Genomic DNA, 52,273 nt, shown 5'->3' with positions numbered 1-52,273 from the left:
GAGCAGCTGGCCGTCAGGCCGCTCGACCGCGACGGCCGTTACGGTGTCTTCTTTGCCAGCTGGCAGGTCGGCTCAATCGACTTGACCCGCGGTCAAACTGTCAGTGATGTGTCCGAACAACCGTCAGCTATGTCCCCGGTCTGAACACTTGACCGGGCGATCCAGTACGCCGCGCAGCCAGAGTGATACGGAAAGGCCGCGGAGTACTGGATGCCCCGTCTTCGCGGGGCATGACAGCGGTGGTTATGCGCGACGACCGCTCTCTACTTCTCCTTCACAGGCACCGTGTAATTCAGGATCAACCGGCCACCATCCGGATAGATCGTCTGTCCGGTGATGTAGGACGCATCGTCACTGGCGAGGAATGCAACAACGGAGGCCACCTCACTCGGCTCACCGCCACGGCCGGCTGGCGTGCGCGACATCACGGTCTTGCGGGCATCCTCGGATGTGTAGATCGACGACGCCACCATGTCGGTCAGGATCGTGCCCGGCCCGACCGCGACGACGCGGATGTTGTGCGGGGCGAGCGCAACCGCAGCCACCGACGTCAGCTGCTTCATGCCCCCCTTGGACATCGCGTAGGTCGCAAGCGCCGGAATCGCCAGCAATGCGTTCACCGAGGACATGTTGATGATGACCCCACCACCGCCTTGCGCAATCATCTGCTTCGCCGCGGCCTGCACGCCGAAGAACGCGCCCTTCAGATTGATGCCGATGATCTCGTCGAATTCCTCTTCGGAAATCTCCAGGATGTCGCGGTTGCGGGCAACGCCGGCATTGTTGACCATGATGTCGAGCCGGCCAAACTCCTTCACGGCAGTTGTGACGAGTTGATCCACGTCGGCACGCCTGGCGACATTGCCGACGACGGTGCGTAAGGCATCCGGCCGCCCCAGCTCGGCTGCCGTCGCAGCAAGGCCCTCGGCATCGACATCCGAGATGACGACCTTGACGCCGTCGTCCAAAAATCTCTTTGCGCAGGCCTTGCCGATGCCGCGTGCTGCGCCGGTGATGGCGGCGACCTTGCCGGATAATTTCATAGTCTCACTCCAGGATAGCTGCTCAGGCCGCGAGCTATCCGGGAGAGGACCCCGGTTCAAGCCGCCGCAAAACCGAGATGAGCACGGAACCGGTTCTTGATAAAGACGGCATCGCGCGAGGGCAGCGAGCGCGGCGGATTTTCCGCTAGAACCTTGATGACAAAGAGCCGCGGGCCTTCCGCCGGCTCGGCGATTTGTGCCGCGAGGCGTTGCACCTCCTCAAGCGTCCACACGGTTCCGGTCGCGGCAAAGCCGCAGGCCGCGGCGATCGCCGTGAGATCGACGCCGCGCCCGGTGTGGCTCGCCTGCATGCCGGTCTCACCAAAATGCTGGTTGTCGATCACGACGATGTCGAGATTGCGCGGGCGCGCGACGCCGATGGTGGCGATGCCGCCGAGCCCCATCAACTGCTCGCCGTCGCCGGTCAAGCCGAGGACGCGCTTGCCTGGCTGTGCCTGTGCGAGGCCAAGGCCGATCAGCGCGGCGCCGCCCATGGCGCCCCAGAGATAGAAATTGCCGTCGTGGTCGCCGACCGAATGCAGATCGTAGGTGGGCGAGCCGAGGCCGGAGACAACCAGCGTGTCCTTGCGATCCTTCAGGAGGGCGGCGACAACAGCGCGACGGTCGAGTTGAGCTTGCATGGGCATCACCACTTCTTCTTGCCGATCAGGCGCTGCCCGATCAGAACCGCAATCTGCTGGTCGGACTCGTAGGCGAGCGACGCCGCGGATTCGACGGTCTCGACCAGATCCTCCGCCGTCTCCGCCCGCATCACCTTCAGGCCGATCGCTTCCAGCGACGGTTGCGTCGCCCGGCTCATCGGCACCTGCCACGGATTGAACTCGGCCCACTCGCCACGCATCGTCACCAGCATCAAGAGCGGGAAGCGGCCGATCGCCGACAGCGACAGCATGTTGATGCAATTGCCGACCCCGCTCGACTGCATCAGCAGCACGCTGCGCTGCCCGCCGAGCCAGGCGCCCGCGGCAATAGCAATGCCCTCCTCTTCCGTCGTCAGCACATTGGTGGTGACGTCGCGGTCGGCCGAGAACATGCGGATGAGCTGGCTATGGCCGGCGTCCGGCACATAGGACATCTGCCTGACGTCAGCGGCTTTCAGGATGCGATGGAGCTCGGACGGCCAGTCGTCGCTTGCACGCGTTTCGGAATTGGGTTGAGGGCTGTGCACCGTGTGTCTCCGTGAATTTCGAAGACACGCTAGCGTTGATCCCGCGCGAAAGCTCTGACCGTCTGGCGTGAGCAGATATCGAGGGATTGTATAGCAGCTGTTGGCGGCAGCGGCGGTGCCTCTACTCCCTCGCCCCGCTTGCGGGGAGAGGGTCGGGGTGAGGGGGAGTCTCCCCGAGGACGCCGGCAGTTGGACCCGTGGAGAGTCCCCCTCACCCGGATCGCATCTTCGATGCGATCCGACCGCTCCCCGCAAGCGGGCGAGGTAAGAGAACCTCAATTCGCCGCGGACCTCGCCGCGGCCGGCATATAGATCTGCGCGTAGCCTTCCTTGATCGCCGAAGTGATGCGATCGAGGCGACGGTCGATGTGCTTTTCCAGTACGGAGACGCAGGTCTCCTCGTCGCGCGCCTTCAATCCCTCGATGACGGCACGATGCTCGGCCTGGGTATTGGAACGGTTGATGCTGTCCATGTCGATCCAGCGCACGAAGCGGATGCGGGCGTTGACATTGCGCAGCACGCGCAGCATCTCGGCATTGTTCGACATCGCCATCAGCCGCTCGTGGAACGTCTCATCGAGCTCCACCAGCTCGACCGATGAACGCCCGCCGGGATCGGGGCCGGTGGCTTCGAGGAATTTCAACAGCGCGTCGATGCCCTCGTCCTTGGCGCGCTTGATGGCGAGGCGGACCGAGGCGACCTCGATCGACTTGCGCAGCTCGTAGAGATCGAAGATCTCTTGCGCGTCGAGCTCGCGACAGAAGAAGCCCTTGCCCGGCGTGAAGCGCAGGAAGCCCTCGGTGTTGAGACGGTTCAGCGCCTCGCGCAGCGGCGTGCGGCTGACGCCGAGGCGTTTTGCCAGCTCACCCTCGTTGAGCCGCTCGCCCGGCTTGAACTCATAGCTCACGGCCATCGCCTTGAGCTGTTCATAGACGCGATCGACGATACTATCGGAGGCCAGTTCCACGTTGCTCATCATCAACTGCATTCATGCCCGAACACAGCCCAATATATCGGGGCTGTGTAGCCCATGGCAATGCAAACGACGCTTTAGCGGCTGTTGTTCAGAGCTTTGCGACAGCCGGACTTCAGGCGAAAGCGCGCGGGCGCAGTCCAGCATGAAACCAGGTGATCATGGAATAGATGTCGTAAACCGGCAATCCCACTTCGGCCTGCAACGCTGCCGCATAAGGAGGCATGTTGGTGCATTCGAGCACGATGGCGCCGACGTCAGGGTTTTTGGCGACAAGCTGCTTGCCCGCCTCGACCACATCCCGCTCGGCTTGCGCCACGTCCATATCGTCCTTTTCGGCCTTGATCAGGACGCGGAAAAATTCCTTGCCGTGCTCGGTGCCGACCAGCGGCGTATCGAGCGGCACGCCGGCGCCTTCGAGATGGGCCGGCGTCAAGGTCGAGCCCGACACCGTGACGAGGCCAACGCGCTTGCCGGGCGGCAAGGTCGCCTGCACCCACGGCACCTGCATCAGCGACGAGGTCGCGACGGGAACGCCGACGGCCGCCGCGATCTCCTTCTGGAACAGCGAGAGGAAGCCGCAATTGGTGGTGATGGCTTCGGCGCCGAGCCGCACCAGATCCTTGGCCGCGTCGATGAAGTCAGGCAGCAGGCCGGCGGCGCCCTTCAGCACCACCTTCTCCGGCGAAGCGCCGCTGACCACGCGATAGAGCACCGGGAATGGCCAGGTCGTGCCGTTGCCCATGTCGCCGGGAATGCGGGGGAAGCGCGCTTCCAGCATCAAAATCCCGAGGGGCGCGCCATAGATGGCCTTGCCGCCGCGGGCAATTCGAGAAGGCGAGTTGGCAGGATAAGTCATGGTGCGATCTCAGAGGAAGCGATTGGGCGAAAACGGCGCGAGCGGAATTTCGGGCTGCTTGCCGCTCAGGAGCTGCGCGACGAGACGGCCGGTGCGGGCCGAGCCGACCAGGCCGACATGGCCGTGGCCGAAGGCGTAGACGATGTCGCGCGAGGCGCGCGCATGGCCGATGCAGGGAAGGCCATCAGGCATGCTCGGCCGATGGCCGAACCATGTCTTGACCCGCGAGGCCGGAATGTCCTTCGGCAGTTTTGGAAACATGCTGAGGAGATTGTTGCGCAAAATCTCGGCGCGCTTCCAGTTCGGCGCGGCCTCGAGGCCGGCCATCTCGACGGTGCCGGCGGCACGCAGGCCCTTGTTGGTCCAGTTCACAACCATCTTGGCGTCCGACGCCATCATCGAACTGCGCGGACCCGATTCCGGGTTCTCGATCATGACGTGATAGCCGCGCTCGGTCTCGAGCGGCAGGGGATCGCCGACCGATGCGGTCAGCCGCTTCGAATGCGCACCGGCGGCAACGACTGCAGCGTCGCAAGGAATCTCGCCGGTCTCGGTGACGACGGCCACGAGCTTGTTACCGTCGAGCTTGAGGCCTGTAGCCTTCGCGCGCACGAGCTTCGCGCCGCTGGCAACTGCGTGATTGGCAAGCGCCGCAACGTAAGCGCCGGGATCACGGCAGCGGCCGGCCTCCTCCACCACCACACCAAAGGTGTAGCGCGGATGCAGCTCCGGTTCGCGCTGACGCATTTCGTCGGCGTTCAACTCCATCCATTGGACGCCGACCTTCTTGCGCAGGCGCCAGCCGAGATCGTTGTCAAAATTGCCGCGCGACGGGAAGACGTGCATCACGCCGTTGCGCTCGACCAGTTCGGGTACGCCGGCTTCTTCCGCGAGCTTCCTGTGCAGCAGCGGCGCGTCCTTCAGGAGGTCGCGTAGCGCAAACGCCGTCTTCTCGACCCGCGCCTCGGTCCAGCCCGAGAGCAGGTATTTGATCAGCCAGGGCAACGCCTTCGGCAGATAAGACCAGCGGATCGCGAGCGGCCCGAGCGGGTCCATCAGATAGCCAGGCACCTTCTTCCAGATGCCCGGCTCGGCCGGCGGGATCACCGAATGCGAGGAGAGCCAGCCGGCATTGCCATAGCTCGCCGCCTGTTCGCCACCGGGCTCGCCCGCATCGATCAGCGTGACGCGATGTCCCTCGCGCAGCGCCTCGATGGCGCTGATCACGCCGACCGCGCCGGCTCCGATGATGGCGACGTGGCGGCCCTCCGGCATCGGCTATGCCTTTACTGCGGGCGCAAAATCCTTGCCGACCGAGATCGCGCGCGGATCAATGATGCAGTGGAGGATCGACGGCTTGCCCGAAGCGAGCGCGCGCTCGAACGCCGGCGCAAACTCTTCGGTGCGCTCGACGCGCTCGCCATGACCGCCGAACGCCTTGGCGTACATCGCGAAGTCGGGGTTCTTCAGCTGAGTACCGACCACGCGGCCGGGATAGTCGCGCTCCTGATGCATGCGGATCGTGCCGTACTGCGAATTGTCGACGACGATGACGACCAGCGGCGCGTCATACTGCACGGCGGTCGCGAATTCCTGGCCGTTCATCAGGAAGCAGCCGTCGCCGGCAAAGGCAACGACGACGCGATCCGGAAACTGCCGCTTGGCGAGCACCGCCGCCGGCACGCCGTAGCCCATCGAGCCCGAGGTCGGCGCGAGCTGGGTGGCAAAGCTGTGGAAGCGGTGATGACGATGGATCCAGCCGGCATAGTTGCCGGCGCCGTTGCAGACGATCGCGTCCTTCGGCAGGCGGTCGCGCAACCAGGTCATGACCTGGCCATACTGGAAATGGCCCGGCAGCTCGCGCGCCTTGTCGGTCCAGGCGAGATAATCGGCGTGCGCCTTGGCGGCCTCGCCCTTCCACGCAACGGTGCCCGCGGGCTTCAGCGTGTCGACGGCAGCGGCGAAAGCGGCGGGGGTCGCCTGGATCGCGAGCTCGGGCTGATAGACGCGGCCGAGCTCTTCCGAGCCGGGATGCACGTGGATCAGCTTCTGCTTCGGCGTCGGAATATCGAACAGCGTGTAGGACGAGGATGGCATCTCCGACATGCGGCCCCCGATCAGGAGAATGACGTCGGCATTATCGATGCGCGCCTTCAGGCCCGGGCTCGGCCCGATGCCGAGATCGCCAGCATAGTGCGAATGATCGGCGTCGATCAGCGACGCGCGACGGAACGAGGTCGCGACCGGCAGGTCGAATCGTTCGGCGAAGCGCGCGATGCTCTTGGTGGCTTCATCGGTCCAGCGCGAGCCACCGAGGATAACGAGCGGCGCCTTGGCGCTCGCGAGCATCGCGCCGACGCGCTCGATATCCGCAGGCGCGGGCCAGCTCACCGCCGGCTCGATGCGCATCGCATCGGCAACAGCCGCGGTCTCGGTCAGCATGTTCTCCGGCAGCGAGATCACCACAGGACCCGGGCGGCCCTGCATCGCGACGCGGAAAGCGCGCGCGATCAGCTCCGGAATGCGGTCGGGACGATCGATCTCGACGGCCCATTTCGCCATGGTGCCAAATACCGCCTTGTAGTCGAGCTCCTGGAACGCCTCGCGCTCAAGCATGCCGGTGTCGACCTGGCCGACGAACAGGATCATCGGCGTCGAATCCTGCATTGCGATGTGGACACCGTGGCTGGCATTGGTGGCGCCGGGGCCGCGGGTGACGAAGCAGACGCCCGGGCGTCCCGTGAGCTTGCCATAGGCTTCCGCCATCATCGCGGCGCCGCCTTCGGCGCGGCAGATCACGACGTCGATCGGGCTGTCGTGCAGCGCGTCGAGTGCCGCCAGATAGCTCTCGCCCGGCACGCAGGTGACGCGGTCGACACCTTGGGCGACAAGCTGATCGATCAGGATCTGGCCCCCGGTGCGAGTGTTGCGAATGCTCATGACAGCTCCCTGCAGGCTTTGGCGATGCGCATCACGGCTTCGCGCAGATTTTGTTCCGAGGTGGCGTAGGACAGGCGGACCGAGCGCGCAAGATCGAAAGGCTTCTCGGACCCTGCGCAGGCATCATGCCCGCCCCTGCTGTTTGCACTACCGTCCATTTGCGATGATACGGCGGCAATGATCGAGCGCCGCGCCGACGAGATTGTCGCTCGCCTCCGGGGTGCGGAACGCCGAATGCGCCGACAGCGTCACGTTCGGCAGTTTCGTGAGCGGATGGCCTGCCGGCAGCGGCTCGACGGTGAAGACGTCAAGGCCGGCGTGGGCGATGTGACCGGAGCGCAGCGCATCGAGCATCGCGTCCTCGTCGACGACGGCGCCGCGCGCCGTGTTGATCAAAATGTTGCCGGGGCGCATCTGCGCGATACGCTCGCGCGACAGAAAGCCCTTGGTCTCGTCGTTGAGCAGCAGATGCAGCGAGATGACGTGGCTCTCGGCCAGCAGCTTCTGCAGTGACACGAACTCGACGCCCGGATGCGTCTTCGGCGTCCGGTTCCAGGCGATCACCTTCATGCCGCAGCCCGCCGCCATGCGCGCGGCTTCCGCGGCAATGCCACCAAAGCCGATCAGCCCCAGCGTCTTGCCAGTGAGCTGGAGCGCATCGCGACGCAGCCAGTTGCCCTCGCGCATGCCGCGGTCCATCTCTCCAAAACTCTTGGCGGAGGCCCACATCAGAGCGATCGCGCATTCGGCCACCGCCGTGTCGCCATAGCCCTTGATGGTGTGAACGGCGATGCCGCGTTCGGCCAACTGATCCGGATTCATGTAGCTGCGCGCGCCGGTACCGAGAAAGACGATATGCTTCAGGGCGCCACACTGCGCGGCAACCGCCGTCGGCACTGCGGTGTGATCGACAATCATGATCTCGACGCCGTCCATGAGGCGTGGCAAGTCGTCGGACGTGATGGCCGGGTTGCGGTTGATGCCCACCGGCAGCTTGTCGCCCTGCAGCAGCTTTTCAGTCACGGCTGCAAGTGTGTCGTTGGCATCGACGAAAAGCGCGCGCACGGACTTCTCTTTCATGTTCGGGAGATGAAATACTATCTTGCATTTTATCCTGAATACAAGAATAGTCCAGAAGCCGGGCTGAATCTCTTCGGGAGCAACTGCCCATGAATCGCAGGGACGCACTCACCACCGTCGCCCTCGCCGGCGCGGCGATGGCCGCCGCGGGTTCGGCCAAGGCCGACACCGCGCCGACCTCCACGATCGACCGCATCAAGAAAAGCGGCCTGCTGCGGATCGCCGTCATCGCCGGCCAGGACCCTTATTTCCACAAGGACCTCACGACAAATCAATGGTCGGGCGCCTGCATCGACATGGCGAACGACATTGCCGGCAAGCTCGGCGCCAAGGTTGAGACGCTGGAATCGACCTGGGGCAACCAGATCCTCGACCTTCAGGCCGAGAAAATCGATCTTGCCTTTGCGGTAAATCCGACGCCCGAGCGCTCGCTGGTCATCGACTTCTCCTCACCCATTCTGGTGCACTCCTTCACCGTCATCACCAAGAAGGGTTTTGCCAAGCCTCAGACCTGGGCGGAGATCAACAAGCCCGAGGTCAAGATCGCCGTCGACATCGGCTCCACGCATGAGACCATCGCGCGGCGTTATTGCCCGAAGGCGACGATCCTCGGCTTCAAGGAGCGAAACGAGGCGATCCTTGCCGTATCCACCGGACGCGCGGACTGCAACATATCGCTCGCCGTGCTTTCAGTCGCGACCTTGAAGAAGAACCCGACGCTCGGCGAGTTGGCGGTGCCCCGGCCGCTGCTCACGCTGCCGACCAATCTCGGCATCCGTGCCGAAGGCGATCGCCGCTACAAGGATTTCCTCAGCGCCTGGGCGGACTACAACCGCGCGCTCGGCCAGACCCGCGAATGGATCCTCAAGGGTTTTGAGGCCGTCGGTCTCGGCCCGGACGACATTCCGCCGGAGATCCAGTTCTGACGGTCATTCGACGACGTAGGTCTGGGACTTCGCGGCGCTGAAGCCATATTGGGGCCTGATCTACCCCGTGCCTCGCGCTGAGTGCAGCAGGCGCGAGGCGGCAACAAGGTCCTGCGTTTCAAAACCTTCAGTGAACTTCTGGTGGATCGGGGCGAGCAAACGGATGGCCTTGTCCCTGCGGCCGGCAGCGATCCATTGCCTGGCGAGATCGGTGGCGACACGCAACTCGAACGTTGTTGCTCCTATTGCGCGCGCTTCGGCAAGCGCCTGCTGTAGGCGCCTTTCGGCACGTAGCGGCTCACCTGCATGGAAGAGGACCATGGCATCGACGCGCTGAAGTTCAGAGCGGCACCAGCGCTCTCCCTGGCGTTCCTGATGATCGATGGCCCCCGTGATGGCCTCGCGCGCCTCCTTGATCCGTCCCTGTCGCAGAAGAGCGCGGGCAAGGACCGCGAGATAGCTGCCGATGCGCATCAAAAAGCGGCACTCGATCAGTTCATCGATCGCCGCTCGAATATCCTCCACCGCCTGCTTATCGCCACGCAAGTCGCGAAGGCACGCCGAGAAATAGCGTTCAACCGGAACCCAACGCGATATCCGCTCCCGTTCCAGATTGCGACGCAGGCGCTCGGTGAAGCTCTCGAGCGCGTCCAAATTCCCGGTTTCGAGCGAGACAGGAAGTGCGGCAAGCCCAAGCGCGTTCGACTGCGACACCCACTGACCACTGCGATCCGCGGCGTCGACGGCGTCGCGGGCCAGCCTGGCCGCATAATCGGCTTGCCCTTGCATCCACGCAACGAAGGGCAGGTTGAAGCGGACCGTGATGAATCGATAAACTTCGTTCGCATCCTTGCGCGAGCGTCCCGCGGTCAGCGAATAGGTTGCTGCGAGGCGATCGAGAACAGGGCGACTTTTGCCCAATTCGCCGGCAAAAGCCCGGGCCCAGGCCAGCGCGCGATCGGCTTCCGACGTTGCCGTCAAGTCGCGCTCGCGGTCGGCCAGCGCGGTGGCCTCCTCAAGATAGGTTATGGCGCGCGGGACTTGGCCAATCTGCAACAAGTAGAAGGCAAAACCCACCAACGCGCGCTGCTGATACTCGAGATCCCCGGCTTGTCTCGCAAAGCCAATGGCGTCGAGCCACGCAATTTCGTTTTCATTCGACATTTTACGTGCGTAGAACAGGCTCCATCCCAGCGCGCAGGCGAGCTTTGCCTTCAGCAAATCGTCACATTCGATGGTCTTGGCCAGGGCGAGCGCGAACTCCAGCCGCGCTTGAGCTTCAGACAGGATTGCGGTTTCGGACCACAACGTGATGGCCGCAACCGTGAGCCTCACCCCAAGGACCGGGTCCCCCTCCTCGCCAAACGCCCATGAAAGAGCAGCCCTCAGATCGGCGATGTACCCAAGGTAACGCTGGGTCCAATCGGTCGGCTCGCGCCAGTTCCACTCTTCTTCAGATCGTTCGAACAGCGCGACGACGCGGTGCGCGTGACGGCGCAGCGCCTGACGGCAGGCAGGATCGACCTGGCGCCGCTCGGTTGCATACCGCCGCGTGCTGTCGAGGAGCCGATAGCGAAGACTCGCCCCTCGCGCCTCTGCACTCAAAAGCGACTTGGCGACGAGACTACCGAGGCCGGTCACGACGTCGACCGGATTCAGTCCGGCGGCTTCCGCGACGAACGCGGCGTCTTCGGCCTCGAACGCATCGCTGAACACCGACAGCAAGGCGAACAGCTTGGCTTCCTTGTGCGGCAGCAGCCTGAAACTCCAGTCGATCGTCGCCATCAACGTTTCATGACGGGGCAACATGCCTTCGATGCCAGGTGCGCGAAATCCCAAATTCCGGTCGATTGTCGCCAACAATTCGCGGGGACTGAATGCGCCGATTTGGGCCGCGGCCAGCTCGATAGCCAACGGGAGGCCGTCAAGTGAACGGCATATCGAGGCAATGGTCTCGCAATCGGCATCGCGAAACTGGTAGTCCGCCCATTCGGCCGCGCGGCGAGCGAACAATTGCACCGCTGGGAATCTGAAGGCCTGCTCGGCTGTCGCGGCCTCGCCCGCTCTGGGCGAAGCGAGCGAGCCAAGCCGCACGACGTGCTCGGCCGCCGTGCCAAGCGGCTCGCGGCTTGTCGCGAGCAATATGGACTGCGACGCGTCCTCCAGGAACCTGCCGGCGAAGATGACGGCAGCAGCCAGCACATGCTCACAATTGTCCAGAATGAGCAGCATCTGACGCGGCCTCAGATAGTCCAGGACGGCCGTCAGGCTATTGTCCGGATTGCCCCTGATCCCAAGCGCAGTCACCAGCGCCGCGCCGAAAAAAGTCGGATCGGAGATTGTGGTGAGGTCGACAAAGCACGTGCCATCGCGGCATTTGGGGGCAAAGGACTGCGCCGTCGCGACAGCGAGCGTCGTCTTGCCGACGCCGCCCGGGCCAGCAAGGGTGACCTGCCGCTTCTGGACCAGCAAATCGGCGATGTCTGCCATGTCCGATTCGCGACCAACGATGCCGCGCAACAATGGCGGCTTGGACACGGCAACCGGGTCGGCAGGTGCAAGATCGTCATCGACCTCGGCGAGGCTAGCCTGCACGCGGGCGATGAACTTGTAGCCCCGTCGTGGGACAGTCGTGATGTAGACGGGCTCGATCTGTGTGTCGCCCAGCGAACGACGCAAGCTCCACATATTGACCTTGAGATTGCTGTCGTGAAGGAATGTGCCCGGCCAGGCGGCCTCCATCAACTCATCCTTGCTGACGAGCTCGCCGCAGCGCTGCACCAAAAGGTGCAACAGCTCGAACGCGCGTCCCCCCAGCTTGACCGGGCGCCCGTCAAGAAGCAGCAACCGGCGGCGGGGAACTAGCTGAAATCGGCCGAAGGAGAATGAGAGTTCCTGTCGGTGCGCGCCTCGTCGCAGTGTCTCCGTGGCAGCCCGCATTGATCATTGCCAATCGATCCAAGAGATCGTCCGGAATTATCATGCGCTGCAAAACTATTGAATAGATGCCTTCTGAATTCGCACGATCGCGGCAAGCATTTTGCCGCAGGCGCGTCGCGGAACTTCGATCAATTTTTGGGCTTGCCAAGGATCGCCATCCGCATGACCTCGACGCCGCCGTCGGCAAGCTCCGGAAGCTTGGCGAACCATGCCTGAACATAGGGCATCGCGTTATGTGCATCGAAATCGGCCTGGCTGGCGAAAACCTCGTAGAAGATGAAATGACCGGGCTTGGCGCGGTCCTCCTGACAAAAATAGACCAGATTCTTGGGGTCGCCGCGAACCAGCTCGATCAACGGCAAGGTGGCGGCACGCAGTGCATCTTCCTTGCCGGGCTTGGCCCGCACCTGAGCCACGACCGAATAGGCGCCTTCGCGAATTTCCTGATAGCGGACATGCGGCCCTTCCTGGGCCGGCGCCGCCGGCGCGGTCAGCGACGGCAACACGAGGAGCAGCATCGCGGCGAGCGATTTGCGGATAGCAATTTGCATGATGGTTGTCTTTCGCAATGCACGGGTCAGCGTGTAATTGTCTGCTGCCGCTTGGCGAGGGCGTCGCTGAAACGCTTCTTGACCGGGCCGAGCGCTTTGACGAACTCGAGCTGCTCGCCCTCGGGACCTTTGCAATAGATCAGCTCCCAACCATCCGAGGGCGCCTCGGTCACCCGGTTCGTGTTGGCGCTGCGGGGAGCGGCCTTGCGTTCCGCCTCGGTCGTGACCCGGACCGTACGATTAGCCCTCACCTGTGTCATGCCGCGGCGTGAGGACTCGGCTTCAAGGTCGGCGATGAACTTGTTGAAGTCGACGTCATCGCGAACATAGAAACAGATGTGCATCATGCGCGGAAAGGCGGGGCTCATACGCTCGACCGGTTCAGCAAAGCTCCTTGCGCTACCCATGGGCTGATCGGCCTCGCGATATTGCAGCAGCTCGAGCACCATATTGTCGAATTGGATGAAGCGGACATCGAGCCTCTGCGCTCCACTCCGAAGATCGGGAACGCCGATCGTCCGCGGATTGACCTCGCGTGCGTTCGCCTCGATCTCCTGGTCGGCCAACAGCGTGTTCTGCACCCCGTCGCCCTTGAAGTCGCCGTGACGGAAAACTTCGGTACCGCCCAGCACCTCCGTATAGAATTGATAGGCCCGCTCCATGTTCTGGACCGTCAGCCCGAAGTGCTGGACTCCCTGGAGCCGCGTACCAAGCGGCGCGTCGTTGCGCTCGGCTGATGACATGGCGTCCGTGCCCTGCGCGGCCGCCAGCGTATCGGTCGGCGTGCCGCCCACCAGGCCCGTGACCATCACGGCGCCGGCCGTCCGCAGCACCGTGCGGCGGCCCATCTCGGTGGCGTGAGAAGCTGCATCTGTCATTCCCGTCTCCTTGGTTTTCGGTTGAATTTGCCTCAATGATCCCCGGGAAGAGGGGCTGCGGCGTTGACGAGACCTGCCCCACGGAGCTCGCGCCAGAAATCGCCGGGTATGGACTCGGCGAGAGCCGCGCGATCCTCGGCGATGCGGCTTGGACGGCTCGCGCCCGGAATGACGGCCGCAACCACTGGATTCGCGAGCGCGAACTGCAGGCCCGCACCCTTCATGCCGATGCCGTAGCGGTCGGCGATCGCCTTGATCCGCGCCACCTTATCGAGGATCTCGGGAGGGGCCGGCGCATACTCGAAATTCGGACCGCCTACGAGTGCGCCCGAACTGTAGGGACCGCCGGCAACGATGGCGAGTTCATGCTCCGCAACCATCGGCATCACCCGCTGAAGTGCGCGGGCATGGTCGAGAAGCGTGTAGCGGCCCGCGAGCAGAAAACCGTCCGGGCGTGGCCCCTCCAGCGCAAGCAGCAGTTCGATCGGCTCGACCCGGTTGACGCCGAGTCCCCACGCCTTGACCACGCCCTCGTCGCGCAACCGGTCAAGCGCCCTGAACGCGCCCTTGCGCGCGTTTTCGAAAACCGCCAGCCACTCGTCGCCGTAGAAGTCCTGCGCGACGTCGTGCACGAAGGCGATATCGACATGGTCGGTGCCCAGCCGCTTCAGGCTGTCCTCGATCGAGCGCAACGTCGCGTCGGCCGAATAGTCGTTCACGATCCTGTTCGGGCGCCCGTATTGGAAGACGCCGCCCTTCTCGCCGAGATCGCGGGCGTCGACATCCTCGATCTCGTCCAGGATCAGGCGTCCGACCTTGGTGCTGACTACATAGTCGCTGCGCGGCCGGCCGGCCAGCGCAGCGCCCATGCGGAGCTCGGCGAGGCCCGCGCCGTAGAACGGCGCGGTGTCGAAATAGCGGATGCCGTCCTCCCAGGCCGCATTCACCGTCGCGAGCGCTTCATGCTCCGGGATGTCGCGGAACATGTTGCCGAGCGGCGCGGCGCCGAAGCCAAGTCTTCCCGGCAGAATATCCTTGAGGGCCATGTTGCGAGTCCTTGTCTGCGACAGGCAAGTCCGTCCGTGCGCGGCGCCGCCGGTCTCACTCGGTCGCGGACGTATCCGCGCTTCTGATGAAGGCCGCGACCTCACGCGGATGCGACAGCATCACCGCGTGGCTGCTTTTGATCTCCGTCACCTTCGCGCCCGATCGCTTGGCCATGGTGCGCAGTAAGCTCGGAGGGATAATGTGATCCTCCATCGTCACCATGTAATAGGTCGGCTTCGTCTTCCAGGCCACGCGGTCGACCTTGGTCTGCACCGCCTGCAATCCAAACGGCAATTGCGCCGCAGCCATGAAGCGGGTCGTGGCCGGGTCGACACCGGCGGCGAAGGAGGTCGGAAATTTATCGCGCTCGACGAAGAGATAATTGCCCTCAGTGACCAGCGGACCCTTGTGCTCGCCGGGCGGCACGGGTGCTTCCGACAGCGTGCTGACCGATTCCCCGACATCGGGCGCATATGCCGCGAGATAGACCAGGCTGCGAACCTTCGGATTGTCGCCCGCTTCGGTGATGACCATTCCACCATAGGAATGCCCGACGAGAATGACCGGATGCCGCGCCTTGGCGATCACGCGTTCGGTCTCCGCGACGTCGTCTCGCAGCGAGATCGTCGGCTGCTGGACGACCAGCACCTCATAGCCCGCCTTCGAGAGGATGTCGTAGGTGTCCTTCCAGCCCGAGCCATCGACGAAGGCGCCATGGACAAGGACGATGGAAACGGCCCTCTCGGCCGCGACCGCGGGGGAGGCCGTTGCGATCGACATTGCGGCAAGCGCAGAGATAAGCAGCTTCATACCAGACTCCATTTTCGATACGGCGGCATTGCCGTTCGGTGAGCCATCACTAGGTCACGCGCGTGCTGCGGTATTTCCGATTCCTGCGCGATGGCGGACGCATCTTGCTGATCCGGCGCGAGACCGGATTTCGGAGCCGATCGAGCGCATGCCCAAGCCTTTGCTTTGCTTGCCTTTTACCTCTTTTAACCGCGCCGCCTCTGGACTCCGGTGCCGGGACTTGTGAGAAATTTCGCGTCGGCGTGGCAGCGATCGAACTGCACTGTCCACCGGATGGAATGCTCGCTCGCGATACGGGGCCGGGATTCGCCGCAGCTCAAGCGGAGGTCATGATGGCGCTCGTGACGCATGGAGACCAAAAATATCGAAACAGCGAGAAGCTCGCCGAGGCCAGCGACTGGCCGGCACTGAGCATCGAACATCGGAAGTTCGAGGCGGGCCGGCAGGAAACGCCCGTCCCCATTTGCACCGAGCTCGTCATGCTGCTGTCAGGCGGCGGGATGGTCTGCCGGGCCGGCAATGGCGAAGTCCAGAAGAGCCTCGCCCGGCCCGGCATGAGCTACCTCGTACCGGTGGGAACGCAGGAGAGCCATCTCGAACTTTCGGACCGGATGGAATGCCTTCATCTCTATCTGCCACCGGCGTTGCTGGATCATAGCGCGCTGGCGGACTTCGATATCGATCCGGCAAAGGTCGAGATCGCCTATGCCCACGGTCTGGCGGACCAGGTCCTCTTCCACATCTGCTCGCCGCTCCGGGACCTGCTCTACCGTCCCCGCCAGCCGACCGATGCGCTGTTCGTGGAAGGAATTCAGGTCGCGCTCGCGGCGCATCTTCTGGGGCACTATATGATCGACCGCTGGCGCGCGCCGGAAAAGTCACCGTCGCTCGATCCGCGACGGCTCCAGCGCGTGCTGGACTACATCGAGGCCTCTCTTGGTGCCGACATCAGACTCGAGGACCTGGCAGCCCAGGCTTGCCTCAGCCCTTACCATTTTTCACGGCTCTTTCGCGAGGCGACCGGCCTGTCACCGCACCGCCATGTGACGGATCGCCGCGTCCAGGCTGCGCGGCAAGAACTCGCACGCAACTCTTTGTCCCTCGTCGAAATCGCTCTGGAATTCGGTTTCGGCTCCCAAGCCAATTTCACGCGCGTGTTTCGCAAGACGACCAGCCTCACGCCGGGGCAATACCGCGAGCTGTGCTGCGGCCAGCTCGATACCAGGGCTAATCGTTCAGACCCGGAATTCCGCATGGATTGCACATGAACCCGCAGGATTCGGAAATACGGGTCAGCGCAGATGAGGCTGTTGTTCAACGAGCCTCGATATCTCAACCATCGGCACTCGCGTCAGGGCTGGCGTGAGCAACGCCTGAGTTCTGGTGATCGGGAGGTCGACAACCGCCAAGGGACAACATCGACATGATCGAACTCATGGTCAACGGGATCAAGCGCCAGGTCGACGTCGTTCCGGAGATGCCCCTGCTCTGGGTGCTCCGCGACGAGCTCGGTATCACGAGTCCGAAATACGGCTGCGGCGTCGCGCAATGCGGCGCCTGCACCGTCCGGATCGAAGGCAAGGCCGTCCGGTCCTGTCAGGCGCATATCGGCGAGGTCGCGGGCAAGTCGGTCGTCACGCTCGAAGGCCTGGAGAAAAGGGAGCAGAACCCGGTCATTCAGGCCTGGATCGAACATCAGGTGCCGCAATGCGGCTATTGCCAGACCGGCCAGATCATGCAGGCCATCTCGCTGCTCGATCTGATTTCCAATCCGACGGACGACGAGATCAACCAGGTGATGTCCGGCAATCTCTGCCGTTGCGGCACCTATCCGCGCATTCGCGCCGCGATCCATGCGGCCGCCGCAAAGAAGATGGCGGAGAAGTGAGATGGGGCACATGCAGAATCTCTCCCGCCGCGCTTTCGTCCTCGGCACCGCAGCCATCGCCGGCGGCATCGCTTTCGGCGCCTTTGGCACGGCTGAAGCGGCCACCACCACCGCCGGTGACAATCCCCTCTCCGCCGGTCTCGGGCCGAACTCCGTGACCTTTAACCCCTGGGTCGAGATCAGCCCGGAAAAAATCACGCTGATCGCGCAGCACGCCGATATCGGCCAGGGCGTCGGCTCAGTGCAGCCGATCATGATCGCCGAGGAGATGGACCTCGATCCCGGCCAGTTCGACGTTCGCTTCGCCGCGCCCAGTCCCGCCTACTTCAACACCGGTTTTGCAGACGAACTCGCGCCGTTCGTGGCTGCGGACCAAAGTCCCGCCGCCGAGGAAGCGCGCGCCAAGACGCTCGAATGGCTCAGACAGGCTGGCCTTCAGATGACCGGCGGGTCGAGCTCGATGCCGGACACCTATGAAAAGCTGCGTGTTGCCGGCGCGGTCGCACGCGAAACACTGAAGGCCGCCGCAGCCAAGCGGTCGGGCATCGCTGTGGCTGACCTGCGCACCCAATCAGGCCATGTGATCCTGCCCAACGGCACCAGGATCGCCTATGTCGATCTCTCTGCCGACGCCGCAAAAATTCCGCCGGTGCTCGATGCCAAGCCGCGCGATCCCTCGCAGTGGCGCTTGCTGGGCAGGCCGATGACGCGCCTCGACATCCGCGACAAGGTCATGGGGGAGCTGAAGTTCGGCATCGATATGAAGATGGACGGCATGCTGTATGCCGCCGTCAAGCTGAACCCCGGCAAGGGCCAGCCGCTGAAGTCATACGACGCCAGCAAGGCGCGCACGATGCCGGGGGTCAAGACGGTCCTCGAACTCAAGACTGGCGTCGCGGTGATCGCCACGAACAGCTGGTACGCCATGAAGGCGGTCGACGCCGTCATTTGCGAGTGGGCGCCCTCAGCCTATCCCGCCGAGCAGGCCGATCACTGGAAAGTGCTGGAATCCTCGTTCAAGCCTGAATTCCTCGGCAAGGAGTGGCGGAAGACCGGCGATATCGAAGCCGCGCTGAAGACGGGCAAGCTCGTCGAGGCCGAATATCGCGCGCCCTATGTGGGGCATCAGCCGCTCGAGCCGCTGAACGGGATCGGCCTCGTCACCGACTCCGGGATGGAGATCTGGGTCGGCCATCAGAGCCCCCGCTTCGTGCAAGATGTCGCGGCGAAGGCGATCGGCCTCAAGCCGGAACAGATCACCTTCCACAATCAATGGACCGGTGGAAGTTTTGGCCACCGTCTCGAGTACGAGAACGTCCGCGTTCTCGCCGAGATCGCCAATCAGATGAAGGGAACACCGATCAAGCTGGTGTTCTCGCGCGAGGAGGATTTCCTCCAGGACATTCCGCGGCAGATCGCGATCGCCCGGCACCGCGGCAGCGTCGACAAGGGCAAGATCGTCGCAGCCGACCTGCAACTGGCCTCGACGGCTCCGTTCAAGGGGCTGCTCGAGCGTTCGGGCACACCAACAAAGGATCCCGACGGGCAATTGGCCACAGGTCTGTGGAACGTCTATTACGACATCCCCAATTTCCGGGGCACGAGCTACGAGGCGCAAGGACTGTCGCCGTGCACCACATGGCGGTCGGTCGGCGCCTCGACATCGGGCTTCTTCACCGAAAGCTTCATCGACGAGCTGATCCATGCCGCGGGTCTCGATCCCATGAAGGCGCGCATCGCGATGTGCACCGTGCCGCACTATCGCAAGGTGCTTGAGACGGTCGCGGAGATGTCGGACTGGAAGGGACCGCTCGGCAACGGCCGGGGCCGCGGCGTCGCGTTCGTCGAATCGTTCGGGACGCCGACGGCCGAAGTCGTCGAAGTTTCGATGACGGACAGGGGCATCAAGATCGACAAGGTCTGGATCGCGGTCGATGTCGGCAAGGTGATCGATCCCGTCAATTTCGAGAACCAGGTCCAGGGCGGCGTGATCTGGGGGCTCGGCCATGCGATCAATTGCGAGCTCACCTACGCCAAGGGCGCGGTGCAGCAGACCAACTACAATCACCACGAGGCGATGCGGATCTACCAATGCCCCGTCATCGAGGTTCGCGGCCTGGAGAATGATCCCAAGGTGAGAGGTGTCGGAGAGCCGCCGGTTCCGCCCGCCGCGCCTGCACTCGCGAATGCGATCTTCGCTGCGACCGGAAAGCGCATCCGCGAAATGCCGTTCAACAAGTTCATCGATTTCGTCTGAGGTGCGCCATGAAGAGATCTCTGATCGCGGTCGTCTTCGCGGCCTCGTCCGTCGCAGCCCTCACGGGCATCGTCGTCGCCAAGGACGAAGCGGCCAAGAGTGTGCTGCCGCCGGGCAGCGTCGGCCGCGCCGAAGGGCTGGAAGCCTGGAAGCGCATCGAAGCCGTGGTGACCCATCCGCGCTGTGCCAACTGCCACGTCGACGCCAAGGCGATCCCGATCTGGACGCTGGCCAGCGAAACAGGGCCACGCGCGCACGGCATGAACATTCATGGCGGAGAGAGCCGGATCGGGGCTGAAGCGATCCGCTGCTCGACCTGTCACATGACTTCCACCCAGGCGAATGAGCCGGCCCCGTCGCCGCCGCGCGCCGGCATCGACTGGCAGCTTGCGCCGGTCGCCTTCATCTGGTTCGGCAAGAGCGGCGCCGAGATCTGCGCGCAGTTGAAGGACCCCAAGCGCAACGGCGGTCGCGACGCCGCCGGCCTTCTCGAGCATCTGCGACACGATGCTTCGCTGAACGGATTCATTCCCCGCGGCTGGGCGCCCGGCGCAGGCCGCTCGACGCCGCCGGGCAGTTTTGAGGAGCACGTCAAGGACATGGCGCTGTGGGGCGCGGCCGGACAGCCCTGTCCGAATTGACGCCCTCTGGATCAGTCCCGCGACACCCGCGGCGTTGAGGGCGTGACGTTCGCGGGCGTGTGGAAGTCGAGGCGGGTGCGGTTCTCTTCGCGCACGCCGCTCTCGTCGCCGAACTCGACGAACTTTTGAGTATCCGACGCCCATTGCGGCCACGGCGTCGCCGGTGTGCCCGGATCTCCCGTACGTGCAAAGGCGACGAGCGTGTCCATCATGCGCTCGGACAGCGCGCGGTCGAACTCGGTCCAGACCCGCGTGGTGCGGAACTTGTTGAATGTGTCCTGGGTGCCGAACCAATAGGGCACGTCCGAGGTGTGATAAGCACCGATCTTCTGCGGGCTGTCGAAGAATTCCACGCCGGACGCGAAGGGATGCACACGCGAGAACATGTACATGTAGAACGGCGCCTTGCCGGTCTTGCCTTGCGCGAGCGCCCAGTTGCGCGTGCCGATCTCGACCAGCCCCTCGCGCGCGGCTGTTAGCCCCATCGCCTTCGCCTCGTCGTCAGTCTTTGCGGGATAGAGCGCAAGGAAGCGATCGGCCTGGTCGCCATAGAGTTTTTTCGCGGCGGCGACATAGGCCTCTAACGTGCCGGCGGTGCGCAGATCATTCGAGCTTTCGTCGCGCGTAAAACCTGCGACGGTCGCGACATCGTTCTGCTTGCCGGCGGCAAAGATGTTCGGGACGGTGTCGGGCAGGACATAGCCGTCGATATCGGGGGTCACCGTGATCGTTCCCGCGCAGCCGAGCTGGCAATCCTTCTGGATCGCCAGAATCCTGTCGGCCTGGATCAGCCGCATCTCGGCCAGCGACGCTGCGCCGAGCGCCGTCTGCACCTCGAGGCCGATCTTCTCGGCCGCCGGCAGCGTCGGGAATTTGAAGCGATTGTCGAACATGCTGAGACTCATCGCGAAGCCGCGATGGAACAGGCCCTTCGCCAACGGGCTCGCCTCCAGCGCGGACACCGACATCGCGCCGGCCGACTGCCCCGTGATGGTGACATTGTCGGGATCGCCGCCGAACGCTGCGATGTTGCGCTTGACCCATTGCAGCGCCGCGACCTGATCCATCAGGCCGTAATTGCCGGAGGCGTGGTTCGGTGATTCCGCGGTCAGCTCGGGATGGGCGAGATTGCCCAAAATGCCGACGCGGTAGTTGAAGCTGACGAAGATCGTGCCCTTCTTCGCAACGTTCTCGCCGTCATACATTGCCATCCCACTGGAGCCGAGCGTAAAACCGCCGCCATAGATCCAGACCACGACCGGCAGCTTCGCACCCGCTTTCGCACCGGAGCTGGCCCAGATGTTCAGATAGAGGCAGTTCTCGCTGGTCGCCTCTTCACCAAAATAGTGATTGAGATTGTGCCGGCGCAGCACCTGGATGCACTCCGGTGCGAGCCGGTCGGCGTGATAAGTGCCCTGCCACGCCTCGGCCTTCTCGGGCGCACGCCAGCGGAGATCACCGAGCGGCGGCGCGGCAAAGGGAATGCCGAAATAGGCTTTCACACCCGAGGTCAGAACCTTGCCGGAGACGGCGCCGCTGTCGATGCTGACGGGATCGCCGGGAACGGGCGTCGCGACGATCTGCGCCGTCGCGGGTGAGGCTGCCAACAAGGAGAGAACTGAGGCTATCGCAAGAACCGCGCGCGAGAGCACGCGCCCATTGTCTGAAACGCTCATCCGATCTCCCCTTTGCTTTTCTTGTCAGGCGACGATTTTGGAACGGGACTGTTCGGTCAGCTCCGCCCACATGCGAGCGCGCGCGCCTTCATTGAGAGGCACAATATGGAACGGTTGGCCGAAGATTGCGAGCGGCTCCTTAGCCAGCTCGAACCGCGGCCAGGCTTCCGCAACACCGGGAGCACCTGTCGTCACGAACCGCAGCACATTGTCTTGAAACCGCGCGGCGACATCAATGTCGGCAGGCGTCATCGGCCCGCCCTTGCGTTTCAGGATCGGGCGATCGATGAATTTTGGCAGATGCGCCCAGAGGCAGGCATTGTCGGCACCGTGGGTCGGCCCTTGCGACAGGAACGGTTCCAGCGCGGGGCGATGGTCGAACCGGCTCAGCCACACCGCGCCGCCGGCCGCAGCGTGAAGCCGCGCGAGATCGGCCATCGGGCGGTGCCAGAACGCATCCGACAGCAGCGCCTCGTAGGCGTCTTCGTCGGTGCGCGCCGTGGCGCGGTAGGACGCCAGCAGGCGCTCCCAGCCGGCATCACCGAATGCAGCGCGCACCTGCCGCTCGGTGGTGCGGATCATCGCGGCCGGTGGCGTGCTCTTCAAAAACATCACCATCTCGTCGCGGCAGGAGCCGAGCCAAAGCGGAATGTCGCGCAAGGTCCCGTCGGCAAAGACATCGCGCGGCTGGCGCGGGATCACGGTACCGTCGAGCACCGGGCCGAACACGGAGCCTGACTCGGTCTCGTCCGCGAGCCTGCGGCCGACCCTCTCCACCGCCGCGAAGAGTTTTGGCAGCGGCACCGCCGCGATCGCACCCGGCTCGCGTGCCAACTCGAGCTCGTCGAGCACGCGGCGCGCGACATGGTCGGCATGATCGGCACTCATGATGTTGCGACCCGGCGCGCTCAGCGCCAGCGCGCGGTCGAACTTGCCCTTCGCTTGCGGCAGGGTTGCGAGCGCGATCACCATCGACGCGCCGGCCGACTGGCCCGATAGTGTCACCTGGTCCGGATCGCCACCGAAATTGGCGATGTTGGCGTGCACCCAGTCGAGCGCGGCGAGCGCATCCTGGAGCGCGAGATTGTTGGCCTCGCCCAACCCGTGGCGATGCAGCTGCAGGAATCCGAGCGGGCCGAGCCGATAGTTGATGGTGACGATCACCGCCGGGCCGTGTGCGGCAAGGAACGAGCCGTCATAATCGGCGCCGCCGCCGGTGACGAAGGCGCCGCCATGGATGAAGAACAGCACCGGCAATGGATGATCGACGCCGGTCGGAGTCCAGATATTCAGGCTGAGGCAGGACTCCTCCGCCTGATCGAGATGCCCGGGCTGCGGCGCGTAAGCGCCGTAATCCGTGCAGCGGCGCGGTTCGGCCCACGCAAGCGGCGGCGTCGCTTTGGCAAAGCGCCGCGCGATCGCAAATGGCACGCCCTTGAAGGCGCGGACGTACCCTTGCTCGGCCCCAATGATTGGGCCGTGCGCGGTCGGAACGGCGTTGGTCAGCATACGATCTCTATCCTGTCTTTCGTTCACGCACGCCGCTTGCCGAGATCGGTAATGTCGACCTTGTGGGTTTCTCGCGCGGTCGATGCGGCCAAGGCCGAGGCGACACAGCAACCGCCGACGAAGATCGCAACCGGAACCCAGCCGTTCGGTCCCTCTCCGACGAGGCTCGCGCTGATCAGCGGCGTGAAACCGGCGGCGAGGAAGCCGAGCTGGGTGCCGATCGCAGTGCCGGAATAGCGCACGCGCGCTTCGAACATCTCGGCATAGAATGACGGCCAGATCGCATTTGGCGCGGAGTAGACGATGTACAGGACCATCGCGGCGGCGAAGATCGCGGTGGTGCTGCCCGACGTTACCAGCATGAAATAGGGGAACAGCAGCACGGCACAGCCGAGCACGCCGCCGATGAACACCGGCTTGCGGCCGATCTTGTCGGCGAGCAAGGCCCAGAGCGGCTGCGCGATCAGCGCGGTGACGTTACCGAGCACGCCGGCCCACAGCATGGTCGGGCGCGCGACGCCGAATTTGCTGGTGGCATAGCCGAGCGCAAACACCGCGGTCAGCGTGCTCACCGTCGCAATCAGGGCACAGGCGATAACGCGCAGCACGTCCCGCCAGTAGTCGCGCAACAGCGCAACGACGGGGAAGCGCGCCACCTGATCCTTGCCCTTGATGTCTTCGAACACAGGCGTTTCCGGCATGGTCCGCCGCACCAGGTAGGCAACCAGCAGGACCAGCGCCGAGAGCAGGAACGGAATGCGCCAGCCCCAGCTCAGCAGCTGGTCCTCCGGCAGGCTCGACACCGGGATGAACACCAATGTCGCCAGGATCGCGCCGGCCTGGGTGCCGCTCAAGGTCCAGCTCGTGAAGAAGGCACGGTTGGAATTGGCGGAATGCTCCAGCGTCAGCGAGTTGGCGCCGCTCTGCTCGCCGGCTGCCGACAGACCCTGCAACAGCCGCAAGAGCGTCAGGATGACAGGCGCGGCATTGCCGATCGCCTTGGCATCCGGCAACAGGCCGATCGCGAGCGTCGAGCAGCCCATCAGCACCAGTGTGAACAGCAGCACCGTCTTGCGCCCGATGCGGTCGCCGAAATGACCGAGGATGACGGCGCCGACGGGCCGCGCGATGTAGCCGATGCCGAAGCTCAGCAGCGCAAGCAGCGTTCCGGTCGTGGGATCGACGTTGGCGAAGAACACTTTTGGAAAGATCAGCGCTGCCGCGGTGCCGTAGATGAAGAAGTCGTAGTATTCGAGCATGCTGCCGACGAAGCTGACCAGCGCGGCGCGCTTGGGCAGCTTGTTTTGCGTGGCTTCCGCACTGGACGACGCGTGCAGTGGTGCAGTTGACGTCAACGTCATCGAATTCTCCCCCCCCTGGGTCTGTTGCGGCTCGCATCGGCGATCGCGCCTTGCGAGCGTTTTCTGGTTTTTGTTGCCGCAACCTTGGTTTGGATCCATAATGTACGAACTAGTACGTTTATGCAATACGCATTGGATCAGCGCCTGAACGTGCGAAATTTGCCTTCACCTTCAAGGCCATCCGTGGAAACTGGCGGGAGAAACAGCAATGCTCGAGCGCATGCCGCCCCCATCGAAGCGCACCAACGACCCCGAGCGCACCAAGCGCGACATCCTCGAAGTGGCGATGGCCGAATTCGCCTCGGAAGGCTATTCCGGCGCGCGCGTCGATGCGATCGCGGCGCGGACGCGCACGTCGAAGCGCATGATCTATTATTATTTCGGCGGCAAGGAGCAGCTCTATCTCGCGGTGCTTGAGGAGGCCTATCGCAGCATCCGCGCGCTGGAGGATCAACTCGACATCGCCAGCTGCGACGCACGCGAGGGCCTGCGCCGGCTGATCGAGGCGACCTTCGACCATGACGAGCGCAATCCGAACTTCATCCGCCTCGTCTCAATCGAGAACATCCACCACGGCAAGCACCTGAAGCAGAATCTGCAACTGCGCCAGCTCAACGCCAGCGTGATCGCAACGCTGGACGGCATTTTGAAGCGTGGCCGGGCGGAAGGCGTCTTCCGCGACGACGTCGACGCCATCGATTTGCACCTCGCCATCTCCTCCTACTGCTTCTTCCGCGTCGCCAACCGCCACACGTTCGGCGCGCTGTTTGATCGGGATCTCAGCGAGGCGAAAGTGTTGGCGAAGAGCAGGACGCAGATCGTTGAGATGATCTTGGCGTGGCTGGGAAAAGTGTGACGGGCGAGAGAGCGGAGATCTTGGCCGCGTCACACTCTGTCGTGTCCCGGACGCGCTGCAACGCTCTTCGTTGCTGCGCAGAGCCGGGACCCAGATAGCGGCACGGGAACGCTCGGAGGGATGGGCCCCGGCTCTGCAGCGCATCGCTGAAGGAGCGCTGCGCTGCGTCCGGGGCACATGCACCCGAGAGCGAAGCAACACCACCCTCACCCGCCTTTCTTCTGCCGCGTGCTCGCCAACAGCACCAGCATGAACGACGCCGCCGTCATCAGCGTCGAGATCGCGGCGATCGTCGGGTCGATCTCGTCGCGGAGCGCGGTGAACATCCGCTTGGTCAGCGGCTGGTACTGGCCGCCTGAGATGAACAGTGCAACGATGGTCTCGTCCATCGCCGAAATGAAGGCGAAGATGCCGCCCGCGACCACGCTCGACTTGATCTGCGGCAGCGTCACCGCGAAGAAACTGCGCAGCCGGTTCATGCCGAGGCTGCGCGCCACCATCTCCTGCGCGGGGTCGAAGCTCTGCAGGCCCGCAAGAACAGAGATGACGACATAGGGCAGGCCCAGCATCACGTTCGCCAGCACCAGGCCGGGCATCGTCGCGACCAGGCCGACCTTGGCGTAGACGAAGAAGATGCCGACCGCGGTGATGATGATCGGCACCACCAGCGGCAACAGCAGTGCCATATGGATGACGCGCATGATGCGCAGCTTCGACTGGCTGATGGCATAGGCGGCGGCGACACCGAGCGGCGTTGCGATCACGACGGTGAGGAACGCGACCGTCAACGTCACGCGCGTCGCCTGCATCCAGGCGGAGTTGGAAAAATACTGCTGATACCAGCGCGTGGAGAACGACGGCGGCGGGAACGTCAAAAAACGCGCGCTGGAGAAGGAGATCGGCGCGATGATGAGCACCGGCAGGATCAAATAGACCAGCACCAGCGTGCTGATCACATAGAGGGCAATCCGTGCGAGTGAGATGCGCGTCATTTCTGCCCCAGCACACGATCGAGCGAGATGAAGCGGCTGACGACGAAGAAGATCGCGAGCACGCTCAGGAGCAGCACCACCGCCACCGCACTCGCCGCCCCGAACTGGTTGTAGAGCTCGACATTGCGGCTCACCAGCATCGACACCATCACGGTGCGGCCGCCGCCGAGGAGCTCCGGCGTGATGTAGAAGCCGAGGCAGAGCACGAACACCATGGTGCAGCCCGCGAGCACGCCCGGCAGCGACAGCGGCAGGAACACGCGGCAGAACGTGAGCGACGGGCTCGCGCCCAGGCTGGCGCCGGCCTGCATGAGATCGCCGGGGATTTTTTGCATGGTGGCGTAAAGCGGCAGCACCATGAACGGCAGCAGGATATGCACGGTCGCGACCACCGTGCCGAAGGTGTTGTGAGCCAGCGCGAGCGGCTCGCTGATCACGTCGAGATAACGCAAAAATTGGTTGATCACGCCGGTGCGCTGCAGCAGCGCCAGCCAAGCATAGGCGCGCACCAGCACGCTGGTCCAGAACGGCAGCACGACCAGCGACAGGATGAGGATGCTCCACCCCTTCGGCAACGAATTGGCGAGATAGGCCACGGGATAGCCGAGCAGCAGCGCGATCAATGTGACCGCCAGGCTGATCTCGAAGGTCAGCGCAAAGCTCCGCCAATAAATGTCTTCGGTGAAGACCCGGCGATAATTCTCCAGCGTAAAGCCGTCATGATAGATCGACTGCCAGGCCAGCCAGCCGACCGGCAGCACGATCAGCAGGAGAATCACGAGCAGCGCCGGCGACACCAATGCCAGCATCAGGCCATGCTCGCGGCGCTGATGCTTTTGCGATGGATCGGGCACGGATGTCGCCAAGGCAGCCTCGCTTACTTCTGCATGAACGACGCCCAGCGCTTCTCGGCGGCCTCGCCCGCGGGCGAAGACCACCAGGCGTAGGACATCAGCGCCTGCTTGGCCGCGTTGGCCGGCTCGCTCGGCAGTTGCGCGGCGCGCTCGGGCTTGATCACGTTGGTTTCGAACGCCTTGGGGTTGCCCGGGCCGTAGTCGATTTGAAGCGGCAGATTGGCCTGGTGCACAGGATCGACGGCTTCGTTGAGGAATTTTATCGCGGTGCCGAGGTTCGGCGCGCCCTTGAGGATGCAGAGCGAGGTGCTCTGAAGAATGCCCTGATTATAGGTAAACGACACCTTCGCGCCTTCCTTGGCAACCGCGCTGACGCGGCCGTTCCAGGCCATCTCCATGTCGACCTCGCCGTCGTTGAGCAGCTGCGCCGACTGCGCGCCCGAGGTCCACCACACCGTGATGTGCGGCTTGATCTCTTCGAGCTTCCTGAAGGCGCGGTCGACGTCGAGCGGATAGAGCTTGTCGGGCGCGACGCCGTCGGCCATCAACGCGGCCTCAAGGGTTGCGAACGGGTGGTTGCGCAGCGCGCGGCGGCCGGGAAATTTCTTCACGTCCCAGAAATCCACCCAGCTGTTCGGCGCGTCCTTCGGAAATGTCTTCTGGCTGTAGGCCAGCACGCTGGAATAGAACTCGTAGGAGACTGAATAAGGACTACGATAAGCCTCCGGCATCGCCGCGCCGTTCGGAATCTTCGAGAAGTCGAGCTTCTCGATCAGTCCCTGTTCGCCGCCTCGCAGGCAGTTACCAGTGGGCGTGTCGACGACGTCCCAAATCGGCTTGCCGCTGCCGACCTGGGTCTTGATCGCTGGCCAGGCGTCGGGGATGGAATCCTGGTTGATGGTGATGCCGAGCTTCTTGGCGGCAGGATCGAGGATCGCCACCGTCTGCGCCGCCTGATAGGCGCCGCCTTGCGAGACGAAGGTGATCTGCTCGGCGGCGCAGGCAGCGGTGCCAAAACCGATTGCTCCCAGCAATGCGCAGCCCAATCCAAAGTGCTGTCTCATCGTCATCCTCGCCTCCTCCAAATAAATCACTGACCGATCGCATCGAGAAACTGGTACCAGCCGGCGACCATGCGCACCGCGGGCTCGCGCAGCGGATAGAACGGGATCGCCTTCATGCGCCTGACATCGAGCAGGCCGACATCGGGGCTCTCACCGCGCGCGAAGGCGGCAAGATACCGGCCCATCAGGCTCGACATCGCCACGCCGGCACCGTTGTAACCCATCGAGACCAGCGTGCGGTCGTCGAGCCGGCCGATGTGCGGCACCGAGTCCAGCGTCATGCCGACAAGGCCCGACCATCTGTAGGCGAGCGGGACGTCGACGAGATCAGGGAAGATGCCGACCATGGCCTTGCGCAGCGCATCGAAGGCGGCTTGCGAGTCCTGCTTGCCGAAGGCGCCGCGGCCGCCGAAGATCACTCGGTTGTCGACCATGCGGAACCAGCGCATCATGCGCTTGGTCTCGGTGTAGGTGCGCCCGGTCGGCATCAGCTTTCCCGCGAGATTGCGCGGCAGCTGTTCGGTGGCGATGATGGCGCTGCGGAACGGGATCAGCGTGCGCTGCATCTGCGCGGTCGCATCGGTCAGATCGGAATAGCTGTTGGTGGCGATGATCGCTTGCTTCGCACGCACCGCACCTTGCGGCGTCTCGGCGACGATGCCGTCCTTCTCGCGCCGGAGTTTTACGACCGGTGACTCCTGGAAGATGGAGACGCCGCGGCGCGCGACGCCGTCGGCAAGGCCGCGCAGATAGTTCAGAGGATGGATGCCACCGGAGCCGGGATTGAGCACGCCACCGACAAAAATGTCGGAGCCGGTCTCATCCCGCACCCCGCGCTTGTCGAGGATACGGACCTCCGCATCGCCCATTTCGCGCGTCATCCAGTTGGCTTCGTCGATCGCGGCCTTCAGTGTCGTCTCGTTATGCGCGGCCTTGACCTGGCCGGTGCGCGTCAACGCAGCACTGGCGATGCCGAATTCCGACACCAGCTCCTCGACCATGTCGGTCGATTCATGCGCGATCTCGTACATGCGCCGCGCCATGGCGCGGCCATGCGCGGCGTCGATCTCGCGGAACGACAGGCGAAACTTCGCGGTGATCACGCCGCCATTGCGCCCGCTCGCGCCCCAGCCGGGGCGGTTGGCTTCGAGCACGATTGGCGACAGGCCACTCTTGGCAATGTGGTGCGCGGCGGACAGGCCGGTGTAGCCCGCGCCGATGATCACCACATCTGCCTGTTGCTCGCCCGACAGCACGGGAAAGTCGCACGCCGGCTGCGCCGTGGCTTCCCACAGCGAATTGGCCGATGGCAGCGCGCTCCAGTCCCGTGTCATGCCCGCGCTCACGGATTTACGCCGCAGGCCCGATCGCCGCGTCGGCGAGCGCTTTCAGCGTCGGGAAATGGAAGTCCGGTTTTGTCAGCGTCTCCACGGCTGGCGTGCCGCCAAAACCGGCGATACCCTGGCGGCGCTCGATCCAGCACACTTTATAGCCTAGCTTCCGCGCGATCCCGACGTCGTGGTACTGGCTTTGCGCGACGTGCAGGATGTCCGACTGCTTGTAGCCGAAGGCGGACTGGCGGCCCTTGTTGTAGGCGAAGAACTCCGGGTTCGGTTTGGCCACGCCGGTATCGTCGGCGCAGACGGTGTCGTCGAAGGGATCGCCGAGCGCGTGCGCGTAGCAAGAGAGCGCAACGCGATCCGCATTGGTCATCGCCACCAGGCGGAACTTGGTGCGCAGCCGCTTGAGCGCTTCGACCGAGTCAGAGAACGGCCCCCAGCGCAGCACCGCGAGCTGGAACACGTCGCAGGACGCGTCGTCAGCCGGCAGCCCAAGCTCCTTGGCGAGATAGCGATAGACGTGGAACATCACCTCGCTCGAGCGCTCATAGTGCTTGTCGCGGCCGCGCTTGTAGGATTCGAAGATTTTGTCGTCGCTGAGCTCGGCCGGCGACTTGCCCGAGATCCTGCGCACCGCTGAGAGCACGCCGGTCTCGAAATCGATCAAGGTGCCGACGACGTCGAAGGTGAGAACCTTGAAATTGCTGAACGAGGCTGCTGACGACATTTTTTCTTCTCTCGGTTTGGACAAGGCTGAAGGCTAGTCGCTGCCCCTGGGCACGACGATGGTGTCCTCGGGGTGAAGGGTGACGGTAAGGCTGCCGCCGAGCGGCGGGATACGCTGGTAGGCCTGGTGATAGGCCGGCTGGCGCAGGCTGAGTGCGATGCCATCCGCAAGCGCCAGGAAGATGCGCAGGCTCTCGCCCTGATAGACGATGTCGGTGACCGTCCCGGTCAGCCGGTTGCAGGCGGCATCCTGTGCGCCGTCGTCGATCAAAAGTTTTTCGCTGTGCACGGCGAGCATCAGCGCATCGCCATCCGGAATGGCGCGAGCGCTGCGCAGCAGCGCATTGCCAAGCGCGACGCTGGACGCATCGACGCGGCGAACGGGGAGCATCGTCGCCTCGCCAATAAAACTCGCGACGAAGGAATCGGCGGGATGATCGTGCAGCCGCTCGGGCGCGTCGATCTGGATCAGGCGGCCGTCCCTCATCACGGCGACGCGGTCGCTCATGGTCAGCGCCTCGCGCTGGTCGTGGGTGACATAGATGATGGTGGCGCCGATGCGCCGATGCAGCGCGCGCAGCTCGATCTGCATGGATTCGCGCAGCTGCTTGTCGAGCGCGGAGAGCGGCTCGTCCATCAGGATCAGGCGCGGCTCGAAGATCATGGCACGCGCCAGCGCGACGCGCTGGCGCTGGCCGCCGGAGAGTTGTGCGATGCCGCGTTCTTCGTAGCCGGCAAGGCCGACCATCGCGAGCGCGGCGCGCACCTTGTCCGGCCAGCTCGCCTTCGGCAAATGGCGCGCGCGCAAGGGAAAGGCGACGTTCTCGCCGACGCTCATATGCGGGAACAGCGCGTAGTTCTGGAACACGACGCCGATGTCGCGCTTGTGCGGCGGCATCCAGGTGACGTCGCGGCCGCCGAAGAGAATTGTGCCTGAGGTCGGCAGGATGAAACCGCCCAAAATGCCGAGCAGCGTGGTCTTGCCGGAGCCGGACGGGCCGAGCAGCGAGACGAATTCGCCGGCGCCGACATTGAGGGAGACGTCGTCGAGGGCGCGAACGGCGCCGTAGGCCTTGCTGGCCGACCTGATCTCGACGCTTTCCGCTCGTTTGTCCAACGATCGACCTCGCCATGTCCCTTGGCTGGCGTGCCTCACTGCGCGCCATAAGCCTGCTTTATAGACAGGGATTTTGACCCTTCACGATTGAAGCGTGCGTCGCACCATCTCTTCGCTCGTAAGCCCTATCTTTAGGCTGTCATGCCGATGACACCAGACTTGGCAAAACTCGGCAATTGCCAAATTCTCACCGCGCTCATAACATGGCGTTATGCCCGAGCTGCGCCGGATGCTGCCCTCCAGTAACGCCCTGTTCGTCTTCGACGCAGCAGCGCGCAATGGCAGTTTCACCGCGGCGGCCGCCGAGTTGAACGTCACGCAGCCGGCAGTGAGCCGGATGCTCGGACAGTTCGAAGAGCATCTCGGCGTCCGCCTGTTCGATCGCACAGCGGGCCGCGCGGTGCTCACCGAGGAAGGCGAATTGCTTTATCGCCGCGTGCTCGAAGGCTTTCGCAGCATCGAGACCGGTCTCGTCGAGATCGAGCGGCGGCGCAAGGGCACCGAGACGGTGACGCTGTCAGTCTCCTCTGCCTTCACCACGCACTGGCTGATGCCGCGCATCGACAAGCTCCAGAAGCAGTTTCCGCAGGTCGATCTGCGCTTCCAGCTGATCTCCGGCGCGTTGCGCGGGCCTGTGGAGAATGTCGATCTCGGCATGCGCTTCCGCGACCGCGACGAGCCGTCGTCCGGCGGCACACTGGTGATGAAGGAAGTCATGCTGCCGATGTGCAGCCCTACCTATCTCGGCGAGACCGACCCCGCTGAAGGCAACACCATCATCCGCCTCGCCGAGACGCCGGGCGACTGGGCCGCGGACTACGCCTCGTTGCTCACCGGACGTCGCGGCGCCGCCAAAGCGCTGAGCTTCACAGACTATGCCGTCGTGATGCAGGCGGCCCTGCTCGGCCAGGGCATCGCGCTCGGCTGGCTCACGGTCGCCTCGCACTGGCTCCTGACCGGCGCGCTGGTGCCGGCCTCCGACCGGCTCACCACCACAAGCCGCATCTGCGAATTCCTGCCGCCGCGCAACCGGCCGATGCGCCCCATCGCCGCCGAGATCCGCGACTGGATCATCGCGCAGATGCGAAGCGAGATCGCGGCGATCGACAAGCTGTATCCTAAACTCGGCGCGATGGCTGCGTGTTACTAAGCGGGTGTCAGCGTAGCGCAGTACCGATCGGGCAGATGATCGCCGATCCCCGGCGGCAGCGCCACGGTGAGCTGGCCAAGCGCATCGTTCCGCGCATTCTGCGAGAAGCCCACGAAGAGACCGCGGAGCTGCTCTCCCAATCCGGCCTCCGCCATCGGCTCATCTGAACCGGGAGCCGGCGGTGTCGCACCGAATGTCGCACCGGAAGCACAACCGAGATAGCCGCCAACATGGTGAAATCCGAGCAGCGGCGGAGGCACCGTGGGGACGATGTCGGCGCCGTGGACCAGACGATAGGTCGTCGCCCCGAACGTGATGTTGTAGGGCGCGACGAAGTCGGCCCGGCCGACGCGCGGACAGCCGAACAGATAGATTTGCGCGTTGCCAAGTTGAAGTTGCTGGCGCGCGAGATCTGCTGTGACCACCGCGATGGCCGCGCCCAAACTGTGTCCGGTGATGAAGATCGGCGAGCCACTGTCGCGTGCCGCCGTCAGCGCCGCCTTCACGTCATCCCAGACGGCCGTCGCCGCATCGAGGAAACCTTCATGCACGGCCGCCTGCGGCCGGCCGAGCGTGAAGTCGCTGACCCAGTTCAGAAGGTGAAGGGGATCAGTGCCCGCGAAGGCCACAATGGTCGCCTTGTCCTTCTTGACGATGACACCCCTTGTGTCGGTCATCGGTAGCGACGATTTCGCGGGCTTGCTCAACACCCTGACGTCGGAGAGCTGCAACAGCTTCGAAACGGCATCGATGGTCGCGGGTACGTGGGTCTCGTAGGCAAGCTGCGACATCCACATCATCGCGCGCGCGGTGCCGAGGTTGAAGGTACTGGATGTGTTGAAACCGGAGAAGGCGGCCCGATCATATTGCTCGGGCGGACGCTCGACCAGGAAGCTCATGTTCAGCTCCTATAAATGGCCTATGGCTGCAATGCGTCGATGGAAATGCAATGCAGCCACTCTGGCACACACCGGAACCGAAGACAATCTCCGCGAGCAATGACCCGGGCTCTCGCGGGCCTTTAGGGAGGCCCTGCTGCCCTATCGATGCTCGATCGCCCTGATGGCGCCGCGGAGCTCGGCGAGGCCGCGGAGGCGGCCGATCGCGGTGTAGCCGGGATTGGTGCGCTTGGTCGCCGCGAGATCGTCGAGCATGCGGTGGCCGTGGTCGGGGCGGAACACGATTTGCTCGTCGGGCGCGCGCCGCGCATTCTCTTTCAAGAGCGCCTTCAGCACCGCGACCATGTCGACATCGCCGTCGAGATGATCGGACTCGTAGAATGTCAGGCCGTCGGCCTCGCGCTTGGTCGCGCGCAGATGGGCGAACGCGATGCGCGGGCCGAAGCGTTCGGCCATCGCTGGAAGGTTATTCTCCGCGCGCACGCCGAGCGAGCCCGTGCACAGGCAGATGCCGTTCGCCTTCGATGGCACGGCGTCGAACAGCGCCTGATAGTCATCGGCGGACGAAGCAATGCGCGGCAGGCCGAACAGCGGACGCGGCGGATCGTCCGGGTGCAAGGTCAGCGACACGCCGAGCTGCTCCGCGACGGGTGCGACGCGGCGCAGGAACTCGGCGAGATGCTGGCGCAAAATCTTCGGCGTGATGTCGCGATAGGTCTCCAACCGGTCGCGGAATTGCGGGATAGTCATCGGCTCGGTGGTCGAGCCGGGCAGCGCGCTGGCGATCACCATGACGAGATAGTCGATATCGGCCTGGCTCATCTTCTCGAACAAGACCTTCGCACGCGCCTGCTGCGCGGGCGAATACTCCTGCACGGCGGCCGGCCGCTTCAGGACGTGCAGCTCGAACGCCGCAAAGCGATCTTGGTCGAAGCGCATGGCGCGGGCGCCGTTCGGCAGCTCCCATTCCAGATCGGTGCGGCACCAGTCCACCACGGGCATGAAATTGTAGCAGATGATCTTGATGCCGGCGCTAGCTACCGCCTCCAGGCTCGCGATCCACGCCTCGATCGATTTGGTCGCCTTGCCGCCGAGCCGCTTGACGTCGTCGGGGATCGGAATCGATTCCACCACCGACCAGGTCAGTTGCGAGCGGCCCGGCTGGCCATTTTCGATGAAGTTCTTGCGCTCCTCGACTGCCTTGCGCGTCCAGGCCTCCCCGATCGGCACCTGATGCAGGGCCGAGACGATATCGCTCGCCCCGGCCTGCCTGACATCGTCGAGCGAAACCGGATCATCGGGTCCGTACCAGCGCCATCCCTCGAGCATCATGGTTCTCTCCGATCAATTCGCGGTCAGCACGACCTTGACGCTCTGCGAGCGGTCAAGCGCGAGCCGCAGCGCGTCCGGCGCCGTCGACAGCGGCCGTTCGGCGGTGACGAGCGACAGCACGTCGACGCTGCCGTTACCGATCAGCTCCACCGCAGTCATGAACTCGAAGCCGAAGCGGAACGAGCCGCGCAGGTCGATCTCCTTCGCCATGACGGCATTCGACGGCGTCGGAATCTGACCGCCCGGCAGATTGCCGATCTGCACCACGACACCGCCACGTCGCACGATCCCAATCGCGCTGGCGAGGCCCGCCGCGGTGCCTGAAACCTCGAACGCGACATCATAGGGACGCGACGCAGCCTGTGCCTTCAGAGCTTCCTCACCACCCGAAACGTTCTCGACATGCGAGGCACCGAGCCGGGTCGCAAAGGCGAGCGGTGCCGGCGCGATGTCGGCCACCGTGATATCGGCCATGCCGGCGCGGTGCGCGGCGAGCATGGTCAGAAGCCCGATCGGGCCGGCGCCGAAGATGATGCCGCGCTTGCCCTCGATATTGCCGGCGCGCGCGACCGCGTGCAGGCACACCGCGAGCGGCTCGGCCAGCGCTGCGGCCTGATAGGACACGTGATCCGGGATCTTCACGCACTGCGCCGGGATCGCGTCGAAATAATTGGCGAACCCACCCTGCATGTGCGGCGTCTTCGACGCCGAGCCCATAAAGTAGATGTTCTCGCAGAGGTTCGGCCGGCCCTCGCGGCAGGCGACGCAATGGCCGCACCAGCGCGACGGATTGACCGCGACGCGGTCGCCGACCTTCAAATTCGCTGCCGAGCCTGCGATCTCCACGACTTCGCCCGAGATCTCGTGGCCGAGCACCAGCGGCGACTTCACGACGAAATCGCCGGTCCGGGCATGGCGGAAGTAGTGCATGTCCGAGCCGCAGATGCCGCCGGCACCGAAGCGGATGCGCACCATACCGTTTGCGAGCTTGTCGAGCGGATGCTCGACCATGCGGAGGTCTTCGGGGCCGAACAGGGTTGCGGCGAGAGCAGTTGAGGTCATTTGGAAAGTCCCATGTATTTCGGCAGCCAGAGGGTGAGTTCGGGAATATAGGTGATCGCGATCAGCGCGATCATCAGCGGCACCAGCCAGGGCAGGATCGCGACCGTCGTGCGCTCGACCGAGAGCTTTGCCACACGGGCGAGCACGAACAGCACCATGCCGAGCGGTGGATGCAACAGGCCAATCATCAGGTTCAGCGTCATGATCAGGCCAAAGTGGATCGGATCGATGCCGAGCTTGAGCACGATCGGCAGCAGGATCGGCACCAGAATGGTGATCGCCGCCGTGGTGTCGATGAAGCAGCCGACGAACAGGATCAGGACGTTGGCGAGCGCCAGGAACACCCATTTATTGTGGGTGATGCTGAGCATCCAGTCCGAGAGCAGCTGGGCGGCCTGCGACACCGTCAGCAGCCAGGCGAAGATCGAGGCTGCGGTGACGATGAACAGCACCGAAGCCGTGGTCTCGATGGTGTCGAAGGTCGCCTTCGCCACCGTCTTCAAGGTCATGGTTCGGTAGCGCACGAGGCCGAGGAACAGCGACCAGATCACGGCGGCGACCGCGGCCTCCGTCGGCGTGAACCAGCCGAGCGTCATGCCGCCAATCAGGATCACCGGCGCCATCAGCGCCATCACCGCGGAGAAGTCGAAGTACCAGTCGATGATCAGCAACGTGCCGAGGCCGATCACCACCGCCATGTTGACCGACATGCCGGCCATCACCATCAGCCAGATCGCCATCGGGAACGCCAGCACGATCGCGATCTCGAGGCCGGCCGAGCCGAGCTGCGGCCAGGAGAACGGCGTATCGCTGCCCCATTTGTTCTTGTGCGCGAAATAGGTGACGGTGGCCATCATCAGCAGCGTCATGACGATGCCGGGAATGACGCCGCCCAAAAACAGCGCGCCGATCGAGACGTTGGCCATCATGCCGTAGATTACGAAGGGCAGTGACGGCGGGATGATAGGCCCGAGCGTTGCCGAGGCCGCGGTCACGCCGACCGAAAACTCGGTGGAGTAGCCGTGATCCTTCATCGCCTTGATCTCGATGGTGCCGAGACCTGCGGCGTCCGCAATGGCTGTGCCGGACATGCCGGAGAAGATCACCGAGCCGATGATGTTGACGTGGCCGAGGCCGCCGCGCATCCAGCCGACCAGCGCAACCGCGAATTTGTAGATGCGCCCGGTAACGCCGGCGATGTTCATGAGGTTGCCGGCCAGGATGAAAAACGGCACGGCGAGCAGCGGAAAGCTCTCGACACCGGCGATCATGCGCTGCGCCAGCGTGACGTCGGGCGTCACGCCGCTGACCAGGATGTAGAGCAGCGACGACGCGGCCATGGCAATCGCCACGGGAACGCCGAGCAGCATCAGGATGAGAAAGCCTCCAAGCAACAGCAGCATCTCGTTACCCTTCAAAACCGTCGTAGGCGCCGGGACGTTCGAGGATCGAATAACCCTGTCGCAAATGTTGGATGGCCACCTGCACGGAGCGCACGAACATCAGCACGAAGCCAGCCAGCACGGCGTAATAGACGTAGTCCTTTGGCAAATTGATCGTGGTCATCGACTCGTCGCCGATGATCTGGATGTAGACCCAGACCAGCTTGATGGCGTAGCCGAAGAAGGCGATCCGGATCAGGTCGATCACCGTGGACAGCCCGCGCGCCACCATGTGCGGCAGATAACGATAGATCAGGTCGACCTGGATATGCCGCGACAGCCGCACGCACATCGAGGCGCCGATAAAGACCACGCCGATCAGGCAATAGGTCGCGATCTCCTCGGTCCAGGCGTAGCTGTCGTTGAGGACATAGCGGGTGAAGAATTGGAGGAAGACGGCGAGCGCCATCACCCAGAAGATCGCCAGCGCCACCCAGTCCTCGAAAGCATAGACGCCAAGATCGACCTTCGGCGTCGCCTCCTCCTCGAAGGTGTGGGCGATCTCGTCCCCGGTGATCTGCCGGTGCACTTCGGCGGTCGACATGTGGTTACTCCCCAAAGAACTTGAACGTCATTCCGGGGCGACGCGCGAGCGTCGACCCCGGAATCCTGTTGCGTTACTTCACGTCCTGAATGCGTTCCCAGTCAGCCTTGCGATAGCCAAAGGTCTCGAACGTGACGTTCTTCAGCACGGTGTCGCGGAACTCGTTCTTGTCGACTTCGGTCACGGTCAGGCCCTTCTCCTTGAAGAAGGCGACCAGCTTGGCCTCGTTCTGCTTGATCTCGGCGGTCGCTTTCGCGGCGGCCTCCTGCGCGACGTCGGTGAAGATCTTCTTGTCCTCGTCGCTGAGCTTCTTCCAGAGCGCACCCGCCACCACCGTGTTGAGGTGGTCGACGATGTGGCCGGTCAGCACGATGTGCTTCTGCACCTCGTAGAACTTCTTGGCCTCGATCGTGGTCAGCGGATTCTCCTGCGCCTCGACGGTGCCGTTCTGGAGCGCGAGATAGACTTCGGCGAAGGCGATCGGCGCGGTGTTGGCGCCGCAGGCGCGCGGCATCGCGAGATAGGCGGGCACGTCAGGCACGCGCATCTTCAGGCCCTTGAGGTCGGCGCAGGTCTTGATCGGTTTGTTCGACGAGGTCTGGCGCACGCCGTAATAGGTCACGGCGACGATGTGGTGGCCGCTCTTGTCTTCATAGCCCTTGGCGAGCTCCTTGAAGATGTCGCTCTTGGTGTAGGCCAGCAGATGGTCCGAGTCGCGGAAAGTGTAGGGATAATAGGTCACGCCGATCGGCGGAAAACTCTTGGCCGCAAAGCTCGAGCCGGAGATGATGATGTCGACCGAGCCGAGCGAGAGGCCCTGGTTGATGTCGGCTTCCTTGCCGAGTTGGGAGGCCGGATAGACGTCGACCGCATAGCGCCCGTTGGTGCGTTTGCCGATCTCCTGCGCGGCCCACACCGACGCGGTGTGGAACGGCTCCGAGGTCTCGTAGACATGGGCCCATTTGAGCTTGGTCTGCGCCATGCCGGGATTGGTCGCCGCAAACATTGCCGCGACCGAAGTCGCCAGCACCATTGTCATCTTCTTCAACACTGATTTATCCTCCACTGACTAAAGTCTGCTTCTTGTTCACCCACCCCGAAGCGGAGACGGGCCGCCCAATCTCATCGCCGCCGTGCGCCGCCGCTCTTTCCGGCCGCCTTGGCCTGCGTCTTCGGTGCCCTCTTTGGCTTTGCCGGCTTCGCCGGCGCTCGCGCAGACCGGCCTCGCTCGGCAGGTGCCCCCGCCACGCCCTCGGCGCCAAAATTCTGCGCAAAGCGTTCCTGCGAGCGCTCCAGATGTTTGCGCATGGCATCGCGGGCGGCTTCGGGATCGTGCGCCGCAATCGCATCACGCACCGCGCGGTGCTCGTCGAGCGCGGTGCGCCAGGTGCCCGGGCTCTCGAAATAATGCGCAAGCTGCGCGAAATAGGGATTAAGACGCTGGTCGAACAGCTCGCCGACCACGCGCACCAGAACGGCATTGCCGAGACTGCCGGCGATCGCGACGTGGAAGGCACGGTCGTGCACCATCGAGGCTTCGCCGGGATGCTCGACATTCTCCATCGCAACGAGCGACGCGTCGATGCGGGCGATATCGTCCTTTGTCGCCACGCGCGCGGCCTGTTCGGCGATGGCACCTTCCAGGAATTCGCGGGCGCGCAGCAACTCGAACGGGCCTTCGATGCCGGCGGCCGGCAGCGCCGGTGCGGCATCCGCAGGCTCGGTCACGTAGATGCCGGAACCGACGCGGATGCGGACGCGGCCCTCGACCTCGAGCGCGATCAGGGCTTCGCGCACCGTCGGCCTGGAGACCTTCAGCTGCTCGGCGAGCTCGCGCTCGGTCGGCAAGCGGCTGCCGACCGCGTACTCGCCGCTGTCGATCAGGCTTCGCAATTGATCGGCGACCTGGCGATAAAGCCGTCTCGCCTCCACAGCTTCCAGCGGCACGCTGGTCCTCCCGAAAAGGGCCGCACGGTTGCTTCATGCCCGCGGCCCGCCAATTTTGGATAATTGGCCTTACCAATTGACCGGAGCATTGACCTGATACGGGCGCCATGTCAAGCAGCGGCCAAATACAGGGAGAGACGACCATGCGCCTTGGCAGCGCCAATCTCGACCGGTTGGCACCTCGCATCCGCCGCCCGGCCTATGACCGTTCGCGCGTCACGCCCGGCATCGTGCATCTCGGCCTCGGCGCGTTTCATCGCGCCCATCAGGCCGTCGTCATCGACGATTGCCTTGCCGCAGGCAGCAACGCCTGGGGCATCATCGGCGCGAGCCTGCGCAGCCCGGATACGCGTGACGCCCTCGCTCCACAGGATCATCTCTATACGGTCGCCGTGCGCGCCGCCGAAGGCACCGAGCATCGTGTCATCGGCGCGCTGCTCGACAGCGTCGTCGCGCGCGAGAAGCCGGCAGCTTTGGTCGAGCGGATGGCCGATCCCGCCATTCGCATCGTCTCGCTGACGGTCACCGAGAAGGGCTATTGCCACACGCCGCAGACCGGCGATCTCGACGAACGGCATCCTGATGTCGTGCACGACCTCAACAATTTCGATGCGCCGCGCTCGGCACCCGGCTTCATCGTGGCCGCGCTGGCGCGGCGGCGCGCGCAGGGTCTTGCGCCCTTCACCGTGCTCTGCTGCGACAACCTCGCCGCCAACGGCCACACCGTGCAGCGGATCGTGACGCAGTTCGCGGCGCTGCGCTCGAAGGATCTCGGCAAGTGGATCGCGGATAATGCCGCATTCCCCTCGACCATGGTCGATCGCATCGTGCCGGAAACGAATGATGCCGACCGCGATGCGGTCGCCTCGGCGCTCGGCCTACGCGACGCCTGGCCGGTCATGACCGAGCCGTTCACGCAATGGGTGGTCGAGGATCGCTTTGCCGCAGGCCGGCCCGATCTTGCCGTAGCCGGCGTCGAGCTCGTCACCGACGTCAAGCCGTTCGAGCTGATGAAGCTGCGGCTGCTCAACGCCAGCCATTCCGCGCTGGCCTATCTCGGCTATCTCGCGGGTTACGAGACCATCGCCGACACCATGCAGGATCCGAATTTCGCGCGTCTTGCCGCGCAGGTGATGGAAGAGGCCGCGGTGACGCTGACGATGCCACTTGGCACGGATCTCGCCGCCTATCGCGCCTCGCTGCTCAAGCGCTTCGCCAATCCGGCACTGCATCACCGCACCTGGCAGATCGCTATGGACGGCTCGCAAAAGCTGCCGCAGCGCCTGCTCGGCGCGATGCAGGACCGCCTCGCAAAAGGCCTGCCGATCGCAACGCATGCGCTCGCGGTCGCCGGCTGGATGCGCTACGTCACCGCGATCGACGAGCAGGGCCGCGCCATCGACGTGCGCGATCCGCTCGCCGTCGAATTCGCCGCGCTGGCGCGTGAGGCGGGTCCCGTGGCTGAAAAGCTCGCGCCCGCATTGCTCGGCGTGGAAAAGGTGTTCGGCCCATTCGGCGCCGAACCTCGCCTGCGCGAGGCCGTGACCTCGGCGCTCGGCCGTCTTTATAAGGATGGCGCGCGGCGGGCGGTGGAAACGTCAGTTTCGGCGTGATCACAAAGCAGGCAATGCTGCACTGCGGTCAAACTCGAACGCGAAATCGAACGCAAAATCGAACTGAAGTCGCGCTTGATTTTTGCGGGCCATTGCCGCACCCGAGAGGCATGGCAAAGGACAGCAAGATCATCGCCGCCAATGCGGCCTTCTACGACGCCTTCTCGACCGGCGACTTCGACGGAATGGAGCGGATGTGGGCGGATGACGACGCCATTTCCTGCATCCATCCGGGCTGGCCGGCGATCATCGGGCGCGCCACCGTGATCGGCAGCTGGCGCGACATCCTGCAAAATCCTGAAAGACCGCAGATCACCTGCGCCGAACCGCAGGCCATCGTCGACGGCGACAGCGCCCGCGTGCTCTGCATCGAGATCGTCGACGGCACCGCTTTGGCCGCCGCCAACCATTTTCGACGCGTCGGCGACGACTGGCGCCTGGTGCATCACCAGTCGAGCCCGATTGCGCAAATTGTCGAGCAGGCCGAGGACGATAGAGCGAGCCACCGGGTGCACTGACCGGGGCACTCACGCCAGCGTGATCTACTGTGCATGGGGTTGTTTTTCACGTTTTTTGTTTTGGGCCTCCGAGTTCCGACAAATCATCCAGCACCACTCGCGCCTCGGAGAAGTCATCGTCCCGAAAAAACATGCTTCGGGTGATGAGCACGGGAATGCCGGCACGCGAGGCCGCGATCAGTCCATTGCCGGAATCCTCGATTGCAACGCACTCGAAGCCCTGCAGCCCCAGTCGGGCAAGAACCTCGAGATAGACATCCGGCGCCGGCTTCTTGTGGCTGACGTCATCGCCGGCAACGATCGCATCGAAATCCGCCGCCCAGTGCTTGCCGAGCGCCTGGGACAGCAGCGCATCGATATTGCCGTGCGAGGTCGTGGTCGCGATCGCGAGCCGCTGGCCGCGCTTCCTAGCCGCGGTGAGCAGATCCGTCACGCCGGGCCTTAAGGGGCAACAGCCGGTTTCGATCAGGCCAGCATAATGCGCAGTCTTGATGCGGTGAAGCTCCGCGATGTCCGTATCCGGCAACGGCGGAGCGACCCCCAGCCTTGCGTGGTAGGCACGCATGCGCTCCTTGCCGCCCGTCACCCGCAGCAGGTCCTTGTAGACGGCACGGTCCCAATGCCAGCCCAGGCCGTGGCGGACGAAGGCGTGGTTGAAGGCCAGCCGATGCAGCTCCTCCGTCTCGGCCAGGGTGCCGTCGACATCGAAGATCAGCGCTGCCGCGCGCCGGATCAGTCCGGCGGCGCCGGATGGCGCGATCGCTTCTGCCTGCATGATCGGCACCTCCTCCCGATACACGAGCATCGCCCGCACTGGCAGGCGAGTAAAATCGCAATATCTTTTGCCGGACCCAAAAATCTCTTATGAGCGGGGTGCGCACTGGCGCGAACGGGAACTCCGACCTGCACGGGAGACGCATGCGGCTCTTCATCCTTGGCCTCGGCTACAGTGCCCGGCATTTCGTCCGCCAATTCGGCGGCAGCTTCTCGCACATCGCCGGCACGGTGCGAGATCCCGCGCAACGGGACGATCTCGCGGATATCGAGATGCATGCCTTTGCCGGCGGCCGTCCGGCTGACGAGACGGTCAAACGTATCAGCGAGGCCGATGCCCTTCTGGTGTCGATTCCGCCCGGCAATAGCGGCGACCCCGCGCTCGCGGCTTTCGCGGACGTGCTGGCGGCGGGCCATCGCAGGATCGTCTACCTGTCCACGATCGGCGTGTATGGCGATCACGGCGGCGCGTGGGTGGATGAGGGCACGCCGCCGCTGGCCGTTTTCGATCGCACCCGCATGCGGCTGGCGGCGGAACAGGCCTGGACAGACACGGGAAGCGGCGATGCCGCGATCCTGCGGCTCGCAGGCATCTACGGTCCCGGCCGCAACGCGCTGGTGACACTACGGGCGGGCACAGCCCGGCGCATCATCAAGCCCGGACAAGTCTTCAACCGCATCCACGTCGACGACATCGCAAGCGCGATCATGGCCGCGCTTCGTCATCAGGGAGGCGGCATCTTTAACGTCTGCGACGACGAGCCCGCGCCGCCGCAGGACGTAATCGCCTATGCCGCCGAGCTCATGGGCATTGCCCCACCGCCCGAAGAGGCCTTCGCGACCGCCGAGATGTCGGCGATGGCGCGCAGCTTCTATGCCAGCAGCGCCCGCGTCTCCAACGCGAAATTGAAGCGCGAGCTCGGCGTCACGCTGGCGTGGCCGACCTACCGCCATGCCCTTGATGCACTGTGGCGCGCTGGCGAAGGGCGATAGAGGTCCGGCATCTCCGGCGCCCCAGACATGCCCTGCCCGCGCTTGACTTCGATCGGGCGCGATCGTGATCTAGGCAACGAGCAAGCCACTCGTATAACGAGCTCGCCTTGGGAGGATATAATGAACAAGACGATCGCCATGATCGCGGCGGCCGCTGCCGTCATCACGTTTGGTGCCGCACGCGCCGCGCCGCTGCCTGAAGCAAATCCTGACGACGCCGGCTTCTCGAAGCAGGGCCTTGCACGGCTTGACAATTTTTTCGCCCGCGAGATCGCCGCCAAGCGCGTGCCCGGTGCAGTCGTGGCCGTGGCACGGGACGGCAAGCTCGTGCACTACAAGGCCTACGGCATGCTCGATCCGGACAAGGGCACGCCGATGCCGGTCGACGCGATCTTCGCGCTGGCCTCGATGACCAAGCCGATGGCAGCGGTCGCGGGCCTGACCCTGATGGAGCAAGGCAAGCTGCCGCTCCAGGCCAAGCTGTCCGATTACTATCCCGGCTTTGCCGACATGCAGGTCGGCGTAACCCAGGCCGACGGTTCCTTGAAACTCGAAGCGCAGGCCTCGCCGATCTTCATCCACGATCTCTACCGGCATACGTCGGGATTGATGTATGGCGGCCGGCCGGACAGTTCGAGCCCGGTGGCACGGCAATATCCTGATGGCGTCGCGCCGGCGATCGAAGGCGACACCCAGGCCTTCATCGATCGCATGACGAAACTGCCGCTGGCGCATCAGCCCTCGACCGAGTTCGAGTACGGCTTCTCGATCGACGTGCTCGGCGCCGTGGTCGAGAAGGTGAGCGAGCAGAAGCTCGGCGACTATCTCGCCGCCAATGTGTGGCAGCCGCTCGGCATGAAGGACGCGACGTTCCACCCGACCGGCGCGCAGCGCCCTCGCCTCGCCCGGCCGTTTGCGAACGATCCATTGACCGGCAAGCCGCAAGTCATCAAGCTGCTGGATACTCCAACCCAATTCGATTGCGGCGGCGCCTGTTCGTTCGCGACGATGGGCGACTACGTCCGCTTCGGACAGATGCTGCTCAACGGCGGCGAGCTCGACGGCCAGCGCATCCTTTCGCCTAAGACCGTGCACCACATGACGACCAATCACCTCGGTCCCGAGATCAAGAACAACGTGGCGAATATCGAGCCGCATCGCGCCGGCTTCGGCTTTGGCCTCTCAGTCGCGGTCCGCACCAGCGAGGGCCTGTCTTCGGTCCCCGGCAATCCCGGTGAGTTCACCTGGAACGGCGCGTTCGGAACGCAGTTCTTCTGCGATCCCAAGGAGCGTCTTGTCGTGGTGGTGGGAACGGCCGCGCCGGGCGAACTGCGCAAATACTATCGCGAGCAGGTCCAGGACATCGTCTACGGCGCGATGACGAAGTAAGGCCGCGTCTTGATACAAAGAGGGCGGCCGATTGGGCCGCCCTCCAAAAATCCGCTATCAGCTCAACACGCCATATTTCTTGAACCAGGCCTCGGCCTGCTTCCACGCATCTTCCGCCGCATCCTTGCGGTAGCTGCCGCGGTAGTCGGCATGGAAGCCGTGCGGCGCGTCCGGATAAATCTTGAATTCAGCCGTCTTCTCGTTCTGCCCGAGCGCCGCCTTCATCTGCTCGACCTGGGCCACGGGAATGCCGGTATCGGCACCACCATAGAGGCCGAGCACCGGCGCCTTCATCTCGGGGGCAAGCTGCATCGGGCTCTTCGGCCACAGCGGATTGGCGGGATCGACCACTGTGCCGTAGAACGCAACACCGGCCTTGAGCGTGCCGCTATGGGCGGCGTATTCCCAGACGGTGCGCCCGCCGCGACAGAAGCCGATGATGCCGAGCTTGGCGGTGTCGCCGCCCTGCGATCCCGCCCATGCCACCACCGCGTCGAGGTCGGACAGCAGCTCGGCGTCCGGCTTGGAATTGACGATCGGCAGCAGGTCCTTGATCTCGGTGATCTTGGTGAGGTCAGCGCCCTTGCGGAAGTAATAGTCGGGCGCGATGGCGAAGGCGCCGAGCTTGGCGAGACGCCGCGTCACGTCCTTGATGTATTCGTGCAGGCCGAAAATCTCCATCGCCACGATGATCACCGGCGCCTTGGTGTTACCGGCAGGGCGGGCGAAATAGGCGGGCATTTCCTCGGAGCCGATCTTGATCTTGGCCTCGCCGGCCTGGAGGCCGCTGGTGTCGGTCGTGATGGCCTCGGCACGGACTGGACCGGCCGCGAGCGTGTAGCCGGCGGCGACAGCCGCCGTGGCGCTCATGAATCCGCGGCGCGAGACCGGAGCGACCTTGGTCAGCCCGACGACGTCGGATGTCATGGTGGTTTCGAAGCTCATCTATCTATCCCTTCCTGCTGCCCGTCATGGTGCCCCCTGGGGCGACGCATTCGCCAATAATTGCCGGGGAAACGCAAATCACCAGCCTGCGAGCGTGCTGCCGCCGGTCTCATCCCTTCGTCGGCACGAACGGATCAGCCGGCGCCAGCCACCCGGATTTGATCGTGTGCCGGATTTAACCGCGTAGCCGCGCTGCGACGCAACATCCATTAACTGAAAATTGCGGTTCTCCCGCCGCACGCCACGCGGTCAGAAGTTGCAGAGATGCAGCCCCTTCGCGCAATTCGAAACGCATCCCCGCAACAAATGGGCCTCACAGTGGCCGCAACGACACATCATGTTGCACGGATGCTGCGCGCTATCGGAATCCAGCACGCGAACCGCAGTCATTTGACTGAAATTTTCGGAAGAGTTGAGCCGTGCAGTTTACTCGAACTTTCTTTGTGACGCTCTAGTTGCACGGCCAGAAGTTCCATCTCCGCAAAGGAGAGACATCTTCCCTCCGCCGCGCGCTCCGCCGTCCGTCTCGGACGAAGGGGCGCCCGAGAGCTTCATTGTTCGTCCACCAGATTGCGCACCCCAAGGCTCAATTGAATAAAGCTTTATCCGACTTGGACCTGAAATGAATTTGGCTCGTGAATCGATTGAACTGTTGGAACAAGTCGCTCGAATCCTGTGGTTCGAAGGCACCAAGCACGGCCTGCGCGACCGCGAGTGGATGTCGCTGCGTTTTCTCTCGCGCGCCAACCGGTTTTCCCGCACGCCCTCGGCGCTCGCGAGTTACGTCGGCACCACCCGCGGCACCGCCTCATTCATCATCGGCGAGCTGGAGCGGATCGGTTATATCGAGCGAAAGCGTTCGGCCAAGGACAAGCGATCGGTGATGCTCAGCGTCACGCAGCAGGGCAAGAAGTTCCTGGCGCGCGACCCCGTCAACGTTCTCGTCGAGGCCATTGCCGTGCTCGACGACGAGGCCAAGATCCGCTTCCGAGACGCGCTCCGCCACGTGCTCGATCAGTCCGACGCCGCCGAGCAGCGGCACCATACCGACGTCTGCAAGCGCTGCATCTTCCTCCGGGAGGATCGCACCACCGCGGACGGCAAGTCGACGGTCGAGTTCAGCTGCCGCCTGTTCCGCGCGCCGATCGCGGAGCCGGAAGTCGAGCTGCTATGCACCAGCTTCGAGCATCACCGCCAATAGAAGTCGATCAGGGCGTCGTCTTGCGTGACGAATAGATGACACCGCCGCTGGTCTCCACCACCAGCCGCCCGTTCTCGTTCCTGATCTCCTCGATGCGGCCTAGGCCGGGCACCTGCTGTCCCAGCACCGCCTCGATGACACCGTTCGGGCTCTGCAGGATCGCGATCCCCTCATAAGCTTGGCGGACCGACCAGCCCTTGACCACTTTTCGCGGCGCTGACGGAGGCACCGATCCCGTGATCTCGGGCGATGCGAGCGAAGCCATCATCGGGGCAGCCTGTGACGGCTGCGATTGTACCGCTGTCGGCGCCGGAGCCTGGGTCTGCGCGAGCGCGAGCTTGTCGAGCTTCGCGGTCGAGGACGAACTGACCCGCTCGATGCGGTCGAGGTTCTCCCCGAACCTGCCAAAGCGATCATTGGTCGCCTTGCTCGATTGATCGACCGCGGTGCGCAGGCCGTCGAGATTGTCCGACACACCCGCCACCTGCTTGCGCAGCTGCGCGACCGTCTCGCGCAGATTCCTGATCTCCGTATTGGCCGCGGCGTTGCTCTGGGCGGGCTGCGTGGTGAGATAGGCGATCACGCCGGTGCAGGCGCAGACCACCAGAACAGCGGCGACCGCCAATGTCGCGAGCGGCGCGACCCAGGTCGGGCGGGGCGGCGGCGGCTTGGCCACGATCACGGCGGGCTTGATCACAACCGGCGCAGGCTTGGGTATCGCCATCTTGTCGAGGCGCGCCTTGGCGCGAATGCGCTTCAACCCCTCGAGCGCTTCTTTCGCCAGAGTTTCGTCGTTCGACGCAGCCGACATACGTTTTGCACTTGTCGCGGGTTTCGCCGCTTGCGTCGTGTTTGCATTGCGTGCTTCCGGAGCTGGCTTCGCCGCCGCGGAAACATCGGCGGTCTCGCCGGGACGAGCTTGTCCATCGGACAACATGTGAAAATGCTCCGTTCGCTTCGATCTCTCGAACGACGAATTTAAGTGTCGAAGCTTGCCTGAAACGTGCGCATCGAAAACTTTTCATCGCGAACGATGCAACGTCAAATGAGTCAAACGCGTCACGCACGTGGCGAGAGTGAGACTCGAAAGACACACCCTCGCCAAGATTTCGCCAAGCTGGAGTCCCCTCGCCATACATGAGTCGAATTGTCGCATGTGGAAACACAGTGGAGACAGTCAATCCGGGGTTGAAAAACTCATCCTGCGCATGCCTCGCAGCACCACCTAAAATAGCTATGATTATACGGGGATGCGGAACGATAGGACCGTCACGGCGCAAAACTAGTTCGAAATCTAAATCAACTGATACGATTGAATATATCAAGAAACAACCCGAAACAAACCAACAGCATCAAACACGCATAGCAATCGCTTTGTTGCGCGCGCTTGATCGGAAAACGGCAATTGTTACGGTCCTACTCAAGTGATTCTCTCGCCAGTTGGCGAGGAGATCGGCAAGGTTCAGGTGCGTTCGGACGCGATAAGCAACTTGGCGCAACTGTTCTAGGTCGCTGTCTCAATCCGCTCCGCGAGGTGATCCGTAAGACACCCGCCGGGCCTCACGCCAGTAAGCGTTTAGTATCGAGTCGAAGTAACAGGCCCGCGAAAAACGCAGGCACTGAATGCGTAGGGCTGCCCGCGAATATCGAAACCATAACAACGGTTCGCGGGATGGGAAATATCGTCAAACAGCATGGTTGCCGAGCCGGGCATCACAACAACTACCGGCCGCGACAAATGCGAAACAGGGGCGAAAGACTGATGTATATTATCGTTGATGATCGCGAGAGCGTCACGAACAGCTATGTTGGAGGGCTCGTTCGCGAAGGCGTATCGTCGATCGGCTTCTCCTCCGGAGAATTCTGGGACTGGCTGCAATCTGCAAGTGAATCGGACCTGGCAGCGGTCGACGCCTTCCTCCTCGGGGATTGCGATGCCCGCGGAAGCCTGCCACGGGCAATGCGCAAGCGCTCCGCGGCACCCATCATCGCCATGAGCGGCCAGAAGATGCTCAAGAACACGCTGGAGCTGTTCGAATCGGGCGTCGACGACGTCGTGCATGTACCGATTCATCTCCGCGAGATACTCGCCCGAACGGCCGCGATCGCGCGCCGCCGGGTGGGCGAGCTGCCGAGGCCCTGCGAGACCAGAATCCAGGTCTTCTTCAACGGACGTGACCCCGAGATCGCGGGCCACGCCCTCACTCTGCCCCGCCGCGAACTGCGCATTCTCGAATATATGGTCAGCAACCACGGCAAGTGGGTCACCAAGACGCAGATCTTCAACGCGATCTACGGCATCTTCGAGTCCGCCTTCGACGAGAGCGTGATCGAGAGCCACGTCAGCAAGCTGCGCAAGAAACTCCGCGACCGCCTCGGCTTCGATGCGGTCGTGGCGCGGCGTTACGTCGGATACCGGCTGAATATCCCGGCCGGCGAGACCATCGACGTGCCGATGCAGGAACTCGACGAGGTCGGCATCCTCCTCGACAGGGCGCATACTGCCCCGGCGGCGTACCCGGCCGGAAACTGACGCGGCAGGGCACAGCTACGAAACCGAACAACGGCCTCTGCGAAGCACTTTCGCAGAGGCCGTTGCACTTTCAGGAATTGACGTCGGGGAAGGCAGCTGCGCGACGCGCAACCGCGGCAAGGCGCGACCGAACGGCGATCGCGCCTCAGAGCTTCATTCGGGCGTGATCCTGCCGGAAAGTCGCGTCAGGCTTGCGCGGTGACGCCTATGGCTTCGTCTGGAATTCTTCCTTCGAGACGTAGTTGAAGTCCTCGACCAGGACGTCCTGGACGACGTCGGCCTGCATCCGCTCGTTGACGCGCTGCTTGATGGCCGTGGTGAGGATGGAGAGGTCGTAACGGGCGAGCTTCCTGAAATCGAGGCGATCGTCGGCATAGATCCTGCGGAAGGCCTCGTCGACGACGAACGGCTCCGGCGGCACGTTGAGCTGGTGCATCGTCCGCGCCTCCACGGTGTAGACGAAGCGCGCGACGATGTAGCCCTGCACGCCGCCATTCTCAACCATGGGTATGCTCAGCGCCCGCGTCTTCTGGTATTGCAGCCCTTCGAGATACGCGTCCTTGGCCGGCAGCAGGCTGCCGTTCTCCTTCCAGTAGGCCACGGCGTAGCTCGTGCCTGCCGTGAGGATGCAGACCCAGAGCCCGGCCAGAACGAGTCTGATCATTTTCCGTCCTGCGCTGTGCGACCGGTATAGGTGCCGTCCGACTCGGCGTCCTTGATCGCCTTGACGATGATGGACGCGACCTCGCGCACCGCGTCGTAATGCATCTCGAGGAGGGAACGATTGCGCTCGAGCTTCTCGCGCAAGCGCTGGATCTCCTCGGTGACCTCGACCTCGGCGCCAAGATGCATCCGCACCCGCATCAGGCGGACGAATTCGAGCATGCTCCGGCTCTTCCGAGCGCTGAAATCGTCGAAATCGATCTTCTTGCCCGTCGCGAGCGCGGCCGTCTCCTCCTCGACGATGCTCTCGAGCCGGCGGATCGCCGCCAGCAGGCCGCGCATCTCGTCCGACTTCTCCGCCTCCGTGCGGTTGATCACCGCCTCGCCGTCGACATTCGGCAGCAGCACGGGCAACAGCGCATCGCCTGATGCCGCTTCCATCGTCATCGCCTCGGTGTCCACCACCGGCTGCTCCATCACCAGGGCAGCCGCGCCTTCTTGTGCCTGCATAGAAAATTCACCCCTCAACTTCTGTCACCCATTCGCGGATCGTCATCCGGCCTTGCCGGTCGTGTCCGGCCCCGCCGGACGTGCGGCAGCGAGCTGCTTGGCAATGCCAATGCCGTTACCCTTTGCCAGCTGAGCACCGAGCTGCTCCGCCAGCATCGACTTCCACACGCCGCCGGCAGTCCCCTTGCCGAACACCTGCTCCGACTCCTTCGGCAGCATCGTCTCGACGAAGGTCTGGAGGATGAAGGCTTCGAACTTGCGATAGACCTCGTCCGGGCCGGGTTTCTTGATCACCCGCACCGGCGGCCCGTTCACCGCCGTCGAGTGCGTCTCGGCAAGCTTCGCCGCGGATTGATCGGCGGCCGCCGCTTTGGCCTTACTCGCTTCGGCATCCATAGTGGCGGCGAAATCGGCATCCGATGATTTCAGCGCATCGAGTTTCGCGGTCGCGGCGCGCTGCGTCACGGGGTCGGCGGCATCGAGGACGTCGAGAACGACGTCGGGGGTCGCTGTCACGATCATGTCTTGTTCCGGCTGGCTGGCCGTGGCGTCCATTCGCGCACGGTAAGGCTTGTTCCCGTCATCTCCTCGAGCGAACGCTTTTCTGCATAGCGAAGCTTGTCTGCGAGTGCTGCCTTGGCGACTTCCTCGAGCTGTTTCACGCGGCGGGTTTCTGAACGAACCTGGTCGACTTGCCGCGAAGCCTGCTCCTTCACCGCGCGCGCGCCGACGCTCGTCCTGTTGAGACGCCGCGCGATCGATTCGCTCGACGAACCCGCCGGCGGCTTGCCCTCGTTCAGGGTTCCAACCAGCCATTCCTGTTCGTCCTGCAAGCTTTGCTCCTGCTGCCGCAAATGTACGAGTTGCCATTCGGCCAGCCGGAGCTGGAGCTTCACGACAGAGACCATCCGACCGAGCTTGTCCGCGCGCGACCTCATGGCTGTCATTCCACAAGCCAGGACGAGACGCCGAGCATGAATTGCGTCAGGAGCTCGTCGCTGGTGAGATAGAGCAGCAGGAAGCCTCCGAACAGCACGAAGGGCACCGAGATGAAATAGACGGGAATCGCCGGCGTCAGCTTGTTGATCAGGCCGACCGCCAGGTTGACGATGACGGAATAGACGATGAAGGGGCTCGCGATCCGCACCGTCAGCACGAACGCCTCCGTGAGGCGGCCGAGGAGCTGGTCGAGCGCCATGCTGCCGCCGAGCCTGCTGCCGGGCTGCCAGACGTCGTAGGA

At 63.9% G+C, this 52,273-nt stretch carries 50 protein-coding genes and 1 pseudogene (1 of these 51 only partly in view); 14 read left to right on the top strand and 37 right to left on the bottom strand.

The window, feature by feature from the left end; all coding sequences use genetic code 11:
• Nucleotides 1–144: pseudogene (locus B5V03_RS42635) on the top strand (IS481 family transposase); the annotation flags it as partial.
• A gap of 119 nt (nt 145–263) precedes the next feature.
• Here the strand turns inward: B5V03_RS42635 and B5V03_RS37865 are convergent.
• The 8 genes from B5V03_RS37865 to B5V03_RS37830 form a co-directional block, all read right to left on the bottom strand.
• A complete protein-coding gene (locus tag B5V03_RS37865) occupies nt 264–1,043 on the bottom strand; it encodes an SDR family NAD(P)-dependent oxidoreductase (protein ID WP_129275493.1) in 780 nt (259 codons plus the stop codon).
• A gap of 56 nt (nt 1,044–1,099) precedes the next feature.
• Complete coding sequence (locus B5V03_RS37860) at nt 1,100–1,690, bottom strand: thiamine pyrophosphate-dependent enzyme (RefSeq protein ID WP_129275492.1); 591 nt, start codon at nt 1,688–1,690, stop codon at nt 1,100–1,102.
• Nucleotides 1,690–2,232 carry a thiamine pyrophosphate-binding protein gene (locus B5V03_RS37855; RefSeq protein WP_129275491.1) on the bottom strand — a complete coding sequence of 181 codons (543 nt, stop codon included), beginning with the start codon at nt 2,230–2,232 and terminating at the stop codon, nt 1,690–1,692. The genes B5V03_RS37860 and B5V03_RS37855 overlap by 1 nt, the downstream gene beginning before the upstream one ends.
• Before the next feature lie 275 nt (nt 2,233–2,507).
• The gene (locus B5V03_RS37850) at nt 2,508–3,209 is read right to left on the bottom strand and encodes a GntR family transcriptional regulator (RefSeq protein WP_245502463.1); all 702 of its coding nucleotides are present in this window, start codon (nt 3,207–3,209) and stop codon (nt 2,508–2,510) included.
• 112 nt (nt 3,210–3,321) lie between these two features.
• A complete protein-coding gene (locus tag B5V03_RS37845; RefSeq protein ID WP_129275489.1) occupies nt 3,322–4,065 on the bottom strand; it encodes an aspartate/glutamate racemase family protein in 744 nt (247 codons plus the stop codon).
• 9 nt (nt 4,066–4,074) lie between these two features.
• The gene (locus tag B5V03_RS37840) at nt 4,075–5,340 is read right to left on the bottom strand and encodes an NAD(P)/FAD-dependent oxidoreductase (RefSeq protein WP_129275488.1); all 1,266 of its coding nucleotides are present in this window, start codon (nt 5,338–5,340) and stop codon (nt 4,075–4,077) included.
• 3 nt (nt 5,341–5,343) lie between these two features.
• On the bottom strand, nt 5,344–7,005 hold the full coding sequence (locus B5V03_RS37835; protein ID WP_129275487.1) for a thiamine pyrophosphate-binding protein: 1,662 nt from the start codon (nt 7,003–7,005) through the stop codon (nt 5,344–5,346).
• Nucleotides 7,006–7,152: 147 nt separating this feature from the next.
• Entirely contained in the window at nt 7,153–8,070 is a 918-nt protein-coding gene (locus B5V03_RS37830; RefSeq protein WP_129275486.1) for an NAD(P)-dependent oxidoreductase, read from the bottom strand.
• Between the two features lie 104 nt (nt 8,071–8,174).
• Between B5V03_RS37830 and B5V03_RS37825 the strand changes: the two genes are divergently transcribed.
• Complete coding sequence (locus tag B5V03_RS37825; RefSeq protein ID WP_129275485.1) at nt 8,175–9,011, top strand: transporter substrate-binding domain-containing protein; 837 nt, start codon at nt 8,175–8,177, stop codon at nt 9,009–9,011.
• A gap of 60 nt (nt 9,012–9,071) precedes the next feature.
• Here B5V03_RS37825 and B5V03_RS37820 read toward each other — a convergent pair whose 3' ends face one another.
• The 5 genes from B5V03_RS37820 to B5V03_RS37800 all read right to left on the bottom strand — a co-directional run bounded on the left by B5V03_RS37820 (nt 9,072) and on the right by B5V03_RS37800 (nt 15,237).
• Nucleotides 9,072–11,858, bottom strand: coding sequence for an ATP-binding protein (locus B5V03_RS37820; RefSeq protein ID WP_245502462.1), 2,787 nt, complete (start codon nt 11,856–11,858; stop codon nt 9,072–9,074).
• Nucleotides 11,859–12,079: 221 nt separating this feature from the next.
• Nucleotides 12,080–12,502, bottom strand: coding sequence for a putative quinol monooxygenase (locus B5V03_RS37815; RefSeq protein ID WP_129275483.1), 423 nt, complete (start codon nt 12,500–12,502; stop codon nt 12,080–12,082).
• Nucleotides 12,503–12,528: 26 nt separating this feature from the next.
• The gene (locus tag B5V03_RS37810; RefSeq protein WP_129275482.1) at nt 12,529–13,380 is read right to left on the bottom strand and encodes a VOC family protein; all 852 of its coding nucleotides are present in this window, start codon (nt 13,378–13,380) and stop codon (nt 12,529–12,531) included.
• A 32-nt stretch (nt 13,381–13,412) separates the two neighbouring features.
• Entirely contained in the window at nt 13,413–14,426 is a 1,014-nt protein-coding gene (locus B5V03_RS37805) for an aldo/keto reductase (RefSeq protein ID WP_129275481.1), read from the bottom strand.
• A gap of 55 nt (nt 14,427–14,481) precedes the next feature.
• On the bottom strand, nt 14,482–15,237 hold the full coding sequence (locus tag B5V03_RS37800) for an alpha/beta fold hydrolase (protein ID WP_129275480.1): 756 nt from the start codon (nt 15,235–15,237) through the stop codon (nt 14,482–14,484).
• Nucleotides 15,238–15,569: 332 nt separating this feature from the next.
• On the opposite strand from B5V03_RS37800, the gene B5V03_RS37795 reads away from it, so the two are divergent.
• The 4 genes from B5V03_RS37795 to B5V03_RS37780 all read left to right on the top strand — a co-directional run bounded on the left by B5V03_RS37795 (nt 15,570) and on the right by B5V03_RS37780 (nt 20,023).
• Nucleotides 15,570–16,505 (top strand): helix-turn-helix domain-containing protein, encoded by a 936-nt coding sequence (locus B5V03_RS37795; RefSeq protein ID WP_129275479.1) that lies wholly within the window; start codon nt 15,570–15,572, stop codon nt 16,503–16,505.
• A 155-nt stretch (nt 16,506–16,660) separates the two neighbouring features.
• Entirely contained in the window at nt 16,661–17,125 is a 465-nt protein-coding gene (locus B5V03_RS37790) for a (2Fe-2S)-binding protein (RefSeq protein ID WP_129275478.1), read from the top strand.
• Between the two features lies 1 nt (nt 17,126).
• Nucleotides 17,127–19,382, top strand: a complete 2,256-nt coding sequence (locus B5V03_RS37785) for a xanthine dehydrogenase family protein molybdopterin-binding subunit (RefSeq protein ID WP_129275477.1) — start codon at nt 17,127–17,129, stop codon at nt 19,380–19,382.
• 8 nt (nt 19,383–19,390) lie between these two features.
• Entirely contained in the window at nt 19,391–20,023 is a 633-nt protein-coding gene (locus B5V03_RS37780; RefSeq protein ID WP_129275476.1) for a hypothetical protein, read from the top strand.
• Between the two features lie 11 nt (nt 20,024–20,034).
• On the opposite strand, the gene B5V03_RS37775 is transcribed toward B5V03_RS37780, so the two are convergent.
• Genes B5V03_RS37775 through B5V03_RS37765 form a run of 3 tightly spaced genes read right to left on the bottom strand, consistent with a single transcriptional unit; the run spans nt 20,035 to nt 24,569 of the window.
• Nucleotides 20,035–21,699 (bottom strand): carboxylesterase/lipase family protein, encoded by a 1,665-nt coding sequence (locus tag B5V03_RS37775; protein ID WP_129275475.1) that lies wholly within the window; start codon nt 21,697–21,699, stop codon nt 20,035–20,037.
• A gap of 24 nt (nt 21,700–21,723) precedes the next feature.
• Nucleotides 21,724–23,208: a carboxylesterase family protein gene (locus tag B5V03_RS37770; protein ID WP_129275474.1), complete on the bottom strand. Its 1,485-nt coding sequence runs from the start codon at nt 23,206–23,208 to the stop codon at nt 21,724–21,726.
• 23 nt (nt 23,209–23,231) lie between these two features.
• Nucleotides 23,232–24,569, bottom strand: a complete 1,338-nt coding sequence (locus tag B5V03_RS37765; protein WP_129275473.1) for an MFS transporter — start codon at nt 24,567–24,569, stop codon at nt 23,232–23,234.
• A 208-nt stretch (nt 24,570–24,777) separates the two neighbouring features.
• On the opposite strand from B5V03_RS37765, the gene B5V03_RS37760 reads away from it, so the two are divergent.
• Nucleotides 24,778–25,425, top strand: a complete 648-nt coding sequence (locus B5V03_RS37760; RefSeq protein WP_129275472.1) for a TetR/AcrR family transcriptional regulator — start codon at nt 24,778–24,780, stop codon at nt 25,423–25,425.
• Between the two features lie 206 nt (nt 25,426–25,631).
• Here the strand turns inward: B5V03_RS37760 and B5V03_RS37755 are convergent, their stop codons facing one another.
• The 6 genes from B5V03_RS37755 to B5V03_RS37730 all read right to left on the bottom strand — a co-directional run bounded on the left by B5V03_RS37755 (nt 25,632) and on the right by B5V03_RS37730 (nt 31,518).
• On the bottom strand, nt 25,632–26,417 hold the full coding sequence (locus tag B5V03_RS37755; protein ID WP_129275471.1) for an ABC transporter permease: 786 nt from the start codon (nt 26,415–26,417) through the stop codon (nt 25,632–25,634).
• Nucleotides 26,414–27,226: an ABC transporter permease gene (locus tag B5V03_RS37750; protein ID WP_164988555.1), complete on the bottom strand. Its 813-nt coding sequence runs from the start codon at nt 27,224–27,226 to the stop codon at nt 26,414–26,416. Before B5V03_RS37750 ends, B5V03_RS37755 begins: the two co-directional genes overlap by 4 nt.
• A gap of 68 nt (nt 27,227–27,294) precedes the next feature.
• Nucleotides 27,295–28,341 (bottom strand): ABC transporter substrate-binding protein, encoded by a 1,047-nt coding sequence (locus tag B5V03_RS37745; RefSeq protein ID WP_129275469.1) that lies wholly within the window; start codon nt 28,339–28,341, stop codon nt 27,295–27,297.
• Nucleotides 28,342–28,361: 20 nt separating this feature from the next.
• Nucleotides 28,362–29,669 (bottom strand): NAD(P)/FAD-dependent oxidoreductase, encoded by a 1,308-nt coding sequence (locus B5V03_RS37740; protein WP_164988546.1) that lies wholly within the window; start codon nt 29,667–29,669, stop codon nt 28,362–28,364.
• Nucleotides 29,670–29,685: 16 nt separating this feature from the next.
• Entirely contained in the window at nt 29,686–30,402 is a 717-nt protein-coding gene (locus B5V03_RS37735; RefSeq protein WP_129275467.1) for an HAD family hydrolase, read from the bottom strand.
• 33 nt (nt 30,403–30,435) lie between these two features.
• Nucleotides 30,436–31,518 (bottom strand): ABC transporter ATP-binding protein, encoded by a 1,083-nt coding sequence (locus B5V03_RS37730; protein WP_129275466.1) that lies wholly within the window; start codon nt 31,516–31,518, stop codon nt 30,436–30,438.
• Nucleotides 31,519–31,729: 211 nt separating this feature from the next.
• On the opposite strand from B5V03_RS37730, the gene B5V03_RS37725 reads away from it, so the two are divergent.
• Entirely contained in the window at nt 31,730–32,668 is a 939-nt protein-coding gene (locus B5V03_RS37725; RefSeq protein WP_129275465.1) for a LysR family transcriptional regulator, read from the top strand.
• Here the strand turns inward: B5V03_RS37725 and B5V03_RS37720 are convergent.
• The 7 genes from B5V03_RS37720 to B5V03_RS37690 form a co-directional block, all read right to left on the bottom strand.
• Nucleotides 32,665–33,567, bottom strand: coding sequence for a lipase family protein (locus B5V03_RS37720; RefSeq protein WP_129275464.1), 903 nt, complete (start codon nt 33,565–33,567; stop codon nt 32,665–32,667). The two genes, B5V03_RS37725 and B5V03_RS37720, sit on opposite strands and share 4 nt — an antisense overlap.
• A 141-nt stretch (nt 33,568–33,708) precedes the next feature.
• The gene (uxuA, locus tag B5V03_RS37715; protein WP_129275463.1) at nt 33,709–34,899 is read right to left on the bottom strand and encodes a mannonate dehydratase; all 1,191 of its coding nucleotides are present in this window, start codon (nt 34,897–34,899) and stop codon (nt 33,709–33,711) included.
• 12 nt (nt 34,900–34,911) lie between these two features.
• Nucleotides 34,912–35,961 carry an L-idonate 5-dehydrogenase gene (locus B5V03_RS37710; protein ID WP_129275462.1) on the bottom strand — a complete coding sequence of 350 codons (1,050 nt, stop codon included), beginning with the start codon at nt 35,959–35,961 and terminating at the stop codon, nt 34,912–34,914.
• Nucleotides 35,958–37,364, bottom strand: coding sequence for a TRAP transporter large permease (locus B5V03_RS37705; RefSeq protein WP_129275461.1), 1,407 nt, complete (start codon nt 37,362–37,364; stop codon nt 35,958–35,960). Before B5V03_RS37705 ends, B5V03_RS37710 begins: the two co-directional genes overlap by 4 nt.
• A gap of 4 nt (nt 37,365–37,368) precedes the next feature.
• Nucleotides 37,369–37,947 carry a TRAP transporter small permease gene (locus tag B5V03_RS37700; protein WP_129275460.1) on the bottom strand — a complete coding sequence of 193 codons (579 nt, stop codon included), beginning with the start codon at nt 37,945–37,947 and terminating at the stop codon, nt 37,369–37,371.
• Nucleotides 37,948–38,020: 73 nt separating this feature from the next.
• Complete coding sequence (locus B5V03_RS37695) at nt 38,021–38,980, bottom strand: sialic acid TRAP transporter substrate-binding protein SiaP (protein WP_433995371.1); 960 nt, start codon at nt 38,978–38,980, stop codon at nt 38,021–38,023.
• 89 nt (nt 38,981–39,069) lie between these two features.
• On the bottom strand, nt 39,070–39,894 hold the full coding sequence (locus B5V03_RS37690) for a FadR/GntR family transcriptional regulator (RefSeq protein WP_129275458.1): 825 nt from the start codon (nt 39,892–39,894) through the stop codon (nt 39,070–39,072).
• A gap of 143 nt (nt 39,895–40,037) precedes the next feature.
• Here B5V03_RS37690 and B5V03_RS37685 point away from each other — a divergent pair, with 143 nt between their 5' ends.
• Together B5V03_RS37685 and B5V03_RS37680 are read left to right on the top strand one after the other, a co-directional pair.
• Nucleotides 40,038–41,507, top strand: a complete 1,470-nt coding sequence (locus tag B5V03_RS37685; RefSeq protein WP_164988544.1) for a mannitol dehydrogenase family protein — start codon at nt 40,038–40,040, stop codon at nt 41,505–41,507.
• A 110-nt stretch (nt 41,508–41,617) separates the two neighbouring features.
• Nucleotides 41,618–42,025 carry a nuclear transport factor 2 family protein gene (locus tag B5V03_RS37680; protein WP_129275456.1) on the top strand — a complete coding sequence of 136 codons (408 nt, stop codon included), beginning with the start codon at nt 41,618–41,620 and terminating at the stop codon, nt 42,023–42,025.
• A gap of 46 nt (nt 42,026–42,071) precedes the next feature.
• Here the strand turns inward: B5V03_RS37680 and B5V03_RS37675 are convergent, their stop codons facing one another.
• The gene (locus B5V03_RS37675; RefSeq protein ID WP_164988543.1) at nt 42,072–42,800 is read right to left on the bottom strand and encodes an HAD family hydrolase; all 729 of its coding nucleotides are present in this window, start codon (nt 42,798–42,800) and stop codon (nt 42,072–42,074) included.
• 143 nt (nt 42,801–42,943) lie between these two features.
• Between B5V03_RS37675 and B5V03_RS37670 the strand changes: the two genes are divergently transcribed.
• Together B5V03_RS37670 and B5V03_RS37665 are read left to right on the top strand one after the other, a co-directional pair.
• A complete protein-coding gene (locus B5V03_RS37670; RefSeq protein ID WP_129275455.1) occupies nt 42,944–43,792 on the top strand; it encodes an SDR family oxidoreductase in 849 nt (282 codons plus the stop codon).
• Between the two features lie 120 nt (nt 43,793–43,912).
• Nucleotides 43,913–45,181: a serine hydrolase domain-containing protein gene (locus B5V03_RS37665; RefSeq protein WP_129275454.1), complete on the top strand. Its 1,269-nt coding sequence runs from the start codon at nt 43,913–43,915 to the stop codon at nt 45,179–45,181.
• A gap of 57 nt (nt 45,182–45,238) precedes the next feature.
• Here B5V03_RS37665 and B5V03_RS37660 read toward each other — a convergent pair whose 3' ends face one another.
• Nucleotides 45,239–46,126 (bottom strand): dienelactone hydrolase family protein, encoded by an 888-nt coding sequence (locus B5V03_RS37660; RefSeq protein ID WP_129275453.1) that lies wholly within the window; start codon nt 46,124–46,126, stop codon nt 45,239–45,241.
• Between the two features lie 622 nt (nt 46,127–46,748).
• Here B5V03_RS37660 and B5V03_RS37650 point away from each other — a divergent pair.
• A complete protein-coding gene (locus B5V03_RS37650) occupies nt 46,749–47,327 on the top strand; it encodes a MarR family winged helix-turn-helix transcriptional regulator (protein ID WP_129275452.1) in 579 nt (192 codons plus the stop codon).
• A 7-nt stretch (nt 47,328–47,334) separates the two neighbouring features.
• Here the strand turns inward: B5V03_RS37650 and B5V03_RS37645 are convergent, their stop codons facing one another.
• Nucleotides 47,335–48,264, bottom strand: coding sequence for a hypothetical protein (locus B5V03_RS37645; protein WP_129275451.1), 930 nt, complete (start codon nt 48,262–48,264; stop codon nt 47,335–47,337).
• An 825-nt stretch (nt 48,265–49,089) separates the two neighbouring features.
• Between B5V03_RS37645 and B5V03_RS37635 the strand changes: the two genes are divergently transcribed.
• Nucleotides 49,090–49,860, top strand: coding sequence for a response regulator transcription factor (locus B5V03_RS37635; protein WP_164988553.1), 771 nt, complete (start codon nt 49,090–49,092; stop codon nt 49,858–49,860).
• 205 nt (nt 49,861–50,065) lie between these two features.
• Here B5V03_RS37635 and B5V03_RS37630 read toward each other — a convergent pair whose 3' ends face one another.
• The 5 genes in view from B5V03_RS37630 to fliR are tightly spaced (at most 42 nt apart) and all read right to left on the bottom strand, a layout consistent with a single transcriptional unit that may run on beyond the window.
• Nucleotides 50,066–50,524 (bottom strand): hypothetical protein, encoded by a 459-nt coding sequence (locus tag B5V03_RS37630; RefSeq protein ID WP_129275449.1) that lies wholly within the window; start codon nt 50,522–50,524, stop codon nt 50,066–50,068.
• Complete coding sequence (locus tag B5V03_RS37625) at nt 50,521–51,033, bottom strand: flagellar biosynthesis protein FlgN (RefSeq protein WP_129275448.1); 513 nt, start codon at nt 51,031–51,033, stop codon at nt 50,521–50,523. The genes B5V03_RS37630 and B5V03_RS37625 overlap by 4 nt, the downstream gene beginning before the upstream one ends.
• A 42-nt stretch (nt 51,034–51,075) precedes the next feature.
• Complete coding sequence (locus tag B5V03_RS37620) at nt 51,076–51,555, bottom strand: rod-binding protein (RefSeq protein ID WP_164988542.1); 480 nt, start codon at nt 51,553–51,555, stop codon at nt 51,076–51,078.
• On the bottom strand, nt 51,552–51,971 hold the full coding sequence (locus B5V03_RS37615) for a hypothetical protein (RefSeq protein WP_129275446.1): 420 nt from the start codon (nt 51,969–51,971) through the stop codon (nt 51,552–51,554). The genes B5V03_RS37620 and B5V03_RS37615 overlap by 4 nt, the downstream gene beginning before the upstream one ends.
• A gap of 5 nt (nt 51,972–51,976) precedes the next feature.
• Nucleotides 51,977–52,273 carry the final stretch of a flagellar biosynthesis protein FliR gene (gene fliR, locus B5V03_RS37610; RefSeq protein ID WP_129275445.1) on the bottom strand. The gene runs 456 nt beyond the window's last position, so 297 of the gene's 753 nt are visible here — the last part of the coding sequence; its start codon lies off the right edge, out of view; the stop codon is at nt 51,977–51,979.

It is taken from the genome of Bradyrhizobium betae (assembly GCF_004123905.1).
Lineage (GTDB): Bacteria > Pseudomonadota > Alphaproteobacteria > Rhizobiales > Xanthobacteraceae > Bradyrhizobium > Bradyrhizobium betae_A.
This window is presented reverse-complemented; position numbering and strand designations above follow the sequence as displayed.

Excerpts from the sequence above, each read along its gene's own strand:
- B5V03_RS37865 (WP_129275493.1), bottom strand. The coding sequence starts at position 1,043 with ATGAAATTATCCGGCAAGGTCGCCGCCATCACCGGCGCAGCACGCGGC.
- B5V03_RS37860 (WP_129275492.1), bottom strand. The coding sequence starts at position 1,690 with ATGCCCATGCAAGCTCAACTCGACCGTCGCGCTGTTGTCGCCGCCCTC.
- B5V03_RS37850 (WP_245502463.1), bottom strand. The coding sequence starts at position 3,209 with ATGAGCAACGTGGAACTGGCCTCCGATAGTATCGTCGATCGCGTCTAT.
- B5V03_RS37845 (WP_129275489.1), bottom strand. The coding sequence starts at position 4,065 with ATGACTTATCCTGCCAACTCGCCTTCTCGAATTGCCCGCGGCGGCAAG.
- B5V03_RS37840 (WP_129275488.1), bottom strand. The coding sequence starts at position 5,340 with ATGCCGGAGGGCCGCCACGTCGCCATCATCGGAGCCGGCGCGGTCGGC.
- B5V03_RS37835 (WP_129275487.1), bottom strand. The coding sequence starts at position 7,005 with ATGAGCATTCGCAACACTCGCACCGGGGGCCAGATCCTGATCGATCAG.
- B5V03_RS37825 (WP_129275485.1), top strand. The coding sequence starts at position 8,175 with ATGAATCGCAGGGACGCACTCACCACCGTCGCCCTCGCCGGCGCGGCG.
- B5V03_RS37815 (WP_129275483.1), bottom strand. The coding sequence starts at position 12,502 with ATGCAAATTGCTATCCGCAAATCGCTCGCCGCGATGCTGCTCCTCGTG.
- B5V03_RS37810 (WP_129275482.1), bottom strand. The coding sequence starts at position 13,380 with ATGACAGATGCAGCTTCTCACGCCACCGAGATGGGCCGCCGCACGGTG.
- B5V03_RS37805 (WP_129275481.1), bottom strand. The coding sequence starts at position 14,426 with ATGGCCCTCAAGGATATTCTGCCGGGAAGACTTGGCTTCGGCGCCGCG.
- B5V03_RS37800 (WP_129275480.1), bottom strand. The coding sequence starts at position 15,237 with ATGAAGCTGCTTATCTCTGCGCTTGCCGCAATGTCGATCGCAACGGCC.
- B5V03_RS37795 (WP_129275479.1), top strand. The coding sequence starts at position 15,570 with ATGGCGCTCGTGACGCATGGAGACCAAAAATATCGAAACAGCGAGAAG.
- B5V03_RS37790 (WP_129275478.1), top strand. The coding sequence starts at position 16,661 with ATGATCGAACTCATGGTCAACGGGATCAAGCGCCAGGTCGACGTCGTT.
- B5V03_RS37785 (WP_129275477.1), top strand. The coding sequence starts at position 17,127 with ATGGGGCACATGCAGAATCTCTCCCGCCGCGCTTTCGTCCTCGGCACC.
- B5V03_RS37780 (WP_129275476.1), top strand. The coding sequence starts at position 19,391 with ATGAAGAGATCTCTGATCGCGGTCGTCTTCGCGGCCTCGTCCGTCGCA.
- B5V03_RS37775 (WP_129275475.1), bottom strand. The coding sequence starts at position 21,699 with ATGAGCGTTTCAGACAATGGGCGCGTGCTCTCGCGCGCGGTTCTTGCG.
- B5V03_RS37770 (WP_129275474.1), bottom strand. The coding sequence starts at position 23,208 with ATGCTGACCAACGCCGTTCCGACCGCGCACGGCCCAATCATTGGGGCC.
- B5V03_RS37765 (WP_129275473.1), bottom strand. The coding sequence starts at position 24,569 with ATGACGTTGACGTCAACTGCACCACTGCACGCGTCGTCCAGTGCGGAA.
- B5V03_RS37760 (WP_129275472.1), top strand. The coding sequence starts at position 24,778 with ATGCTCGAGCGCATGCCGCCCCCATCGAAGCGCACCAACGACCCCGAG.
- B5V03_RS37755 (WP_129275471.1), bottom strand. The coding sequence starts at position 26,417 with ATGACGCGCATCTCACTCGCACGGATTGCCCTCTATGTGATCAGCACG.
- B5V03_RS37750 (WP_164988555.1), bottom strand. The coding sequence starts at position 27,226 with ATGCTGGCATTGGTGTCGCCGGCGCTGCTCGTGATTCTCCTGCTGATC.
- B5V03_RS37745 (WP_129275469.1), bottom strand. The coding sequence starts at position 28,341 with ATGACGATGAGACAGCACTTTGGATTGGGCTGCGCATTGCTGGGAGCA.
- B5V03_RS37740 (WP_164988546.1), bottom strand. The coding sequence starts at position 29,669 with ATGACACGGGACTGGAGCGCGCTGCCATCGGCCAATTCGCTGTGGGAA.
- B5V03_RS37735 (WP_129275467.1), bottom strand. The coding sequence starts at position 30,402 with ATGTCGTCAGCAGCCTCGTTCAGCAATTTCAAGGTTCTCACCTTCGAC.
- B5V03_RS37725 (WP_129275465.1), top strand. The coding sequence starts at position 31,730 with ATGCCCGAGCTGCGCCGGATGCTGCCCTCCAGTAACGCCCTGTTCGTC.
- B5V03_RS37720 (WP_129275464.1), bottom strand. The coding sequence starts at position 33,567 with ATGAGCTTCCTGGTCGAGCGTCCGCCCGAGCAATATGATCGGGCCGCC.
- uxuA (WP_129275463.1), bottom strand. The coding sequence starts at position 34,899 with ATGATGCTCGAGGGATGGCGCTGGTACGGACCCGATGATCCGGTTTCG.
- B5V03_RS37710 (WP_129275462.1), bottom strand. The coding sequence starts at position 35,961 with ATGACCTCAACTGCTCTCGCCGCAACCCTGTTCGGCCCCGAAGACCTC.
- B5V03_RS37705 (WP_129275461.1), bottom strand. The coding sequence starts at position 37,364 with ATGCTGCTGTTGCTTGGAGGCTTTCTCATCCTGATGCTGCTCGGCGTT.
- B5V03_RS37700 (WP_129275460.1), bottom strand. The coding sequence starts at position 37,947 with ATGTCGACCGCCGAAGTGCACCGGCAGATCACCGGGGACGAGATCGCC.
- B5V03_RS37695 (WP_433995371.1), bottom strand. The coding sequence starts at position 38,980 with ATGGTGCTGGCGACTTCGGTCGCGGCAATGTTTGCGGCGACCAATCCC.
- B5V03_RS37685 (WP_164988544.1), top strand. The coding sequence starts at position 40,038 with ATGCGCCTTGGCAGCGCCAATCTCGACCGGTTGGCACCTCGCATCCGC.
- B5V03_RS37680 (WP_129275456.1), top strand. The coding sequence starts at position 41,618 with ATGGCAAAGGACAGCAAGATCATCGCCGCCAATGCGGCCTTCTACGAC.
- B5V03_RS37675 (WP_164988543.1), bottom strand. The coding sequence starts at position 42,800 with ATGCAGGCAGAAGCGATCGCGCCATCCGGCGCCGCCGGACTGATCCGG.
- B5V03_RS37670 (WP_129275455.1), top strand. The coding sequence starts at position 42,944 with ATGCGGCTCTTCATCCTTGGCCTCGGCTACAGTGCCCGGCATTTCGTC.
- B5V03_RS37665 (WP_129275454.1), top strand. The coding sequence starts at position 43,913 with ATGAACAAGACGATCGCCATGATCGCGGCGGCCGCTGCCGTCATCACG.
- B5V03_RS37660 (WP_129275453.1), bottom strand. The coding sequence starts at position 46,126 with ATGAGCTTCGAAACCACCATGACATCCGACGTCGTCGGGCTGACCAAG.
- B5V03_RS37650 (WP_129275452.1), top strand. The coding sequence starts at position 46,749 with ATGAATTTGGCTCGTGAATCGATTGAACTGTTGGAACAAGTCGCTCGA.
- B5V03_RS37645 (WP_129275451.1), bottom strand. The coding sequence starts at position 48,264 with ATGTTGTCCGATGGACAAGCTCGTCCCGGCGAGACCGCCGATGTTTCC.
- B5V03_RS37635 (WP_164988553.1), top strand. The coding sequence starts at position 49,090 with ATGTATATTATCGTTGATGATCGCGAGAGCGTCACGAACAGCTATGTT.
- B5V03_RS37630 (WP_129275449.1), bottom strand. The coding sequence starts at position 50,524 with ATGATCAGACTCGTTCTGGCCGGGCTCTGGGTCTGCATCCTCACGGCA.
- B5V03_RS37625 (WP_129275448.1), bottom strand. The coding sequence starts at position 51,033 with ATGCAGGCACAAGAAGGCGCGGCTGCCCTGGTGATGGAGCAGCCGGTG.
- B5V03_RS37620 (WP_164988542.1), bottom strand. The coding sequence starts at position 51,555 with ATGATCGTGACAGCGACCCCCGACGTCGTTCTCGACGTCCTCGATGCC.
- B5V03_RS37615 (WP_129275446.1), bottom strand. The coding sequence starts at position 51,971 with ATGAGGTCGCGCGCGGACAAGCTCGGTCGGATGGTCTCTGTCGTGAAG.